Annotated in this window: 41 protein-coding genes and 1 pseudogene (1 of these 42 only partly in view); 26 read left to right on the forward strand and 16 right to left on the reverse strand. The window is 45.5% G+C overall.

The window, feature by feature from the left end; translation table 11 throughout:
- Nucleotides 1–489: 489 nt before the first annotated feature.
- The 3 genes from ACED28_RS00525 to ACED28_RS00535 are packed head-to-tail and all read left to right on the forward strand — an operon-like array spanning nucleotide 490 to nucleotide 3,212.
- Nucleotides 490–711: a FeoA family protein gene (locus tag ACED28_RS00525; protein ID WP_004734203.1), complete on the forward strand. Its 222-nt coding sequence runs from the start codon at nucleotides 490–492 to the stop codon at nucleotides 709–711.
- Complete coding sequence (gene feoB, locus ACED28_RS00530; protein ID WP_371709048.1) at nucleotides 712–2,985, forward strand: Fe(2+) transporter permease subunit FeoB; 2,274 nt, start codon at nucleotides 712–714, stop codon at nucleotides 2,983–2,985.
- Nucleotides 2,982–3,212: a FeoC-like transcriptional regulator gene (locus ACED28_RS00535; protein ID WP_017103228.1), complete on the forward strand. Its 231-nt coding sequence runs from the start codon at nucleotides 2,982–2,984 to the stop codon at nucleotides 3,210–3,212. Before feoB ends, ACED28_RS00535 begins: the two co-directional genes overlap by 4 nt.
- A 136-nt stretch (nucleotides 3,213–3,348) precedes the next feature.
- Here the strand turns inward: ACED28_RS00535 and ACED28_RS00540 are convergent, their stop codons facing one another.
- Both ACED28_RS00540 and argS read right to left on the reverse strand, forming a co-directional pair.
- Nucleotides 3,349–3,777, reverse strand: coding sequence for an HIT domain-containing protein (locus tag ACED28_RS00540; protein ID WP_065110960.1), 429 nt, complete (start codon nucleotides 3,775–3,777; stop codon nucleotides 3,349–3,351).
- Between the two features lie 269 nt (nucleotides 3,778–4,046).
- Nucleotides 4,047–5,780 carry an arginine--tRNA ligase gene (gene argS / locus ACED28_RS00545; RefSeq protein WP_371709049.1) on the reverse strand — a complete coding sequence of 578 codons (1,734 nt, stop codon included), beginning with the start codon at nucleotides 5,778–5,780 and terminating at the stop codon, nucleotides 4,047–4,049.
- Between the two features lie 349 nt (nucleotides 5,781–6,129).
- Between argS and ACED28_RS00550 the strand changes: the two genes are divergently transcribed.
- Nucleotides 6,130–6,726, forward strand: a complete 597-nt coding sequence (locus ACED28_RS00550; protein ID WP_371709050.1) for a VOC family protein — start codon at nucleotides 6,130–6,132, stop codon at nucleotides 6,724–6,726.
- A gap of 297 nt (nucleotides 6,727–7,023) precedes the next feature.
- Here the strand turns inward: ACED28_RS00550 and purU are convergent, their stop codons facing one another.
- Nucleotides 7,024–7,857, reverse strand: a complete 834-nt coding sequence (purU, locus tag ACED28_RS00555; RefSeq protein ID WP_012604522.1) for a formyltetrahydrofolate deformylase — start codon at nucleotides 7,855–7,857, stop codon at nucleotides 7,024–7,026.
- 305 nt (nucleotides 7,858–8,162) lie between these two features.
- Here purU and ACED28_RS00560 point away from each other — a divergent pair, with 305 nt between their 5' ends.
- From ACED28_RS00560 to rnd, 8 genes are all read left to right on the forward strand, one after another.
- Entirely contained in the window at nucleotides 8,163–8,363 is a 201-nt protein-coding gene (locus ACED28_RS00560; RefSeq protein ID WP_009847305.1) for a hypothetical protein, read from the forward strand.
- Between the two features lie 150 nt (nucleotides 8,364–8,513).
- Nucleotides 8,514–10,442, forward strand: coding sequence for an ATP-dependent DNA helicase (locus tag ACED28_RS00565; protein ID WP_012604520.1), 1,929 nt, complete (start codon nucleotides 8,514–8,516; stop codon nucleotides 10,440–10,442).
- Nucleotides 10,443–10,500: 58 nt separating this feature from the next.
- The gene (tsaB, locus tag ACED28_RS00570) at nucleotides 10,501–11,202 is read left to right on the forward strand and encodes a tRNA (adenosine(37)-N6)-threonylcarbamoyltransferase complex dimerization subunit type 1 TsaB (protein WP_371709051.1); all 702 of its coding nucleotides are present in this window, start codon (nucleotides 10,501–10,503) and stop codon (nucleotides 11,200–11,202) included.
- A gap of 72 nt (nucleotides 11,203–11,274) precedes the next feature.
- Nucleotides 11,275–11,580: a hypothetical protein gene (locus ACED28_RS00575; RefSeq protein ID WP_009847302.1), complete on the forward strand. Its 306-nt coding sequence runs from the start codon at nucleotides 11,275–11,277 to the stop codon at nucleotides 11,578–11,580.
- 39 nt (nucleotides 11,581–11,619) lie between these two features.
- Nucleotides 11,620–12,180, forward strand: a complete 561-nt coding sequence (locus ACED28_RS00580) for a Slp family lipoprotein (RefSeq protein WP_009847301.1) — start codon at nucleotides 11,620–11,622, stop codon at nucleotides 12,178–12,180.
- Between the two features lie 47 nt (nucleotides 12,181–12,227).
- Complete coding sequence (locus tag ACED28_RS00585; protein ID WP_009847300.1) at nucleotides 12,228–13,079, forward strand: alpha/beta fold hydrolase; 852 nt, start codon at nucleotides 12,228–12,230, stop codon at nucleotides 13,077–13,079.
- Between the two features lie 106 nt (nucleotides 13,080–13,185).
- On the forward strand, nucleotides 13,186–14,880 hold the full coding sequence (fadD, locus tag ACED28_RS00590) for a long-chain-fatty-acid--CoA ligase FadD (protein ID WP_371709052.1): 1,695 nt from the start codon (nucleotides 13,186–13,188) through the stop codon (nucleotides 14,878–14,880).
- 144 nt (nucleotides 14,881–15,024) lie between these two features.
- Nucleotides 15,025–16,143: a ribonuclease D gene (gene rnd / locus ACED28_RS00595; RefSeq protein ID WP_371709053.1), complete on the forward strand. Its 1,119-nt coding sequence runs from the start codon at nucleotides 15,025–15,027 to the stop codon at nucleotides 16,141–16,143.
- A gap of 94 nt (nucleotides 16,144–16,237) precedes the next feature.
- Here rnd and pfaD read toward each other — a convergent pair whose 3' ends face one another.
- The 5 genes from pfaD to ACED28_RS00620 are packed head-to-tail and all read right to left on the reverse strand — an operon-like array spanning nucleotide 16,238 to nucleotide 33,934.
- Complete coding sequence (pfaD, locus tag ACED28_RS00600) at nucleotides 16,238–17,875, reverse strand: eicosapentaenoate synthase subunit PfaD (RefSeq protein ID WP_371709054.1); 1,638 nt, start codon at nucleotides 17,873–17,875, stop codon at nucleotides 16,238–16,240.
- Nucleotides 17,876–17,905: 30 nt separating this feature from the next.
- On the reverse strand, nucleotides 17,906–23,863 hold the full coding sequence (locus ACED28_RS00605; RefSeq protein WP_371709055.1) for a beta-ketoacyl synthase N-terminal-like domain-containing protein: 5,958 nt from the start codon (nucleotides 23,861–23,863) through the stop codon (nucleotides 17,906–17,908).
- Nucleotides 23,860–25,908 (reverse strand): PfaB family protein, encoded by a 2,049-nt coding sequence (locus tag ACED28_RS00610; protein ID WP_371709056.1) that lies wholly within the window; start codon nucleotides 25,906–25,908, stop codon nucleotides 23,860–23,862. Before ACED28_RS00610 ends, ACED28_RS00605 begins: the two co-directional genes overlap by 4 nt.
- On the reverse strand, nucleotides 25,908–33,743 hold the full coding sequence (locus ACED28_RS00615; RefSeq protein ID WP_371709057.1) for a phosphopantetheine-binding protein: 7,836 nt from the start codon (nucleotides 33,741–33,743) through the stop codon (nucleotides 25,908–25,910). The genes ACED28_RS00610 and ACED28_RS00615 overlap by 1 nt, the downstream gene beginning before the upstream one ends.
- Complete coding sequence (locus ACED28_RS00620) at nucleotides 33,743–33,934, reverse strand: hypothetical protein (protein ID WP_017076779.1); 192 nt, start codon at nucleotides 33,932–33,934, stop codon at nucleotides 33,743–33,745. The genes ACED28_RS00615 and ACED28_RS00620 overlap by 1 nt, the downstream gene beginning before the upstream one ends.
- Before the next feature lie 527 nt (nucleotides 33,935–34,461).
- Between ACED28_RS00620 and ACED28_RS00625 the strand changes: the two genes are divergently transcribed.
- Nucleotides 34,462–35,289, forward strand: a complete 828-nt coding sequence (locus tag ACED28_RS00625; RefSeq protein ID WP_371709058.1) for a 4'-phosphopantetheinyl transferase superfamily protein — start codon at nucleotides 34,462–34,464, stop codon at nucleotides 35,287–35,289.
- A gap of 30 nt (nucleotides 35,290–35,319) precedes the next feature.
- Here ACED28_RS00625 and ACED28_RS00630 read toward each other — a convergent pair whose 3' ends face one another.
- Nucleotides 35,320–35,727 (reverse strand): thioesterase family protein, encoded by a 408-nt coding sequence (locus tag ACED28_RS00630; protein WP_004736070.1) that lies wholly within the window; start codon nucleotides 35,725–35,727, stop codon nucleotides 35,320–35,322.
- Between the two features lie 345 nt (nucleotides 35,728–36,072).
- On the opposite strand from ACED28_RS00630, the gene ACED28_RS00635 reads away from it, so the two are divergent.
- The 3 genes from ACED28_RS00635 (at nucleotide 36,073) to ACED28_RS00645 (ending at nucleotide 39,253) form a co-directional block, all read left to right on the forward strand.
- Entirely contained in the window at nucleotides 36,073–37,068 is a 996-nt protein-coding gene (locus tag ACED28_RS00635) for a TRAP transporter substrate-binding protein (RefSeq protein WP_012604509.1), read from the forward strand.
- 65 nt (nucleotides 37,069–37,133) lie between these two features.
- Nucleotides 37,134–37,889, forward strand: a complete 756-nt coding sequence (locus ACED28_RS00640) for a TRAP transporter small permease (protein ID WP_371709059.1) — start codon at nucleotides 37,134–37,136, stop codon at nucleotides 37,887–37,889.
- Nucleotides 37,890–37,891: 2 nt separating this feature from the next.
- Nucleotides 37,892–39,253 carry a TRAP transporter large permease gene (locus ACED28_RS00645; RefSeq protein WP_004736074.1) on the forward strand — a complete coding sequence of 454 codons (1,362 nt, stop codon included), beginning with the start codon at nucleotides 37,892–37,894 and terminating at the stop codon, nucleotides 39,251–39,253.
- Between the two features lie 32 nt (nucleotides 39,254–39,285).
- Here the strand turns inward: ACED28_RS00645 and ACED28_RS00650 are convergent, their stop codons facing one another.
- The 3 genes from ACED28_RS00650 to ACED28_RS00660 all read right to left on the reverse strand — a co-directional run bounded on the left by ACED28_RS00650 (nucleotide 39,286) and on the right by ACED28_RS00660 (nucleotide 42,755).
- On the reverse strand, nucleotides 39,286–39,459 hold the full coding sequence (locus tag ACED28_RS00650) for a hypothetical protein (RefSeq protein WP_017101579.1): 174 nt from the start codon (nucleotides 39,457–39,459) through the stop codon (nucleotides 39,286–39,288).
- 77 nt (nucleotides 39,460–39,536) lie between these two features.
- The gene (locus ACED28_RS00655; RefSeq protein WP_012604507.1) at nucleotides 39,537–40,886 is read right to left on the reverse strand and encodes a sigma-54 dependent transcriptional regulator; all 1,350 of its coding nucleotides are present in this window, start codon (nucleotides 40,884–40,886) and stop codon (nucleotides 39,537–39,539) included.
- 60 nt (nucleotides 40,887–40,946) lie between these two features.
- Entirely contained in the window at nucleotides 40,947–42,755 is a 1,809-nt protein-coding gene (locus ACED28_RS00660; protein WP_371709060.1) for an ATP-binding protein, read from the reverse strand.
- A 163-nt stretch (nucleotides 42,756–42,918) separates the two neighbouring features.
- Here ACED28_RS00660 and ACED28_RS00665 point away from each other — a divergent pair.
- The 8 genes and pseudogenes from ACED28_RS00665 to ACED28_RS00700 form a co-directional block, all read left to right on the forward strand.
- Nucleotides 42,919–43,101, forward strand: a pseudogene (locus ACED28_RS00665) (hypothetical protein); the annotation flags it as partial.
- Between the two features lie 294 nt (nucleotides 43,102–43,395).
- Complete coding sequence (tig, locus tag ACED28_RS00670; protein ID WP_004736079.1) at nucleotides 43,396–44,694, forward strand: trigger factor; 1,299 nt, start codon at nucleotides 43,396–43,398, stop codon at nucleotides 44,692–44,694.
- 105 nt (nucleotides 44,695–44,799) lie between these two features.
- Nucleotides 44,800–45,426: an ATP-dependent Clp endopeptidase proteolytic subunit ClpP gene (gene clpP / locus ACED28_RS00675; RefSeq protein WP_004736080.1), complete on the forward strand. Its 627-nt coding sequence runs from the start codon at nucleotides 44,800–44,802 to the stop codon at nucleotides 45,424–45,426.
- Nucleotides 45,427–45,507: 81 nt separating this feature from the next.
- Complete coding sequence (clpX, locus tag ACED28_RS00680) at nucleotides 45,508–46,788, forward strand: ATP-dependent protease ATP-binding subunit ClpX (RefSeq protein ID WP_009847283.1); 1,281 nt, start codon at nucleotides 45,508–45,510, stop codon at nucleotides 46,786–46,788.
- A gap of 132 nt (nucleotides 46,789–46,920) precedes the next feature.
- Nucleotides 46,921–49,272 (forward strand): endopeptidase La, encoded by a 2,352-nt coding sequence (lon, locus tag ACED28_RS00685; RefSeq protein WP_017076773.1) that lies wholly within the window; start codon nucleotides 46,921–46,923, stop codon nucleotides 49,270–49,272.
- A 170-nt stretch (nucleotides 49,273–49,442) separates the two neighbouring features.
- Complete coding sequence (locus tag ACED28_RS00690) at nucleotides 49,443–49,736, forward strand: HU family DNA-binding protein (RefSeq protein WP_012604504.1); 294 nt, start codon at nucleotides 49,443–49,445, stop codon at nucleotides 49,734–49,736.
- Nucleotides 49,737–49,956: 220 nt separating this feature from the next.
- Nucleotides 49,957–51,822 carry a peptidylprolyl isomerase gene (gene ppiD, locus ACED28_RS00695; RefSeq protein ID WP_371709061.1) on the forward strand — a complete coding sequence of 622 codons (1,866 nt, stop codon included), beginning with the start codon at nucleotides 49,957–49,959 and terminating at the stop codon, nucleotides 51,820–51,822.
- A gap of 221 nt (nucleotides 51,823–52,043) precedes the next feature.
- Nucleotides 52,044–52,343: a ComEA family DNA-binding protein gene (locus tag ACED28_RS00700; RefSeq protein ID WP_012604502.1), complete on the forward strand. Its 300-nt coding sequence runs from the start codon at nucleotides 52,044–52,046 to the stop codon at nucleotides 52,341–52,343.
- Here the strand turns inward: ACED28_RS00700 and rrtA are convergent.
- Nucleotides 52,340–52,882 (reverse strand): rhombosortase, encoded by a 543-nt coding sequence (rrtA, locus tag ACED28_RS00705; RefSeq protein WP_029225564.1) that lies wholly within the window; start codon nucleotides 52,880–52,882, stop codon nucleotides 52,340–52,342. The genes ACED28_RS00700 and rrtA overlap by 4 nt on opposite strands.
- A 9-nt stretch (nucleotides 52,883–52,891) precedes the next feature.
- On the opposite strand from rrtA, the gene ACED28_RS00710 reads away from it, so the two are divergent.
- A complete protein-coding gene (locus ACED28_RS00710) occupies nucleotides 52,892–53,491 on the forward strand; it encodes a tRNA-uridine aminocarboxypropyltransferase (protein WP_371709062.1) in 600 nt (199 codons plus the stop codon).
- Between the two features lie 26 nt (nucleotides 53,492–53,517).
- Here ACED28_RS00710 and ACED28_RS00715 read toward each other — a convergent pair whose 3' ends face one another.
- The 3 genes from ACED28_RS00715 to ACED28_RS00725 form a co-directional block, all read right to left on the reverse strand.
- On the reverse strand, nucleotides 53,518–54,861 hold the full coding sequence (locus ACED28_RS00715; protein ID WP_371709063.1) for an anti-phage deoxyguanosine triphosphatase: 1,344 nt from the start codon (nucleotides 54,859–54,861) through the stop codon (nucleotides 53,518–53,520).
- Between the two features lie 55 nt (nucleotides 54,862–54,916).
- The gene (yfbR, locus tag ACED28_RS00720; protein ID WP_017060613.1) at nucleotides 54,917–55,501 is read right to left on the reverse strand and encodes a 5'-deoxynucleotidase; all 585 of its coding nucleotides are present in this window, start codon (nucleotides 55,499–55,501) and stop codon (nucleotides 54,917–54,919) included.
- A 169-nt stretch (nucleotides 55,502–55,670) separates the two neighbouring features.
- Nucleotides 55,671–56,903, reverse strand: coding sequence for a pyridoxal phosphate-dependent aminotransferase (locus tag ACED28_RS00725; protein ID WP_371709064.1), 1,233 nt, complete (start codon nucleotides 56,901–56,903; stop codon nucleotides 55,671–55,673).
- Nucleotides 56,904–57,199: 296 nt separating this feature from the next.
- On the opposite strand from ACED28_RS00725, the gene ACED28_RS00730 reads away from it, so the two are divergent.
- Nucleotides 57,200–57,671, forward strand: the start of a protein-coding gene (locus tag ACED28_RS00730) for an isochorismate synthase MenF (protein WP_371709065.1). It continues 836 nt past the right edge of the window; 472 of the gene's 1,308 nt are visible here — the first part of the coding sequence; its start codon is at nucleotides 57,200–57,202; the stop codon falls past the right edge of the window.

Here is a 57,671-nt window from a genome sequence, read left to right on the forward strand (position 1 = left end):
ATATAACGATAGTTGGGGGAGTTTAAAAAGGTTTTTGGGTTAAAACAAAAGGAAGAAAAAAAATATCGTGGTATAGCCGGGGGGACTATACCACGGGTGCCAATGACACCTTCGCTTGCTGCCGGAGTGATATGGCAAGCCACATCACCTCTGGAATAAAATTAAAGAGAAAGAGTTTCTCTTCGATGGAGTAACTATACGGGTAGCGACTTGTTTTGCTTATAAAATTAACGACAGATGACTGTGAGAAAACCGACATTATTATAAGTTGTTGATTATTATTGCCTTATTGTTTTCTGGTTGACACGTACTAGTAAGGTAGTCCCCACTAATTGTTGAAAGTGACGTTTTTGACGTAAACGTTTTTAACGAAATTTACGAGAGTGTATTTTCGAAAACATTGATTTCACACAATAGAATTGTGGGTATGTGCGTGTATTATGTCGGTAATAACAATCTTTCTCATTATCAATCTCGAACTGGGTACTTATGAAACTCTCACAACTAGAGCAAGGAAAAGCGGCTTCTATTGTTGCACTTACAGGTTTAACACCAGACGTTAGAAAAAAACTAATGGTTATGGGCATGTTGCCAAAAACCGAGGTGACACTTATCCGTCGTGCACCTATGGGTGATCCGCTTCAAGTTGAAGTGAGAGGTGTTTCTATAGCCATTCGTGAAAGCATTGCAGAACAAATCGAGGTTATCTAAATGGATTATCAAGTTCTTACTGTTGGTAACCCTAATAGTGGTAAAACAACATTATTTAACGCATTAACTGGCGCAAAACAGCACGTTGGTAACTGGGTTGGTGTGACCGTAGAAAAGAAAACCGGTTTATATTCGCACGCTGGTGATCAATTTCAGTTAACGGATTTACCAGGCATTTATGCACTAGACAGTGGCAATGATGCAAACAGTATCGATGAGTCTATTGCATCACGCGCCGTGCTTACTCACCCAGCGGACGTCATCATCAATGTTGTTGATGCTAGCTGTTTGGAAAGAAGCTTATACATGACATTACAATTGCGAGAGTTGGGTCGCCCAATGATCGTTGTATTGAACAAAATGGATGTATTAAAGCGTGAGCGTCAGGTGATTAGTCTTAAGGCTCTAGAAAAAGAGCTAGGTTGCCCGGTTCTAAGCTTGTCAGCAAACGATAAAGGACAAGTGGTTCGTTTTAAAGAGCGTTTGCATAAGCTTCTGGTTCAAGGTGTGAGTCTTGATCCTATCTCTATTGATTACGATGTCGCGTTAGAAGCTCTTATTCCTTCTGTTGAGTCACAATTTGATGATGCTGACGTATCTCACCGAGCGCTAGCGATTCGTGCTTTAGAAAATGATTACTTGGTATTGAATGGTTTGGCCCCACAAACTCGCACTCAAATTGATAGTGTGCGTCTTGGTGCCGATTTCGATATTGATCTTGCTGTTGCTGACGCTAAATACACTTTCTTACATGAACTTTGTAAACGAGTTCGTCGCAGCGAAGGCAAACTGAGCCGTAATTTCACAGAGAAAGCCGATCAATTCATTTTGAATAAATGGGTCGGGATTCCTTTCTTCTTCGTCATCATGTACCTAATGTTTATGTTCTCTATCAATATCGGTAGCGCGTTTATCGACTTCTTCGATATTGGTGTTGGCGCAATATTAGTTGATGGCGGACATCACTTATTAGATGGTCACTTACCGGTTTGGCTAGTCACCGTTCTTGCTGATGGTATTGGTGGTGGTATCCAAACGGTTGCGACCTTTATTCCGGTTATTGCCGCGCTTTACTTGTTCTTAGCGGTACTAGAAAGTTCAGGCTACATGGCCCGCGCTGCATTTGTACTGGATAAAGTGATGCAGAAAATTGGCTTACCGGGCAAAGCATTTGTACCACTTGTTCTGGGTTTTGGCTGTAACGTACCTTCTATCATGGCAACGCGTACTCTTGACCAAGAGCGCGAACGTAAACTCGCCGCTTCAATGGCACCGTTTATGTCATGTGGTGCTCGTCTACCTGTATACGCACTGTTTGCTGCTGCATTCTTTCCTGGTGCTGGACAAAACGTTGTGTTCGCTCTGTACATCATGGGTATTCTGGCTTCTGTATTTACGGGCTTGTTCCTTAAAAATACTATCTATCCTGGTAGCAGCGATAGCTTGGTTATGGAAATGCCGGATTACGAATTGCCGACCGTGCAAAACGTGATGCTGAAAACTTGGCAGAAGCTGAAACGTTTCGTGCTTGGCGCAGGTAAAACCATTGTAATGGTTGTGGCAATTCTGAGTTTCTTGAATTCATTAGGTATGGACGGCAGTTTTGGTAACGAAGATAGTGAAAGTTCTGTGCTATCTAAAGCGGCTCAAGTTGTAACTCCAGTGTTCCAACCGATTGGTATTACTGAAGAGAACTGGCCTGCAACGGTTGGTATCATTACCGGTATTTTTGCGAAAGAAGCTGTGGTTGGTACGCTAAATAGCTTATACACTACACCTTCTGATGAAGAAGCGGCTGAGTTTGATCTAGCGGCAAGTTTAGAAGAAGCCGTAATGACCATTCCTGAAAACCTTGCTGGTTTGAGCTATTCCGATCCATTAGGTATTGAAGTTGGTGACTTGTCTGACTCTAGTTCTGTGGTTGCTGATCAAGAGGTTGATACTTCGATCTTTGGTAACTTGAAAGATAAGTTTGTATCAGGCCACGCTGCGTTTGCTTACTTAATCCTAATCTTGCTTTACACACCTTGTGTGGCAGCGATGGGTGCTTATGTTCGTGAATTTGGTCAGACGTTTGCCCGCTTCATCGCAGTTTGGACAATGGCACTTGGTTACTTCGGTGCGACCTTCTATTACCAAGCAGCAAACTTCTCTGTACACCCAGTAAGTAGTGCTGTGTGGATGGTGGCAATTGCTGGTGGTTTTGTGGTGACGTATCGCATCTTCAAGAAAATCGGCAGTAAGCAAAAAGCACTTGAGGTGCAAGTAGTATGATTTTAACTGAACTTCATCGATACATTGATAACGAAGGTGTCGCTGCACGTAGTGAGCTTGCATCTAAGTTTGGGGTAAGTGAAGACGGTATCGATGCGATGCTGGGAGTGTGGGTCAAGAAAGGCAAGATATCTCGCTTGGTCGACACCAATAAGCATGGTCACACAACACGTATTCGCTACACCATCAGCAAACAAGATGGTTTGTCACTGAATGTGATGATGTAGTTCAGGCCTTCATACTCTCGTTGAAAGCGACGAGATTAGACAATAAAAAAGCCGCTCACCTATTTTAGGTGAGCGGCTTTTTGTTATGTGTCTTTTCTGAACTGCCTTGTTTAAAGTTCAATGAGAACAACTCAAATTACGCTTTCTTGAAGATAGAACTCAGCGACAAAACGTTTTGGATACGAGTATGGATTGCAGCTTGTTCTTCTTCCGTACGTTGCTCACCTTTGGTATTGCCCCATACCGGGCCTGGCCATGCGATGTCGTCTTTGAAGCGCGCAATATGGTGAATGTGTAGCTGTGGCACCATGTTACCCAGCGCGCCAAGGTTTAATTTGTCTGGTTGGAATGTCGCTTCTAATGCTTGGCTTACCGCTTGAGACTCAAGCAAGAACTGCTGTTGTTCTTTCATTGGCAGATGGTGCAACTCTTTTAGGTTGGCGCGTTTTGGCACCAAGATAACCCAAGGCACTGCGCTGTCTTTGCTTAGCAGTGCCAAGCTTAGTGGAAATTCGCCGATAAGCGTGGTGTCTTTTGCTAACTGTGGGTGAAGTTCAAAGCTCATTATTATTATCCATTTCGATTTCTTGAAGTCATACCAATCACAGTAAGTAAATGATCAGAAATAGCGCAGGAAAAAGGTTTGAGAACAAGGCAGATTCTTTTGATAAGTAGTTACTCTACAATCAAAAACTCTAACGTAGTTATCGAGCGTTTTAACCAGCTAGGATGATTAGTTATTTACTACGATTGGTATCAGTATACGTTAGATAAAACAAAAGGTTGATGCTCTCACATCAACCTTTGTATTTATTCATTGTAACCCGAAGGGAATTACATACGCTCTAGAGTCTCGATGCCTAGAAGCGACAGGCCTTGCTTGATAGTCTTAGCTGTCAGTGCAGCAAGCTTCAGGCGGCTCTGTTTAACGGTTTCATCTTCAGCCACAAGGATAGGGCATGCTTCGTAGAAGCTAGAGAATTGACCAGCAAGTTCGAACAGGTAGCTACACATGATGTGTGGTTGACCTTCACGAGCAACAGACTGTACCGCTTCTTCAAATTGTAGAAGTTTCGCGATAAGGGCTTTCTCTTTCTCTTCAGTGATTTTGATTTCACCTTCTAGAGAGTCCATAGAAATGCCTGCTTTAGCAAAGATTGAAGCGACACGAGTGTATGCGTACTGCATGTACGGTGCTGTGTTGCCTTCAAATGCCAGCATGTTTTCCCAGTCGAACACGTAATCAGTGGTACGGTGCTTAGAAAGGTCTGCGTATTTAACTGCTGCCATTGCTACTGTGTTCGCAATGGTTTTCTTCTCGTCTTCTGCTAGCTCAGGGTTTTTAGATTCAATCAGCTGAGTTGCACGTACTTCTGCTTCGTCCAGAAGGTCAGCAAGACGCACTGTACCGCCAGCACGAGTTTTAAATGGTTTACCATCTTTACCTAGCATCATGCCGAACGCGTGGTGCTCAAGAGATACAGACTCAGGAACATAACCCGCTTTACGAACGATAGTCCAAGCTTGCATTAGGTGTTGGTGCTGACGAGAGTCGATGAAGTAAAGTACGCGATCTGCGCCCAGTTCTTCAAAACGATATTTAGCACATGCAATATCGGTGGTGGTGTATAGGAAGCCACCGTCACGTTTTTGCACGATAACGCCCATAGGGTCGCCATCTTTGTTTTTGTATTCGTCTAGGAATACAACTTGTGCGCCGTCAGACTCTTTTGCTAGACCTTGTGTTTGTAGGTCAGAAACGATGTTTGAAAGCATATGGTTGTACATACTTTCACCCATCACATCATCACGTGTCAGTGATACGTTCAGGCGATCGTAGTTACGTTGGTTTTGAACCATGGTTACGTCAACCAGCTTTTTCCACATTTCAGCACAGTATGCGTCGCCACCTTGCAGTTTCACTACGTAGCCACGAGCTTTCACAGCGAATTCTTCGTCTTCGTCGTAAAGCTTTTTAGATTCACGGTAGAACTGCTCAAGATCTGACAGTTCCATTGAAACTTCACCAGTTTCAGCTTGGATGCGCTCAAGGTTTGCGATAAGCATACCGAATTGAGTACCCCAGTCACCAATGTGGTTAGCACGGATAACTTTGTGACCTAAGAACTCAAGTGTACGAACAACAGCATCACCGATGATCGTTGAACGTAAGTGGCCTACGTGCATTTCTTTTGCAACGTTTGGAGCTGAGTAGTCAGCAACAATCGTTTGTGCTTCTGCGGCTGAAACACCAAGGCGAGAGTCAGCAAGCGCTGCGTCTGCTTGTTGTGCCAGGAACGCTTCATCTAGGAAGATGTTTAGGAAACCTGGACCTGCGATTTCAACTTTAGAAGCGATACCGTCTAGGTTTAGAACGTCCAATACTTTTTGAGCAAATTCTCGAGGGTTAGTGCCTAGTCGTTTAGCAACACCCATAATGCCGTTTGCTTGGTAGTCACCAAATTGTGGTTTTGCAGATTGACGGACAGCCGCAGGAGAGCCTGCAGGTGCGCCAGCGGCTTCTAGAGCCTGAGATACTTTGTCATTAATCAGTGCTTGGATATTCACACGCGTTTCCTTCAATTCAAGGATGAATAAGAGTAGCCGTTATTTCGTGGGCATTAAATTTGGCTAATTATGCTTCTAGTTAACGATTTAATGCTGAAATGAACAACAGACTCTGTTTAAGTTCACAAAAATGGCGTTAATCATACCAATTTTGTGGGCTTTCTTATAGGTCGAATTGATAGAAAATTAACATTTCCTGAGGGGTTTTTGACAATCAACTTTGACCAAGCCAAGTTTGTCTATTTAGGAAAGTAAGACACGGTACTTTTTGAGTGTTTTTTGTCAAAGCAGCGCTTGTTGCTGGAAGTAAAACTGATACCATGCTGCCATTATTTGGAGAACATAGACAATGACGATGAGCCTGAAGCAAGCTGAACTAGAACCACAACAAATGATTGCACGCCTTGATACGTTTATGACGAAAATTGAGAACCTCGGAAATCTACTGGGTTTGGATTTAAGCTTTGCTCAAGCGGATCACATTGCATTAAGAATCAATGAAACTGAGCTTGCGAAATCAGCACATCAAGCATGGTCTGAATACGGCTCTACGATTTCAGAAACGATGATCAATGGTCGTCCCATTGTGGTGTTGGCTTTCGATAAACCATTGCAAAGTCTTGGTTGGAAGATTGAATGTTTAGAGCTGCCTTACCCAGCTGAAGGTAAGATTTACCCGAGCCAAGATTGGGAGCATGTAGAGTTTGTGATTCCGTCTCACGCTCAAACGGCCGATGAGTACCTAGCAGACCTTAAAGAGACTTACCCGAAGTTCGCTGCTAAGTTTGAAAATTTGGCAGATCAAGGCATTAAGATAAAACTCTCTAGCCCGAAAGGTGAGGGTGAACGTTTGAATAATCCAACGGTTGCATTCAAGCACCAAGGGATTTGCATTAAGCTGCATCCACACTCTTTGAAGAAGATTGTTGAGTCAGAACAGGCCTAATTTGATTAGAGAATGGCTGGGAATAGATTCCTGAACTCACCAAGGCTCGTCGGAATGACGGGGTGTTTGATGGTGTTTGCCGGAGTCTACCTTTAGATGCTGACAGTCTGAGTGTTCGAGGGCGCATGTTAGAGCCTATAGTTATAAGATTCATCACCGAGTTCGTCATTCCCATAGTCGGAAATCTCATAAAGCTAGTCAGATCATCAGATACAAAAAACGCGCAATGGATTAACCCTATTGCGCGTTTTTTATTGGGTTTTAACTGGAAGTCTTACCGGAAATCGAACCTCCGACCTACAGAATCACGGTCTTGTTGCCGTAAACAAACACGTGATCATTGATCACTTTGTTTAAAGCCTTACTCAACACGTTCTTCTCTACGTCACGACCCGCTTGAGCCATGTCTTTTGCGCTGAAGTTGTGATCCACAGGGATAACATCTTGCTTGATGATTGGACCTTCATCGAGATCGTTTGTCACAAAGTGTGCCGTTGCACCAATGATCTTCACACCGCGCTCGTAAGCTTGCTGGTATGGCTTAGCACCAATGAATGCAGGCAAGAAACTGTGGTGAATGTTGATGATTTTGTGGTTGTACTTCTCAACAAACCCCGGCGTCAGCACTCGCATGTATTTAGCAAGCACTAGATAGTCCGCCTCATACTGGTCAATGACTTCCAACATCTTCTTCTCATGCTCTTCACGGTTTAATCCTTCGTGAGAAACATGGTGGTAAGGGATATCAAAACGCTCGGTTAGGCTTTGCAGTGTATCGTAGTTACCAACTACTGCCGCAATATCAACATCTAAACTGCCATCGAAGTTCTTCATCAGAATATCGCCAAGGCAGTGTGCTTCTTTAGTTACCAGAATCACAACACGCTTACGAGATGAATCAACCAGCTTACGTTTTGTGTTTTCTGGCAGGGCTTGGTCTAAATCGGCGAGTAAGGTTTCGTCATTGAAGTAGCCCTCTAGCTCTGTGCGCATAAAGAAGTGGCCACTTGTGTTATCAACGAACTCATTATTGTGAATAATATTGAGTTGGTGCTTATAACAAATGTTGGTGATCTTTGAGATGAGGCCTGGGGCGTCAGTACAATGTGTTAATAAAGTTTTTCTTTCCATTTGCATCTTACTTCCATGAATGTTGCACTTATTATATGAAATCGGGATTCTTTAAAATTTAATGCAGGCCGTCGAACGGTGAACTGAGCCGCAGTATCACCGTTATAATTAATCTATTATCAAGTTGGTTTCAACAAATTCTGCTGCTCATTTATCGCATCGATAAATTGTTTTATATAGAAATATCAGTTTTTCGATAGAAAAAAGGCAGAAGCTTCATTTTTCAAGTTTTGACCGTAGTACGCATTTGAACTTCAACTTCAACCGAGGCATTGACGCTTTGGCCAAAAATAGAGGTGATACTTATGGATAAAGAGTTACTAGCAAAAAAACTGTACTGCAAACGAGTGAATTCATTAGCGGGAAGTACAGAGTTAGATGGTAATGTTCTAGATGAAATGTGGGAAAGTAAAACCTCACCAACCGATGCAGTGAAAGCCATGCAGCCTTGCGATAATCATTTTGAAGGAGCCCCTTGGTTGTCGCGTTATCTCAGCCGAAAATAATAACGATTCTTTGATTTTTATTTCTTCAATTCTTACCTTCTAGGTAGCTTAACCCGAACCAAACACCTCCGGTGCGAAGTCATTCTTGATTCGCGCCGGCTCACTAAACCTGCCATAATTCGCCTTCTATTTTTCTAAACTTCGTACTCTATGATATCTAAAACGTTTTCTGCTGATGGTGCTTTGGGTAAAGCGATCCCTGGGTTCCAACCTCGACAAGCTCAGCTAGACATGGCTGAAGCGGTTTCACAGGCTATTGAACAACAGAGCCAATTGGTCGTTGAAGCGGGAACGGGAACAGGTAAGACGTTTGCTTATCTAGTGCCAGCACTGCTGAGTGGTAAGAAAACGATCATCAGTACGGGGTCTAAAAACCTTCAAGAACAGCTGTTTCACCGAGATTTACCATTGATGGTCGATGCGCTTGGTTTTTATGGTCAGGTTGCGTTACTCAAAGGCCGTTCAAACTATTTGTGCTTGGATAGGCTCAGTCGTCAAATGATCGAGAGCCATGGCACTCACACCGATCCAACGCTGTTAGCTCAGTTGGTGAAAGTGCGCAGCTGGTCGTCAGCGACTCAAACTGGCGATTTAGGTGACTGTGATGATATTGCTGAAGATAGCCCGGTCATTCCAACCATTACCTCGACTAACGACAACTGCTTAGGCAAAGAGTGCCCAAGCTACACCGATTGCTTTGTGCTGAAGGCGCGTAAAAAAGCGATGGATTCTGATGTTGTTGTAGTGAACCACCACTTGTTCCTCGCGGATTTAGCGATCAAAGAAACCGGGTTTGGTGAGCTGATACCTGAAGCCGATGTATTTATCTTCGATGAAGCGCACCAACTTCCCGATATCGCTAGCCAATACTTCGGACAATCGGTTTCCAGCCGACAGATCCAAGAGCTAGCCAAGGACATTGAAATCGCTTACCGAACTGAAGCCAAAGACATGCGCCAACTGCAGAAAGTAGGGGATAGGCTCGTTCAATCGTCAGCCGATCTACGCATTGTGCTTGGCGATACGGGCTTTCGCGGTAACTGGCGTGAAGCATTGAAGTCAGAGTCGATTGCGAGAGAGCTAGTTCGCTTACAAGATGCGTTGCAACTGGCCGTTGATGTATTGAAATTAGCATTGGGTCGAAGCCAGTTGTTAGACACGGCTTTTGAACGCGCCACTATGATCAAGTCGCGCATTGAACGTGTATGTGACGTGTCGATTACTGGTTATTCGTATTGGTATGACACCACGCCACGACACTTTGCTTTGCACATCACGCCACTCTCAGTCGCCGACAAATTCCATGAGCAGATTGAGCTAAAACCGGGTGCTTGGGTGTTTACCTCTGCAACTTTGGCGGTGTCGGACGATTTCGATCATTTTACTTCTCGATTAGGACTAAAGCCGTCGGCACAGTTTTCACTACCGAGCCCGTTTGATTACCCAAATCAGGCGCGTTTGTGTGTGCCTCGCTATCTACCAGAGCCGAATAGCCCGGGCTTAGCGGACAAGCTAGTAAGAATGCTGACCCCTGTGATTGAGCAAAACCAAGGTCGCTGTTTCTTTTTATGTACCTCACACAGCATGATGAAAGAATTGGGTGAACGGTTCCGCGAAACGCTCTCGGTTCCCGTTCTGCTGCAAGGTGAGACAAGTAAGCAAAAAACCTTAGCAGAATTCATGGAATTAGGTAATGCATTGCTGGTGGCCACGGGGGCTTTCTGGGAAGGTATAGATGTTAGGGGCGATGCATTAAGCTGTGTTATCATCGATAAATTGCCCTTTACAGCCCCTGATGACCCTTTGCTTAAGGCTCGAATTGAAGACTGTAAGTTGAAAGGGGGTGATCCTTTTGCACAAGTACAATTGCCAGACGCAGTGATTACCTTGAAACAAGGTGTCGGTCGATTGATACGTGATAAGCGCGATAATGGCGCTTTGATTATCTGCGACAACCGATTGGTGACTCGCGATTACGGTGGCATATTTTTGGCGAGTTTACCGCCTATCCCACGTACTCGTGACTTAGGGGTCATTAAAGAATTCTTAGCTAAAGACCATTCAACCGCTGCTGAGTAATTGGCATTGTTGAGCTTAGCCATTATTTTAGATTAGATAACGAATATTTGAGACACAAATGAGCGCGAAAATTCTTGCAGTAGATACCGCAACTGAAAACTGTTCAGTTGCACTAGTAATTGGTGACCAGGTGTTCGCACGTAGCGAAGAGGCACCTCGAGACCATACGAAAAAAATTCTACCTATGGTTGATGAAGTACTGAAAGAAGCGAATGTTGCTTTAACCGATATCGACGCGATCGCGTTTGGCCAAGGCCCGGGCAGTTTCACGGGTGTACGTATTGGCATTGGTATTGCTCAAGGCTTAGCTTTTGGTGCTGATTTGCCGATGATCGGTGTGTCTACACTGGCAGCGATGGCGCAAGGCAGTTACCGTAAATTTGGCGAAACTCATGTTGCAACAGCAATTGATGCTCGCATGAGTGAAGTTTACTGGGCTCGTTACAGCCGTGAAGATGATGGTCGTTGGACTGCGGTCGATGCGGAATGTGTGACGCCTCCAAGCGAATTGGCTGAACAGCTTGAAGCGGATTCTGAGACATGGGCAAAAGTCGGCACCGGTTGGGAAGCGTATGCAGAGCACATGGACACACTAGCGATCAACACCAAAGTGTGTGAAGTGCTATTCCCAGAAGCTCAAGACATGGCGTTCCTTGCTCAATTTGCTTATGCTGAAGGCAAAGCGGTTGCAGCTGAAGAGTCTGAGCCGGTTTACTTACGTGATAAAGTGACTTGGAAAAAACTGCCTGGTCGCGAGTAAATACGTATTACTTTGGCTCTGCAGTTTATTTTGTAGAGCCGTTATTAAAATTAGGTAATAAATTCTTTAAGCATGGTTTCAATCAACGGCTTACCTCCTTCTTCGATAGGCAATACATCTAAAACCAATCGAACCAACAAAAAGAATGAGGTAAAAAAAGGTGATGCAAAGACCTCTGTTGGTCAGCCAACAAAGGTCGCGAATGCTGTCTCGCATTCTATTCGCCAGGTCAAAGAATCTGAAATTCACAAGGCTCAGATTCAATATGATCTTCCAGAAGGGCGCGGACGACGTGCGATGGAGGAGTATATGGATGTGATGAATCAAGCTAAAAAAGAGGAACTTGCAAAGCTAATTGGGGTCGATATTTATATCTAGCTTTGTGTTTTCATTTATCCTGCTCTAAGGAGCTGCATTATGTATTCTCTCATATCTAAATCTCGCTTATTTTTCCTTGTCGCTTTCTCTACGATGGTGATGGGGTGCTCCTCTTTACCTAAAGAACTTAATGCAAACTCAGAACAGGTGGTAACTGACTACCAAGAGTGGGTAAACACACTACCGGATGCCGGTGATGTTCGTTTGGGTGGCGTGATTGCTAAAGTCACTAATCTGAAAGATAAAACGCGTGTTGAAGTGGTGAACTTACCTATCTCTAGTAGTGGTAAGCCTGATATTGATGCCGAACCAAAAGGACGTTTTGTTGGTTACATTGACGGCTATGTTGAACCATTGAGCTTTGCTGAGGGTCGTTTAGTTACTTTAGTTGGCACATCAAATAGCACTGAAGACGGTATGGTTGGTGAATACCCTTACACTTTCCCAGTCATGAATGTCTACAATCAACGTTTATGGCAGATCACTGAAAGAGTGGTTATTAATGACTTTGCGCCAACTTACTACTCTTGCCGCAGTTTACATTGTCGCAGCTTTCAAACCATGCCTAAGTCAGGGCGTGTGATTCAAGATGTGCAATAGTCGAACCTTAACTCGACATACCCAATGACAGGGACACCATACTATCAATGATTGAACAGTCATATTCCCTTGCGAGCGGGACACTTGCAACACAACAGATTGGCAACCCACAAACGACCGTAACGACGGTCGTTTTTATTCATGGCTGGCTAGACAATTCCGCAAGTTTTACTCAGGTCATGCAGCAAGTCTCTAAGCTTTCTCCAGATACTCACTTGGTTGCGATCGATCTTTTTGGGCACGGTTTCTCGTCGCATAAGTCGGGGAGTTACTACCCATTTCACGACTATATTGATGATTTGCACCAGCTAGTGACCAAATTATCGCCAAACAGACTGGTGCTGGTAGGACATTCACTTGGTGCATTGATAGCAAGTTGCTATAGTGCCGCCTTTCCTGAAAATGTGTCAGGATTAATTCAAATTGAAGGTCACGGACCTCTTTCTGAAGCTCCCCACGAAACAGTCTCTCGCTTGAGGGATGGGGTACTTAGTCGTCTTCGACAGCGAAGAAAGCCTTCACGTCCTCTGGCAAGTCTTGAGGATGCTATTAAGCTGAGAGCTCACGCCAACCAAATTAATGCTGAATTAATCGCTCCTATTGTTGAGCGAGGTATTGTCGAGTTTGAGAACTCTTGGCAATGGCGATGCGACCCTAATCTAAAATGTGACTCGTTATATCGAATGTCACAGGCGCACGCTGAAGCGATTATGGCGGCTATTGAATGTCCTCAATTAATAATCCTAGGGAATGATGGATACCGACATTTGCAGCATAATCGCTACAAATCAGCGCATAGTCCTCTGAATATAGAGACGATTCCTGGCGGACATCATTGTCATTTAGAGAGCCCAGAGCTAGTTTCAGAGCTAATTCTTGGTGTAGTTAACAAAATTTAAACAAGTGTTTGAGCCTTTTAGTGCTCATGCACTAAAGCTGTGCTGTAATACCGCAATGATAAAAAGCGGCGAAGCAGTCGTCAGCTGATAAACGAGGAGTAACATCGTGGATAAACCTTGGCTTTCACGTTATCCAAGTGACGTACCAGAAACGATCAACCCAGATCAGTACCAATCTCTCATTGAAATGTTTGAACAGTCGGTACAGAAGTTCGCCGACCAACCTGCATTCGAGAACATGGGATCGATTATGACATTCCGTAAGCTTGAAGAGCGCAGTCGTGCTTTTGCTGCTTACTTGCAGAATGATCTAAAACTGAAGAAAGGCGATCGTGTCGCGCTGATGATGCCAAACTTGCTGCAATACCCAATTGCACTGTTTGGTGTACTGCGTGCAGGTATGATTGCTGTGAACGTCAACCCACTGTACACGCCTCGCGAACTTGAACACCAACTGAATGACTCTGGCGCAAAGGCGATTGTTATCGTTTCTAACTTTGCGAGCACACTAGAGAAAGTCGTTGATAAAACTCCGGTTAAACACGTTGTACTCACTAGCCTTGGGCAAATGTTGCCACGAGCGAAAGGTACGATTGTCGACTTCGTAGTGAAATACGTAAAAGGTATGGTGCCTAAGTACGATCTACCGGGTGCCATTTCATTCAGAAAGGCACTTTACAAAGGCCGTCGTCTTCAATATGTGAAGCCGTTTATGGCGGGTGATGACATCGCATTCCTACAGTACACAGGTGGTACAACGGGTGTAGCGAAGGGCGCAATTCTAACGCACCGCAATATGATTGCGAACGTACTTCAAGCTAAAGGGGCATACAGCCCTGTGCTACAAGAAGGCCGTGAATTGGTGGTAACGGCATTGCCGCTTTACCACGTATTTGCATTGACAGTGAACTGCTTACTGTTTGTTGAGATGGGTGGTCGTAACCTTTTGATTACTAACCCTCGTGACATTCCTGGCTTTATTAAAGAACTACAAAAAGTTCCGTTTACCGCGATTACTGGCGTAAACACCTTGTTCAATGCGCTAGTGAATAACGAAGATTTCCACGAGTTGGATTTCAGTAACATGCGTTTATCTGTTGGCGGCGGTATGGCGGTTCAACGCGCTGTTGCTGAGCAATGGAAGAAAGCGACAGGTGTCCACCTACTTGAAGGCTATGGTTTAACTGAATGTGCTCCTTTGGTCACAGGTAACCCATACGATTTGAAAGACTATACGGGTGCAATCGGCCTGCCAGTACCATCAACAGAAGTTCGTATTGTTGATGATGAAGGTAAAGTGGTTGGCAATGACCAAGTGGGTGAATTGCAGGTCCGTGGTCCTCAAGTGATGCAAGGTTACTGGCAGCGTCCAGAAGCGACCAAAGAAGTGATCGATCAAGACGGTTGGCTATCGACAGGTGACATCGTTAAGTTTGATGATGAAGGCTTGTTGTACATCGTTGACCGTAAGAAAGACATGATTCTAGTGTCGGGCTTCAACGTTTACCCGAACGAGATTGAAGATGTTGTGGCTCTGCATGGCAAAGTGTTAGAAGTTGCGGCTATCGGTCAACCTCATGAAGTGTCAGGTGAGTTGGTTAAGATTTACGTTGTGAAACGTGCCCCGAGCCTAACCAAAGAAGACATTATCGCGCACTGTCGTGAACACCTAACGGGCTACAAGATCCCTAAATTGATTGAGTTCCGTGAAGAACTACCAAAAACCAATGTAGGCAAAATCTTGCGCCGAGTGCTTCGTGAAGAGAACGATGCTGAGCTTGCTAAACGCGCAAGCGAGTAACGAGCTCATTTACGAGAAGATGATGCACCATAAGCCATAGCAGCGCTTAATCTAAGCGAGCGCTGAAAAATGGTGTTAGAATGCCGACAGTTAATGTCGGCATTTTTGTATCCGGCGATCAAAGTAAAATCAGTGAGAGTTTTTGTGGATTATCAAATCATTACCCAAGTGAAAGACCTTGAGCGAGTTTGCCAACAAGCACGTGAAGCCGATGTTGTTATGCTTGATACAGAGTTCGTTCGTACAAGAACCTATTACCCTCAATTAGGCTTAATTCAGTTATTTGATGGTGAAACGCTGTCACTGATTGATCCTATTGCTCTTGATGAAATGACCCCGTTTGTTGGGTTATTGAAAGACACTTCAGTACTGAAAGTTTTGCACGCGTGTGGCGAAGATCTAGAAGTGTTCCAGAACGCATTTGGCTGTACGCCAACGCCAATGGTTGATACGCAGATCATGGCAGCCTTCTTAGGTCATGGTCTTTCAACTGGCTTTGCAGCTCTCGTTTCAGAGTTTGTAGGCGTTGACCTAGATAAGAGTGAATCTCGCACCGACTGGCTAGCGCGTCCGCTTTCTCAAAAGCAACTCGACTACGCAGCAGCAGACGTTCACTACTTGATGCCAATGTACAACAAGCTTCTAGAAAAAGTGATGGAAGCGGGCTGGTGGGAAGCGGCGCAGCAAGAGTCTGATTTACAAGTGGCTAAGCGCATCCGTAAAGCAAACCCAGATAACGCTTACCTTGATATTAAAGGCGCGTGGCAGCTAAAGCCTCAACAGTTAGCGATCTTACGACCTTTAGCAACTTGGCGTCTAAAAGAAGCAATCAAGCGCGATTTAGCGCTGAACTTTGTCTTTAAAGAGCAAGACTTATGGGCAGTAGCGCGTTTCGCGATGAAAGATCCTAAACATATGGAGCAAGAAGGTTTTGATTACCGCTCTGTACGTCGCCATGGCGCTAAAATCAGTTCAATCGTTAAGTTAGCTGAGCATACGCCAGAAGAAGAATACCCAGCGCCAGTAGAACGTCTAATGGACTACCCAGCTTACAAACAACTCTTCAAAGTGTTGAAAGATGAAGTGAAAACAGCTTCGCAACACAGTGGTTTAGCGACTGAATTTTTGGCGTCGAAGAAGCAACTTAACCAAGTGTTAAGCTGGATATGGAAGCACGATCGTAATCCTGAAAAGCTGCCAGATGTTATGCAAGGTTGGCGTTTAGATGTGGTTGGCGAGAAGCTAAATAAAGCGATCAAATAACCAACGACTGCAATGACATTTCGATGATTCAAAGAAAAGCGACCTAATTAAGGTCGCTTTTTTATTTGGTAAAATTTAGCTAGCTACTCGGCACTTAAGCCATTCTTTGCGTCGGCTTCCAGCGTGCTAGTTCCGGATCAAGCTTGATACCTTGTGAGGTCAGCAGGTTAACACGAGCTAAGTAAGCTGCACCGTGCATCAGATGCTTAGCAAGATCAACGGCATTACGCTGCTGGTAATCATCTAGATAGCTGTCTTTTGCCCATGCGTTGAATGCGCCAAGTGCAGGACCTGCCCATACTTGGTAATCCATCTCACGGCCTTGTTCACCTGTGTTTGACCAACGACTTGAAAGACCCAAGTACCAACGGAAAATCAACGCCATTTTACGTTTCGGGTTACCTTCAGCACGCTCGATCTGTTTAGGATCGCGCTCGTTAAAGTGCGCCACAGTCCCCGCCCAAATGTCATCCAGTGTTGAACGGAATACTTGCTTCTCAAGCTTCAGACGCTCTTCTACTGGAATCGCTTCAATTGAGTCGTAGCGAGTGTAAAGTTCATACAACTTGTTCGCACGCATTGGGAATAAAGTGCCGCGCTTAACCACTTGCAGTTTCACGCCCATTTCGAACATGTCTGCTGCCGGAGCCATAGTCACGTCAGCCATTTCAGTTGTCGAAAGCAGCTTACGTGTGTGTTCGCTCGCGCCAGCCTCAACACACGCTTGGTTGATTGAACCGGTAACAATGTAAGCAGCACCCATGTTAAACGTCGCTAGAGCCGCGTCAGGCGTGCCTACGCCACCACCACAACCGACACGTAGCGGAGTTTTGAATTGGTACTGTGCTTGGGTTTGTTCTTTCAGTGCAAGAATCGTTGGCAGCAGGGTAACCAGTGGACGGTTATCGGTATGACCACCAGAATCGGCTTCTGCGGTAATGTCATCAGCCATAGGAACCAGCTGTGCCAGTTCCATCTGTTCTGCTGTGATTCGACCTTCATCAACCAAAGCTTGCAGCATTTTAGCTGGAGCTGGTTGCATGAACTTACTCGCGACTTCAGTACGGCTTACCTTAGCAATAACCTTGTTGCCAATCTGAATCTCACCTTGTGCATCGCGGCTAAGGCCAGCGGCACGGTAGTGAACGATTTGCGGTGTTAAACCTAAGAATGCTGAAGCCTCAACGGTTTTCACTTTGTGCTTCAAAAATAGTTCAACACTGCCGCGCTCTAGTGCGGGTTCGCTTGGACTGTGAATCAGGTTAAACGCATAAGGGCCGTTTGGCAGTGCTGCTTGAATACGGTTGATCGCTTGTTCAACGCGAGACGGGATTAAGCCCGCTGCGCCAAATGAACAAAGAATGCCTGCTTGACCAAGCGCAATCACCAACTCTTCAGATGAAATGCCGTTTGCCATTGCGCCTGCATAGTAAGCGTATTTCACGCCGTGGCAGCGACGAAAATCTTCGTCGCCTAGGCTTTGTGTACCAAGAGCAGGAGCAAATGCGCTAACAGGTTGGTTGTTCGCTGAACTTGCTGAATCGCCCGATGTAATCTCTGCTTGTTGGCTAACGCCTAAGCCTTTTTCTGGGTGGTTCACTACGTAACAAGCAAGGCTTAAATCTTTCAAAATTGTCGACATTGCTGCGTTATCAAAGTGAGTTGTGCTCTCTTTAATCTGCCAAGGCCACGGAGATAGCTTTTCGTTATTGATAGTGGTTTGAGTTGTCATAATTATTTCTTTCCTAGTCCCGTGTCAGGCTTATGCTTCTTCGATACAAATTGCGATGTCTTTCACTTCGTAAATACGCAGACCATCTTTGCTCAGGTTTGCGTCGCCAACGATGATACGTTTACCGTCTTCGTCTTTAATCGCAGTGATATGTACATCCAGAGACATCTGTTTGTTTAGAGGGTTAATCTGACCACGGTATTTCCACTTCACTTCAGATTGGATTTGACCAAACTTCGGATTGCGGAAGCCAGCACCAAGATCTTTGTTTAGCGCGTAGGTTTGCATCAGCTCGATGATCGCTTCGACACCCAGAGAACCTGGCATTACCGGATCTTGATGGAAGTGGAACTGGAAGAACCAATCGCTTGGGTCAATCGTACGCTCAGCGTATAGGTAACCCAGACCGTCTTTACCACCATCGCTGGTGATCTGCACCGTATCGATAAAGTTCAAGCGACCGCCAGCCAGTTGGTAATGCTCTTGCACTTCACCAGTAGCTGAAACGGGTGCATTGAAGTAACGCGCCGTTTTGTCTAGTAGGTTGATGTTTACATCCGGCGTGCGGTTGTTATCAACGTGCCAAGGGTGAGTTACTTTACCGTTGTCCAAACCAAGCTGATCTTTCAGTGCTGCGCCCTTGAAGTAACCAAATACCGCTGTACCTTGGTAGAACGGCACGCCGTCGGTGCTCAGTTCAAAGCTGAAGCTCTGTACGATGTTGGTGCCCATCATTACTGTTGAAAGCAGACGAGAATCGTTGGTAATTGTTTTGCCACGCAAGTCGACGTTGCGCAGCATTTTGCCGCTGCCATCTAGGTTGCGGAAAAACAGTTCTTCACCTGGGAAGCCAAGTGTTGTGCCCATGTAGCCAGAGATAAAGCCGTTTGGCTGCAGTGAAATCTCCATCAACACCGAGTAAGGCATTAAGGTGTGGTGGCTGTTTTCATCAAAGTACCATGCATTTTCTGGCACTTCGTATTCAGCGATACACGATGAAGGCTTCTTGAAGTCGCCACGCTTACCGTCGATCTCAACAACACGAGTAGTTAGCTGTAGGTCGCCACACGGAGTACGTGGTGGAATCATTCCACGGTAGATAGAGAAATCAGGACCGAAACACTTCTCGATATCGCCAGTCGCGAATTCGAACATGTGGTAAGGCGTGAATGGAACCGTATCGGGTGTGCGGTTCGGGTAATCAGGCGTTGCCGGAGCTTCAACGTGTTGAAGAGGAACCACACCTTTGTTTGGTGCAGTTTCTAGGTCTTCAATTTGAGCCATCAATGGCGCATTCGCTGAAGCCTGTTGGTTCACTGCTGGTGTATGGCCCAAGCTTTTATGGTCCAAGCTTTCGATAACAGGGGTCGCGACAGCTGATTCTAAAGAAGGCAGATAACGAGTACATTCGTCGTCTTCTTTGATCATCACACCCAAGTTTTGGAAATCAACAATCACTTTGCCATTCAGCAAAATATCGATGTTAGCTTTCGCGTATGGGCGAGGGCTTAGACCAATCTCAGTCACTTCCATGCGGTAAGTCAGTTCTGCCGATTGTGGTAGAACTTGACCACGGCAACGTACTTGTTGAGGCGCATTTTCAAGCGGTTGGAAACGACCATTTTGAACAAGCGTGTGCATGCCAAGGTGCATCATGAAGAACTGAAGCAGTTGACCACAACCTTCTGCCATCAAAGAACCAGCCATTACCGAGTCATCTTTGAAGTGACAAGGGAAGTACCAATGCTCAGGCTCTAGCTGCTTATGACCTTCAATCAGACCAAGTCCCCATGTGCCACCTTGTGGTTCAACACGACTAACCTTTTCGATCATCATGAACTTCTCTGAGCTGAAGCATAAAGAAGGCTGGTGGCTATTGGATTGGTGAGTTGGACCAAAACATTCTGCAATGTTGGCAGTCAGTAGATGACGCAATTCTTGGTGGTTAAACTGAGTTTTAGGGCAGTGCAACATAGGATCGAAGCGTTGCTTAGTTGCAAGCTTACGAGCCTTGATTTCATCTTCAGTGTGAATCACACCCTTGCCATCTGCCAACTCTTCATCGGTGAAGAAGCCCGCACAGCCGTTATCCATTTTCAGGATCATCTTGTCGCCAACGAAACATTCGTACGAGAAGAAGAACAGCAGCGTGTCGCCATTGCGAGCAAAGTTGTTGATTGAGATGTCGTAACGCAGTGTATCGCCACCACGAGGCAAGTCGCCAAGGAAGGTCAGCGTGCAATCAAGCAGGCGATAAACACGCTCACCTTTGTTTTCGAAATCAATACCTAAGTAGCTGATTAGCATTAGGTCACACTGACCAGATTCAACTGCAACAGCCCAAGGGATCTGACCATCAACAAGATACGGCGCATCAACTGGGATGTCGTATTCTGTGGTCATTGTGCTTGGCTTGTACTCGTTAACGGTCGCGTTTAGCTTGGTTACACGAGATACCAGTAGGTAGTCCGTGGTTGGCAAGCGAACGCGACGCGAGTAGCTATCGATGATCGCGTAATCAGGGCCAAATACGTTCGCAATATCGCCTTCAGCGTATTCAACCAGATCATCGTAATCCCAGATACATGGCTTACGGATAGGTTTTACTGGTGCTGGCGTCGCAAGTACGTTGACTGGCGTTGACGAAACCTGAGCCGGTTGAGCTTGAACAGGCTGAGCTGGCGTTTGTTGACCAGTCGTTTGTTGACTATTTGTTTGTTGGCTGGTCGTTTGTTGAATCAGGGCATTGCTATCTAAACCAGATGTCACTGCGTTTAGCTGTGCTTTTAATAACGCATCAGCCATCTGCATGCCTTGGGCACGTGTGTGCAGGAATGCTTTGTGTACCTGTTGAGCCGCTTGCTGGTTTTGAGCAAAAGCTTGGTTTTGGCTTAGATTTTGCGGCTGCTGTGAAGCTGCGTCGATTTGAGACGCGCCATTTTTAGCGGATAGGACATGAGTCATATTGCTGTGGTTACCTGTTAGCTGACTGTGGCGAGTTGGCGCCAGAGTAGGGGATACTGATGTAGGAGTTTCGATGACTGGCTCTATCGCGTTTTGCGCTAATGCATTCTTCTCTAACTCTTTTTGTGCAAGGGCTGCTTGAATGCTTGCTGTCGTTGGAACCGACGCCACTCTTGCTGCTTGTTTACCAGAAGCTTTCTGTTGAATCGTTGCCAAGTTGGTCACTGGGGTTTGGGTAATATGTTGATAGATATCACGACCACCAAGAGTCACTTGCTTAACTAATTGACGTTTAGCATCGCTCGCCAGTTCATTGCTTAAACGAACGGAAAGTGATTGAGATTCAACACTCGATTGGCTTAGTAGCAGCTGTGAACATTGTCCTTCGCTGATGTTGGCAACAATCGCGCTCTTAGAACTGACATTCGGATTCAGAGGTGCAAGGTTCAGGTTGAGCAGACCGTGTAGCAGGCTTGCCATACCAGAAGCAGCAGAGCAATGACCCACACGTTGACTTGCTTGAGTAGTCTTTGTGTTCCCTAAACTTAGAGACGAAAACTGATGAGATGAAGATTCTGGTGCATGGTTAAGCTCAAGCAGAGATACATCGTTCGAGCTCATACCGACTTGAGTCAATAACTCATCAACAACGGCGTTGTTACGCTCGCTTGAGCCAAAGGCTAATGCGTTGATGCTGCCGTAAGCTGTCTCTTGGTTGCGCGCTACTCGACCTTCTTCCACAAGAACAATTGCACCTGCGCCTTCACCCACATTCCAACTGCCGTCTTGCGGTTGTCCGAATTTTGGAGCAAGTGACACTGGGCTCATGCTGTTCTTCAGAATCACATGTTCCGCACTGCCGCTTAGGTCGACGGCTGCAATTACAACGGCATCCATAGATTCTTGTGACATCAAGTTTTGTGCAACATCAATACAACGAGCAACCGACTGTTCAGCAGCTGAAATCGTAAAGGCAGGGCCATTAAAGTCCCACAATGAAGAGATACGCGAAGCCATGATATTGCCGATGAAACTGGTGTATTGGTTCAGCTTGGCTGCGTCCATCACACTGTCCATCGCGATGGTTTCTAGCGCTTGGTATTCGTCTTGAGTTAGTTCGATACCCATGTTGGCAAAGCTGTCAGCCAATTGGCTATGCAGGTTTACGCGTCCACGGAATTGGTGCATCTCAAGCTCTGTTTCCATCGCAACTAAAACCGCAACCTTTTGGCCTGCAACAAGCTTGGCATCTTTGATGGCTTCGTCTGCAACTTTCATCAGTAGCAACTGCTGAGAGATCAAACGGTCATCTTCATTTGGCGGCACTTTGAAGCGCAGGAAATCGAGATCGAATTGATCGATGTACGCGCCATTTGGAATACCGTGTAAACCAAACTGATTCAGTAGTTCTGGATGTTGGTCTAAGCCTTTCCAGCGCTTCTTAGGCAAGGCAATGAAAGCATCGTTGTTGGTCTCAATCGCAGTGCTTAGCGCGTTGATGCTCTGCAGAGAACCAAAGTGAGACGCTAGACCAGTAATGCTTAAATTAGATGGTTGTAGGCTTGGAGACGCTGACTCTTGAGTCGGGTTTACATGACTGGTGTCTGAATACGCTTCAAGCAGTAAGTGAGCGTTACAGCCACCGAAACCAAAGACAGAAACACCCGCACAGCGCTCTGAGTTGCCCGCTTTACTTGGCCAAGATTGAACCTGCGTTGGCAGAGTCTGTGAGCCAAATAAACCTTCTGGCGACGATAGTGGCTTATCCAAGTTAATACTTGGCGGAAGCACACCTTCTTTCATCGCAAAGATCATTTTCATGATCCCTGGCATACCCGCCGCAGTCAGCAAGTGACCGAGGTTGGACTTAGCAGAGCCAATCAATGGCGGGTTCGAACCATTCAATTTGTCAGCAAAGAAACGCTCCATTGAGGTTAACTCAACCTTGTCACCTAATGGTGTACCGGTTGCGTGACACTCAATCACTTCAATGCTGTCTGGTGATAAGTTCGAAGCCTCGTAAGCGCGTTCAAAGGCTTGGACTTGTCCTTTGCTGTTTGGGCTTAATACGAACTGGCCTCGGCCATCGTTCGACAAGCCAATACCGCTGACGACTGCGTAAATATTGTCGCCATCACGCTCTGCATCAGCTAAGCGTTTTAGGACTAAAACCCCCGCACCTTCGCCAGCAAACAGACCTTTACTGTTGCTATCAAACGGAACCGACACACCGTGATCAGGGTAAGCGTGGAAGATCGAAAAACCCATATTGATAAAGAATGGGTCAGCACCGGATACCGCGCCTGCCAACATCATGTCGGCTTTGCCTGTATTCAAGTAATCACACGCTAACTTCAATGAATACACAGAGCTTGCACATGCGGCATCTAGACTCAGTTGTACGTTACCTAAACCCAATGCATCAGCCACTAACTTAGAGGCGTTGTGTGCCGCTGCACCATTGATAGGGTTGAGGTCTTGCGCGGTTTCATTGGTTGGTAGCAATGAAAATTGGTCATTAGCTAATTTATCTTTAAATGCTTTCTCGACCACCGAGTGATAAATCGGTAGAAACAGGTCGTTTGAACGTGTGGTTGGGAACGAAAGGGCACCCATGATCACGCCTGTGCGCTCTAAAACATCGGCATTCAGATCAATGCCAGCGTCGACTAACGCCTTACGACTGGTATCCAAAGCCCATAGGAAACTTTGGTCAACACCGTTGAACGATTCTGCTGTTAAGCGGTAGCCATTGCTATCGAAATTGAAGTTTTCGATGTAACCGCCTTTGTCACAGTAAAAGCGGTCTGACTCACCTTGCACGCCCTGATAGTTTTCAGGTTTAGCTCCTAACTTTTCAGCGCTTAATGTGGTTCGAGAATCTTTTTTATCCAGCAAGTTTTGCCAAAAGTCTTTTGGCGTATCAGCTTCTGGGTATTGGTTTGCAATACCAACAATCGCGATCTTATTGCACTTTACTTGTTGTTTGTTCTGAGCCTGATACTGGTTCGATTGAGAACTCATACTAGCTCTCCTTGATGATTCACTGCGCTGCCTTGAGACACACCACTTAATTGCTTAGCGGTGGTGATCTGTTGTTTTAGCCCTTGAATAAGTGGCTCGACAGACAGTGGAATTTGATGAGTAATGAGCTGACCAATGCATTTGATGAGCGTGACAACATCGTCACCGCCTTTGGCATTGGAAGCGATTGTGCAGTACTGGTCTGCTACGTTGTCGCTACGATTGATCTTGTCGATCAATGTGCTGGTTTGACGATCGGCACCTACTTCTACAAACAGACGAGCACCTTGTTGACGCGCACTCTGGATCAACGCGGTGAAATCCAGCGTTGAACAGAAAGTGTCGGCAATCGAAAGGGCGATGCTGTCACTGTCGATATTGATTGGTGCGCCAGTCGGTAGACCTGCTGCGCTGATAAAGCGGATATGCTTTGGCAACTCGTCGAACAGTGGTTGCGTGTAAAACTCCTGCACTTGGCTATGCTGGCTCAACGCTGGCGTGGTGTGCATTGCAGTAACACGGTTAGCGGCAATACCTCGTTTCCCCAGCTTCTTGAGCAGAGCACGACAGGTACTTTCACAACCTGCCAGTACACAAGTGTCACCTTGGATGATAGCGAGATAAGCGCGCGGAAACTCTGGTAACAGAGCCTTAATCGCTTGCGCATCACTGCGAACCACAAAGCTATTCCATTGGATGCTTTCGTCGCTGTTCAGCTGCCAATCTTGACGCACTGCTGTGAGTTCGCCAGAAATAGCCGTCGTGAAGATAGGACTGGTTTGAGTCATCTCAATCAGCGCATGTGGGTTCTTCCAAACATTTAAGCTGGCCCACATGGAGGCTTCACCCTTGGAGTAACCCAAAGCGAAGTCTGGCTGCACTTTGAATTCATCACACAGCAGTTGTGTTAACAGATAACTACTGCCCACACCTGCAATTGCCAGCTCACTGAGCGACATTTCTTGCGAATCGTCAGCGTAGGTTTTTTCATCCTGCAGCATCTCTTTCAAGTTACCTTCGCGCTCTAAGCGAGCAAATAACTGTGGGAAATGGTGGTGAAATTCGCGCAACATGCCGGGATAAACCGTGCCAACACCAGGGTAAACAAATGCAACGCCACCTTTGCTTTGAGGCATCGGTGAGAAACAACTGCCTGCTGGCGTTTTGTATTGGCTATTATCAGCCATTACTTTTGGCAACGCATTTTCTACCGCTGTGATCTCTTGTAGTGCCGCATCGATTGAAGCCGCTTGAATCACGATGTTCGCACCACGGTCAGCATTGTGCTGAACGCTTTGGAAGTGGCTTAGGTTTGAATGCATCAAGCTGGCGATAGCAAGTTCGCTGTCCGCCGAATCGCTAACGCATTTAAGCTCTTCTCTCAACGAGATTAACTGAGAAACCAACTCGGCTTGTTCGTTGCCTGAAACCACAAACATCAAACGCTCGCTTGATAGCAAGGGTTTTGGTTCTTGCAAACCGGTCGCTTGAGTCAATATCAGGCTGGTGGATTTTTGGCTATCGTCACTGAAAGTTAACGCAGCAACACGTGCTTTGTTCGGCTCAGTGAACCAGTAATTGTTAGGTAATGAATGGCTCGGCAATGAACGGCTCGATATCGCATTAACTATATTCAACAATTCATCAAACTGCTGCGAAGCCGATAAGTCAGAGTGTTGCTGTTGATGACTTAAATCTGTCGCGGGGCGGCGCGCAATATCCAGAGCTAGCTGAATGCTATCTCCGGTAGCTATATCTGCAAAACCCGCTAGATAAGCGTGTGGATGAATCTTGTTTTGAGCAGCCGTCAACGCGCTCAACATCACCAATGATGGAGAATGAGAATCCAAACAAAGCTTAACAACATTACCTTGATTGACTGTCTCGATGGCGTGAGCAAGTGCTTGATTAAAATTGCCATCAACCACAACAGTAACCATCTCTGGGAACGAGGGAAATAAGTCGGCAGAAAGCTCAGCCGCGTTTGCTGGCTGAGCTAAAAGAGCGATGCGCAATGGCATCGCTTTATTAGTAGGAACAGTCACTATGACAATTGCTCCTTTTCTGGGTTCTTAGTAGTCTCTTTCTTCGACACTGCTGAGCTAGACTTCGGCAAAAATGCGTCGTTTAAGCTTTTGCTGATGGTGACTTTTGCACCTTTCATTACCGCGCTTAAACGACCATCTTGGTGGTAAAGCGAGATATCAGCTTGAAGCGAACGAGCCGTACTTTTTATCACGCTCAGATCTAGCCAACCTTGGTCACCATCGTGCATCGGTGCGTAACAAATAAACTCACCGATTGCAGACGGTAGGCTTGCCGCGCCGTATTTCAATCGAGCCCATACCAACATGGCTTGCAATAGATAATCTTCAGCAAATGGCTGGCTATCACCAAAACCTTGCTTCGGAATAAATGATCCGCAGTCGCTGTTTTCAATCTGAGGTAGTTGGCACTGAGCCAATAAACCTAAGTCGTCAAAGCATTCGACTGAGGTAATACCTTGCAATCTTGGTCCATGAAACAGAGTGCCGTCACTGTATAGAGCTTGTGCCGTTGTTACAGGAGCTGAAGTGTTGGCTTCAAAGCGCTTTGTCGACGCTTGTTGAACATCTTCAGAAACTTGCACAGAGGCAACTTGCAACTGAGCTTGATACTGTGGTCGTCCTTGGCAACTGATCACTGCTTTTAGCTGACCTTTTGATTTAGCATCAGAGGAAAGAACCAGTCTTAGCTCTTGCACTTCATCAGTATCAAAAATCACACCTTTCAGCAGTTTGTAGTTGTGAACGCTAACGTTCACCCCTAACAGTTGCTCAGCGATTTCACGCATCCATTGGATGGCACACACTGTCGGTAACACTGGGTTACCGGCAATGCAGTGATCTTGAATGAAAGGCAATGCCTTAGGATCAAGATGACGTGTCACAGTAATGCTTGTATTCAGCGGACTCTCTGCAAGATGCACAGACTCCGCATTAAGCTTTTTTACAGCAGCTTCCTTGTTGTCAGAACCTTGCATGCTCGTGCCAACCAGCAGTTGAATGCCAGTTTCGTTCAGTAGTTGAGAGCTAAATAGCTCTGCACCCGCTTGAAGAGGAATTACGTACACACCGCGCTCTGTAAACATACGCTTCAGCGCTGCGTTTACCATGCCGCCGTCCCACGGTCCCCAGTTGAAGCTCATCACTTTCGCTTGAGGGTTACGCGCAGACAGTTGCAGAGCCGCTTTGTTTAGGATCTCGTTAGACATCGAGTAGTCGCTTTGGCCTGTGTTTCCGTAGAAACCCGCTGCCGAAGAGAACATCGCAATCAGTTTTAGCTTGCTGCTATCAAGACCACCAAGAACGGCTTCTAATCCGCCTACTTTCGTGCCGTAAACCATGTTTAGTTCATCAAGCGTTTTGTCTTGAATGTGTTTGTCAGCCAGTACACCTGCGCCGTGGATAAGACCTGTAATGTCGTCGAAATTTGCCAGTGTTTTCGCTACTGACTCATGGTTCGAAACATCTAAGCTTAGGTATTCAGCGCTCGCGCCAATCTCGTTGAAAGCGGTAAGTGCTGCGTTGATTTCAAGGCTGCTCAATACCGGTTTTAGCAAGGCATCAACTTTTTTCGGCGTTGGCTTATCGCCCGTAGCTTGTAGGTGCGCAATTGCAGCAGGTTTTAGCTCTTTCTCTTGCTTGCCTTGTGCCCACTGAGGTAGCTCGGCTGAAGTAATATGCTTACTACGACCTGCAAGAATGAAGTGAGATTTGCATTGCTTAGCAAGCGTCAGTGCACATTCAAACGTTACGCCTTTAGCACCACCCGTCACAAGTACTTTGTCGCTCTTGGTGAGTTGAGCGCCTGTGTTTTTAGTTTGTGCAGCACCTGGTGTTGCCGCAATCAGTGTTGCACGACCAGATTCACCGTTTTCCGCATGGCTAAGGCCGATTTCAACCGTGTTGGTATCGACATCGAACAGTTCGCCTGTGATAGCTTCAGCTAGGTGACGAGCATCAATAGAAGCGTCAGCATCCAATGCACGGCAGAATACGTTTGACCATTCATGGCTCAGTGTCTTCGTTAGACCAGACAACGCGGCTTGGTTAAGTTCTGCATTCGCTAATTGCTTAGTATCTAGGTAACCAAAGCCACCATCGATACGGCTTAGTGTGAAGAACACGCTGCGACCAGAAACGGTATTCAGCTGACCATTTAGGTGCTTGGCGAACAAGAACGCAGTGGTTAGCGAAGCTCTTGAATCTGCATTCAAGTTAACCGCTTGCTCGTTGCTTTGCTTTGCATCAACGATAGCTTGTAGGTGAATGAAGCCTGCAATCACTTTGTTCGATGTTTTAAGGTCTGCTTCGATGTCGTTAATAACCGCAGTGACACCAGCATCATCGACGCTGTTGAGTGTGTAGCTTGCGATTTCACTGTTTAAAGGTGACGCGGCAGAAAGAGCACTACGCACTACAGCCACTTGAATGCCGTTAGCGGTCAACTTTTCTGCTAGAACACCGGCGTTGTGACCATCATCTGTGATCACGACACAAGCGTCTTTTGAGAAACAATCGACGAGTTTATCTGCCGCTGGTAGCTTTTTTAGCGCTACCTCATTGTGTGGAGGAAGTTCCGCTGTCGCTGTTTCTGCGATAGGCGTTACTGATTCAGCTTTTGGAGTTGCTGCGGGTGCAGCAGCGGATAGCTTGCTTTGCATGTAGGTAACGATTTCACCAAGCGTACGACACTCAGCTAGGTCTTCAGGGTTTAGCTCTGGCAGCGTTGGTAGCTGGTCTTGAACCGTACCTAGAATTTCGACGCGTTTAATCGAATCGATACCAAGGTCTGCTTCCATGTCCATCGCTAGGTCGAGCATTTCTGCTGGGTAGCCAGTTTTATCGGCAACCACTTCCATCATTGTTGATTGAACATGAGCAGGATTTAGGTCATTGCTCGTGCTTTCTGTAGCAGGAGCTACTGTCGCTGCTTCCGAACTAGGAGCTAACTTGCTGTTCATGTAGTCAACGATTTCGCCAAGAGTACGACACTCAGCTAGATCTTCAGGGTTCAGCTCTGGCAATGTTGGTAGCTGGTCTTGAACCGTACCTAGAATTTCGACGCGTTTAATCGAATCGATACCAAGGTCTGCTTCCATGTCCATCGCTAGGTCGAGCATTTCTGCTGGGTAGCCAGTTTTATCCGCTACTACGCTCAACATTGTGCTTTGAACTTGTTCTGCGTTTAAACCGTTTGATACTGCTTGCGCTGGTGCGGATACTTGAGCCGCTACTGGAGCAGAAGCTGGAAGTTTGCTGTTCATGCTTTTAGTATTCATGTAAGCAACTATCTCGCCTAGAGTGCGACACTCTGCGAGGTCTTCAGGGTTTAGCTCTGGAAGAGTCGGTAGTTCGTCTTGTACCGTACCTAGGATTTCAACTCGCTTGATTGAGTCGATACCAAGGTCAGCTTCCATATCCATTGCTAGGTCTAGCATTTCAGTCGGGTAGCCCGTTTTCTCAGCGACTACTTCTAACATGGTTTTCTGAACGACAGCCGCATCTAGTCCATTGCTAGCTGTTGCTGGAGCAACTACTTCAGTTTGTGCTGCAACTGGTGCAGACGCTGGAAGCTTGCTGTTCATGTAGTTAACGATTTCGCCAAGAGTACGACACTCAGCTAAGTCTTCAGGGTTTAGCTCCGGAAGAGTAGGCAGTTCATCTTGAACCGTACCAAGGATCTCAACACGCTTGATTGAATCGATACCAAGGTCTGCTTCCATATCCATTTCTAGATCAAGCATTTCCGTTGGGTAACCCGTTTTCTCAGCCACCACTTCTAGCATGGTTTGTTGAACGACTTTCGCATCAAGACCGTTAGCGGCTTGAACAGGAGCAGTTGCGCTTGGCTGTGCTGCCACAGGCGCTGATGCTGGCATCTTGCTGTTCATGTAGGTAACGATTTCACCAAGAGTACGACACTCAGCCAAATCTTCAGGGTTCAGCTCTGGTAGGTTCGGCATTTCGTCTTGAACGGTACCAAGAATTTCTACGCGCTTGATTGAGTCGATACCAAGGTCTGCTTCCATGTCCATTTCTAGATCAAGCATTTCCGTTGGGTAGCCCGTTTTCTCGGCAACTACTTCTAGCATCACTTTTTCAGCGTCGGCTGTTTGTACTGCTACTGGTGCCACCACAGGAGCTGGTTGCGCTTTAACTGGCACAGGTTGAGCTGCAACCGGTGCTGCTGCTTGAGCGGCTACTTGTGGTGCAGGAACGGCTTTCTGTACTGGAGCTTGTTGAGCTACTACTGTTGGAGCTTGCGCAGCTTGTACAGGAGCCGACTGTACTTGAGCTACAGGTTGTTGAACGACAGCTGCTGGAGTAGCTGGAGCTTGAATCGCTGGCTGAGCATTTACAGAAGCAACGAAGGTTGGTTGTGCCGTTTGTACTGAACCTTGCGTCAGCATATTAAGTGCTGAGTTGTTGCTGTGCGCTTGCATTTCTAGGTAATGAGCGTGAGCTTTTAGCGTTTCAGCTTGGTGCTGGTGGAACATCTCCATAGAACGCTGTAGGTTCTCAGGAATTGCTACGCCTGCTGTTGCCATTTTCGCTTGCTCAGACATTAGGGTGTTGAACGTGTCACCGTATTGCTGAGGAATCGCCAAGAATTGCTGATGTACTTCTGCTGCTTGTTGTTGAGCATTGAAGAACGACTGCAATGAAGACTCATCTACCGTTACTTGAGCTGTTGGCTGACTAGTCGCTGGGGCAGTTTGAACCACTTGTGATTGCGGAGTTGCTGTTGCCACTTGTGCACTTGGTGCTGGAGCAGCTGACTGTTGTACATTTGAAGCTTGAGGAGCAGCCACAGGTACTTCAACGATTTCTGTTTTAATCACTTCTTTTTCCACGATTTTCTCGACTTCAACTTTCACTTCAACAATCTCAGTCTTTTCGGTGACGTTGCCTGAAGCCAATGATTGATCCATTTTCTTACGAGTAGCAGGGCTGATGTAGTTGGTTGCATTCAGCTTGATGTTCATTGGTGATGCCTTCGCAGGTTCAGCAATGTCAGCTTGGTAAGGGTCAATGTTGTCTAATGAAACACCTGCCACGCACAATTGAACCGCAGCTAAGCGAAGCTGTTGGTCACTGTCGCCTTTAGGGCTTGGGTTGATGCTGATTGCGTAAAGCTCTTCGTTCTTATCAGCCAATGTTTTCTCAACCAGTTTTTGAAGAATGTTCTTAGGACCGAACTCAACGAATACGCGCGCACCTGCTTCATACATCGCTTCAATTTGCTCGCTGAAACGAACCGATTGCAGCATGTGCTGTTTGAATGCTTTCTTAATCGCTTTAGCGTCTTTACTGTGCAGTTTGCCCGTTGCGTTCGAGTAAAGCGGCAGCGTTGGAGCGCTGAATGAAGCTTTATCAATTGCAGCAGCAAATGGTTTTTGAGCGTGAGCAACAAGCGGTGTGTGGAAAGCACCAGACACTGGCAGAGCAATCGCTTTGAAACCTTGTTCTGTTAGCGCTTGTGCTGCTTGTTGAACCGTCGCAGTTGGACCTGCAATAACCAGTTGAGTCGGAGCGTTGTAGTTGGCAATGCTCACGCCTTCGAATTGGCTGATGCAGCTTTCAACGGTTGGAAGTTTGTCTGCGTCTAGGATGACCGCAAACATCGTACCGCTGTCACCTTGTTCTGGTGTTGCAGCCATCGCATCGCCACGAGCGAAAGCTAGCTGGTAGTAATCGTCTTGCGAGATAACACCCGATGCACATAGTGCGCTTAGCTCACCAAAGCTGTGGCCTGCGACCATGTCAGCTTTGAAGCCAGCTTGAGTCATGATGTCGAACTGACCCATAGACACAGTACCAATCGCACTTTGAGCATTGGCCGTGTTGGTTAACACCGCTTCTTGAGCTTTGGTTGCTTCTGGTGTGAAAGTTGGAATTGGGAACAGAATTTGCGACAGAGCCGTTTTCTTGTGCTGACCAAATACTTGATCCGCTTGAGCAAGCTGTTGACGCATCTCAGGGTAGTGACATGCAAGCTCGCGACCCATGTTTAGGTATTGCGAACCTTGACCTGCAAACAGAGCTGCTACTTTACCCGCACCATTTTCTGCAATCAGTGCCGACTCACGGTAGCTAGTACCGTTTGGCATTTGCCAATGTGTTTTTGTTTGGCTCTCAAGCATAGAAAGCGCTTGAGTCAGTTGCGCTAAAAGATCTGCTTGGTCAGTCACGACTAAACCAAGACGAGCATGCTTAGCGTCAACTTCGCGTAGACCATGTTGCTCAGCAAGCGTTTCCAGTTTGAACGCAGCGTCTGCAGCTTGAGTTGAAACCTGTTTTAGTTCATTGATCAGTGCTTGGCGAGATTCTGCGCTGAATAACAGAGTTTGCGGTACTTGGCGCTGACGGTATTTGTCACCGCGAGTGTGCTCTGGTGTGTACTCTTCCAATACCACGTGGAAGTTAGTGCCACCAAAACCGAATGAGCTGATACCAGCACGGCGCGGTGTGCCGTCGACACGTTTCATCCAAGGACGCGTTTGTGTGTTTAGGTAGAACGGCGAGTTCTCGATATCCAGTTTAGGATTCGGAGCCGATACGTTGATCGTTGGCGGCAGTACTTTGTGGTGCAGTGCTAATGCAGCTTTGATTAAACCGGCAGTACCCGCAGTTGATTTGGTGTGACCAATTTGAGATTTCACAGAGCCTAACGCAATGTGTTGCTTCTCTTCATTGTTCTCACTGAATACCGAGTTTAAGCCACCAAATTCAGCCACATCACCCGCTGCAGTACCTGTACCGTGCGCTTCTAAAAGGCCAAGCGTGTGCGGTGCGAAACCAGCATCATCGTAAGCGCGTTTTAGTGCTTTTGCTTGTCCTTCAGGGCGAGGTGCGTAAATACTCTTGAACTTACCATCCGAAGAAGAACCGACACCTTTAATCACTGAGTAGATTCTGTCGCCATCGCGCTCAGCATCTTCAAGACGTTTTAGAGCAACCATGCCGATGCCTTCACCAATCATCATCCCTTTTGAATCGATATCGAAAGGTTGAATGGTTTCATTAGTAGTGAATGCTGGAGTTTTAGAGAAGCTCATGTACATGGTTGGTGAGTTATCAGTACACACACCACCTGTGATCATCATTTCACTGCGGCCTTCAACCAGCTCACTTAGAGCCATACGCATTGCGGCTAGAGAGCCTGCACACGCAGCGTCTACTACACAGTTGATGCCACCAAGGTCAAAGCGGTTAGCAATACGACCTGAAATTACGTTACCTAATGAACCAGGGAATGAGTTCTCTTCCCAGTGGATGTATTGGTCTTGGAACTTTTTGATCAGCATTTCGCTGTCTTCGTCGTTGATGCCACTGCTCTTGAAGACTTTTTTCAAAACAGGGTATTGCAGGCGAGCATTCAGGCTTTGAGCGATCTTCTGACCACCACCCACACCGAGCGTGATACCGATCTTATCGCGATCGTAGCCTTCAGGCAGCTTGGCATCTTCAAGTACTTCTTTTGCCACGATCAGAGAAAGCAGCTGCGACGTATCAGTCAGTTCTAGGATATTTGGCGGAAGACCGAACTCCATAGGGTTGAAGTCCACTTCTGGGATGAAACCACCGCGCTTACAGTAAGACTTGTCTGGCGTAGTACGATCTGAGTCGTAGTAATCTTCTGGACGCCAGTGCGTATCGGGCACTTCAGTAATCGCATCGATCTTTTCGCTGATAAGGTCCCAAAATTTATTCAGGTAGCGAGAGTTTGCAAACATGCTCGCCATACCAACGATAGCGACAGGCATATCTTTAAGGCGTTTATTCAGTCGAGTATCGTCGACTGATTCCGGTGTATTTGTCTCGGGTTGGCTCATTATGAGTCTCCACTAGAAATCACAGAAAGTGATGTCGTGTTTTGAGGCTGCGCTTTTAAAATTAAAGAAAGAAAATCTGAAACAGATTTAGGGAAGCGCAGCTGAAAATTCAGGTTGCTGAGTGGCGGCAACCAGATAGAAATTAGGCTTTCGAAGTGCGTTGACTTACGAGAGTAGGGGAGGTGTTTCATGCGCGACGGTGGCATTCAAATTTTGAGGCGATGTCCATTAAAATCCTGTTCAAAGTCTGACTAAATGAAAAGTCGGTATCCGCAAAGAAAACGTGTGAATTTGTTTAATGGTTGAGCAGGCTACCCGAGGTGACTTATTGATACAATGCTCCCAGAGGCCACTATGATCTGTTCAGACCAGATGAATTTGGTATGGTTTTGATTTTTGCATTTTCAATTTCATTAACTTGTTGATAATTAATGGTTATGAGTTGTTATTTAGTGTTTTTACTCTATATTTTGATTTGGTGAGATCTATGTCATGTTTTTGTAAGTAACATTTAATGGATGCCTCTTGTGCAAGGCTAAGTGTGATCTGTGTTTTAATTTGTTATTATTTAAAAAATTGGTTTTAAGCCCGTATATGAAGGGTGTTTCCCTCCCGTATTCTCTAGGTTTTACTTAAATCATAGATGAGTTAAATTTGTTCGATTTGGTTGTTCCAATCGTGTTTTGAAGAGTGATTTCTAGAAGTGAGTTCGAGTTAAATGAAAACTTCCGTTGTTGATTTGTGGCTATGTTCTCTGAGTAATTTAGATGACCAGCCAGACAATGTATCGCAGCTCAAAAAGAGACTGACAGCCGATGAGATAGCCAAAGTTGAGCGCTATCGAATGCCCTCATCTCAAATTCAGGCTCTGTATGTTCGAAATTACCTAAGAAAGGTGCTGTCTCGCTATTCTGATTTGATGCCTGAAGCGTGGCGCTTTGAATATGGCGAGAAAGGAAAGCCAAGTTTAGTCGCCAAACAGCAACTCAAGACGGGGTTAAATTTCAATATTAGTCATAGCAAAGAACATTTGTTGATTGCAGTTTGCCAGAGAGAAGGGAAGCAAGTTCAATTGGGTGTTGATATTGAACACGCAAGGAATTCGACCAATATCGACTCGATCATGAAGCACTACTTTTCAGATAAAGAATTGGCGGATTTACTTGAGCTCAGCAAAGAAGAACAAAGACAGCGCTTTTTCGATCTGTGGGCGCTGAAGGAGTCGTATATCAAAGCCACGGGCAAGGGGCTAGCGACATCATTGCGAAGCTTTTCGTTCGATTTCTCCAATCTGACGGAGCAAACATTGCCAGTTCACTCTTCGGATTTTCAACCAAACTTGCAGGATGAAATTAGATTGCATGGTGAAATCAGCATATACAGTGGAGTTGGGTTGGATGTTACTGAGAAAGCCAATAGTTCTGCAGATTGGCAATGTTGTTTGGGGCGGTTGGATGAGCAGTATCGCTTTGCGGTTTCGCTTGGTGGAAATTTGCTACCCATGCAGATAGAGATGAGAACCTTTTCGTCGTCTCATCTCCTTTAAGCGAGTTTGGTGAGGTGAGGTAAGATGAGGTTAACTCGTTTCGCCAAGCATCGCTTTTAAGACTTCAGCAGGCACAGGCTGAAGTTGTTTGTCTTTATCTAAACAGACCATTTCGATATCCCCAATCACAGCAGGCTTGGTTGCATCTTTACGCCACACTTCTTGTCGCCATAGCGTTTTGTATTTGCCATCAAGTTCAAAAGAGGTTCGGATGTCGCAGATCTCAGCGAATTCAACACCATCTTGAAAAGTCATGTTGGCTTTATAGACCGCAAAACCTAGTCCGTGCTCGTTCCACAATTCCGCCAATTTATCGCTACCCAAGACATGTTCGCGCGCACGCTCAAAATACTTTAGAAAGTTAGGGTGATAAACCACACCTGAGTGATCGGTATCTTCATAGTAAATTTGTACTGGGTGATGGTAGATCTGACTCATTGGTATCAACTCTGGTAAATAGTGGATCAGTTAATCTGACTAAGTTGTGCAGCACTCTACAGGATAGGTAGAAATTACTTCAAGGCATCATCGTGAATGGGGCTTTTGGTCAGACCTCATTCATCACTAGTACATTGGTCAGCTTCCACCCATTTACAAATATTCTATGTGTCATTTTCCACCCATTAATTTTTGCGGCGAGTTGGTGACTGCTGCAGGCCGATATCATGAAGCCTTACAGTTAAAGGCTTGTTAATGTTTTGTTTCAATGTGGCGCGTTAATTGCCTTAGTGAAAGCACGCAGTTCCCATTGAAGGGCTGCTTTGTTTACTAAGGAGAATAATAATGTTTAAGCCTCTTACCCTGCTGTCTGTATCTGCTCTGGCGCTCACAAGTTTTAATGCTGCTGCAAACTGTGACCCAGGTGAAATCGTGATTAAATTCAGTCATGTAACCAATACCGATAAGCACCCGAAAGGCATTGCCGCTTCTTTACTGGAAGAGCGAGTAAACACGGAAATGAATGGCAAAGCTTGTATGCAAGTTTTCCCTAATTCAACACTCTACGATGATAATAAAGTACTGGAAGCTCTGTTAAATGGTGATGTTCAAATGGCGGCTCCTTCGCTGTCTAAATTTGAGAAGTTCACTAAGAAATACCGCATTTTTGACCTTCCTTTCCTATTTGAAGACGTAGAAGCGGTTGACCGTTTCCAAAACTCAGAGTCTGGCGAAAAGCTGAAGAACGCGATGAAGCGTCGTGGTCTTCAAGGCCTAGCGTTTTGGCACAATGGCATGAAACAGATGTCAGCAAACAAACCTCTTATCAATCCTGAAGACGCGGAAGGTTTGAAATTCCGTGTTCAAGCATCAGACGTATTGGTTGCTCAGTTTGAACAACTGGGTGCTAACCCACAGAAGATGTCTTTCAAAGAAGTATACGGTGGCCTACAAACTAAGGTTATCGATGGCCAAGAGAACACATGGTCAAACATTTACGGTAAGAAGTTCTTTGAAGTACAAGACGGCGTGACAGAAACTAACCACGGTATCCTTGATTACCTGGTAGTAACGTCGAACGACTTCTGGAAAGACCTACCTGAAGATGTACGTACGCAACTTGGCACAATCGTTCAAGAAGTGTCTGAGACTCGTAACGCAGAATCTTCAAAAGTTAACCTAGCGAACAAAAACAACATCATCGAAGCGGGTGGTGAGGTTCGTACGCTTACGCCTGAACAGCGTGAAGCATGGGTAACTGCGCTTCAACCAGTATGGAAGAAGTTTGAAAAAGACATCGGTTCAGATCTTATCGATGCAGCGTTAGCTTCAAACCAATAACACCGCTAAAGGAGTGGCGTGAATTTCGCCACTCCTCATTAAAATAACTATAAGCGGAGTCAATTATGGATAATCCTCAAATGGAACAGCCAAATTCTAGCGAATCAGCACTGGAAACCTCTTTTTTTTCCAAAGTCGGAAGAGTTACGGATGTGATTGAAGAGTCATTAATCGCATTTTTCCTTGGCGCAATGACGCTACTTACTTTTGCCAATGTGGTATTTCGATACGCATTCAATGGCAATATCTTATGGGCACTAGAACTGACGGTGTTCATGTTCGCTTGGATGGTGTTAGTGGGTGCATCTTATGGCGTTAAAAAACACTTCCACATTGGTGTTGATGTGATCATCAACCTTGCCCCAGAAAAGCTACGCAAAGTGTATGCGTTAATCGCCGTCACAAGCTGCCTAGCATTCTCAATCTTACTTCTTATCGGTTCTTGGAATTACTGGTACCCGTTCGCGACTGAGCGCGCTTGGTACGAGACCGATGATATTCCAATGCCAGAGATGCTTCAGTTCCTTGCCGACTGGATGAATGAAGGCGAGCGATACGAGAAACTGCCACGTTTTATTCCTTACATGGCACTGCCGATTGGTATGGCAATGCTGACGTTCCGTTTTGCCGAAGTTGCTTATCAAGTGGCGACGGGCAAACTTGACCGCATGATTGCGGGCCATGAAGCCGAAGAAGAGCTGGATGCATTGAAAGCTGATGTGTTAGCGGGTTCTGATGAAGACGCGACAGCGGTATTGGATTCGACTAAGCAAAACAAGGCGAACGAGTCGGGTACAAAATCTAACGGTAAGGAAGACTAATCATGGCAATGTTATTTCTATTTTTAATGGTAATTGCTTTCATGTTGGTCGGTGTACCAATTGCGATTTCCCTCGGTTTATCAAGCGTCATATTCTTATTGATGCATTCAGATGCTTCTTTGGCATCCGTTGCACAAACGCTGTTTAATGCATTTGCAGGCCACTACACTCTCTTAGCGATTCCTTTCTTTATCTTGGCCTCTAGCTTCATGTCCACAGGTGGTGTGGCGAAACGTATTATCCGTTTTGCTATTGCAATGGTGGGTTGGTTCCGCGGCGGTTTAGCAATGGCATCGGTTGTGGCGTGTATGATGTTCGCAGCGTTATCTGGGTCGTCTCCAGCAACGGTAGTGGCAATCGGTAGTATTGTTATCGCGGGTATGATCAAAAACGGCTACACAAAAGAGTTCGCGGCAGGGGTTATCTGTAACGCGGGTACTTTGGGTATCTTGATTCCACCATCCATCGTTATGGTGGTTTACGCGGCGGCGACGGATGTATCTGTCGGTCGTATGTTCTTAGGCGGCGTAATTCCTGGCCTGTTGGCGGGTGTGATGTTGATGATAGCTATCTACATTGCAGCACGTATTAAGAAAATTCCTGCACAGCCATTTGTAGGCTGGGGTGAGATGTTCGCAGCTGCAAAAGACGCAAGTTGGGGTCTGCTACTGATTGTCATCATTTTGGGTGGTATCTACGGCGGTATCTTTACACCGACGGAAGCGGCTGCTGTTGCAGCGGTTTATGCGTTCTTCATTGCCAACTTTATCTATAAAGATATGGGGCCGTTTGCGGACAAGAAAAATACAAAGCCTGCTTTGGTGAAAGTGTTCCAAACGTTTTTCCATAAAGACACCAAAGACACGCTCTATGATGCGGGTAAGCTGACCATCATGTTGTTGTTTATCATTGCCAATGCTCTGATTCTTAAGCATGTACTGACAGAAGAACGTATTCCTCAGATGATCACGGAATCTATGTTGTCTGCAGGTTTAGGTCCAATCACCTTCTTGATTGTGGTGAACGTTCTACTCTTGATTGGTGGGCAGTTCATGGAGCCATCAGGTTTGCTGATCATCGTTGCGCCGTTGGTATTCCCAATTGCAATTGCACTGGGCATCGACCCAATTCACCTAGGTATCATGATGGTGGTGAACATGGAGATAGGGATGATAACACCGCCTGTGGGGCTCAACTTGTTTGTGACCGCAGGGGTCGCGAAGATGTCGATGATGAACGTAGTAAAAGCCGCACTGCCATGGGTTGGCGTGATGTTCTTATTCCTGATTATCGTAACCTACGTACCTTGGGTATCAACATGGTTACCGACTACCTTGATGGGGCCGGAGATCATCACGAAATAGAGAGTGAAATCATAGCGAAGTGATGGGGAGGGCTAAACCTCCTCATCAATGATTTTTCCATATCGAGAGCCAGAATCAATCGGCTCATACAGCGCTCTTTTTGCCTCTAATTCTGGCGTGTCTAAGTTGACATGATTGTCAGTGTAAAAAATACCGTCAATTTCAAACGTATCGGTGATCGAGGGAACTTTTGTTTTCTCACCCATAATGACCTCCTTACCACCTTGGTTGCATAACATCCTGTTGTGAAATAAGTATAGGTGATCTTGCTCCCAAATTTAATTTAGTTTTCGCTCTGTCGGTATGACTCTTTAACTAGTTGGTGTTTTTGCATTTTATCGTAGAGGGTTTTACGTGGAAGTTGCAGTCTATCCATAGTCTGTTTAATACTGCCATTACATTCAATAAGCGCTTGTTTTAACGTGTTTTTCTCAAAGTCAGACACCAGTTCTGCCAAAGACAGTTCTTGAGTGACTTGATTGGTGTTGTCTGATAAGTGAGAAAGCTTACCTAAAAGTACAAACCGCTCAGCTGTATTACGCAATTCTCGTACATTTCCCGGCCAATCATGGGCTAAAAGCGCGTGCAGCTCCTTTTGGGGAAGTGCTGGTGCTGTCTTGCCATAACGTGCAGCAGCGACCAGTAAGAAGTGGTGGAAGAGTGCAGGGATGTCTTCTTGACGGCTTCTTAACGGCGGTAAATCTAGGGTCACAACGTTGAGTCGATAATAGAGGTCTTGGCGGAAAACGCCTTCTTCAGCCGCCTTCTTTAGGTCGACTTTGGTTGCGGCGATTACTCGAATATCGAGAGGCACTAAACCGTTTGAGCCAACCCTTTCAATAACGCGCTCTTGTAAGACGCGCAACAGGCGAATTTGTGCCTGCATCGGCATGGACTCAATTTCATCTAAGAATAGAGTTCCGCCTTGAGCAAATTCAAATTTACCCACTCGCTTGCTTTCTGCGCCAGTGAACGCACCTTTCTCATGACCATACAGTTCACTCTCTATCAGGTTTTCAGGTACCGCACCGCAATTGACGGCGACGAAGTTTTGTTCTCGCCGGCTGCTTTGTTCATGTAGAGAGCGTGCGACCAACTCTTTGCCTGTGCCAGTTTCACCAAAGAGTAAAATATCAGCGTTAGTATCTGCCACATGAGTGATGATAGAACGCAGGTCGGTCATTGATTGCGTGTCACCAATGATTCTCGGCCCAAGCGCTTTACTGGCCTTTAAAGAGCGCTTCAATTCAAGATTCTCGAGTGTGAGTTGACGTTTTTCTATTGCTCGTTTGGTGGTTTCGATTAGACGTTCATTGGCGAACGGCTTTTCGATGAAGTCATAGGCGCCATCTTGGATCGCTTGTACAGCCATCGAAATATCGCCGTGACCAGTAATCATAATCACGGGGATCTCTTTGTCTTTGTGCATCACGGTGTTGAGTAGGTCATGCCCGGAAAGGCCCGGTAGACAGATATCAGTGATGATGACGTGAGGTAAGCCGTTCTCTTGAATTGCGAGCAGAGCAGACTCCGCATCGGGAAAGAATTCGGCATCAATATCGGCGAGCTCAAAGCTCTGTTCAATAGCCATTCTTAGATCGGATTCATCATCAATGAAATAGACGTGACACATAGTTATTCCTTTAATCATTTATTTTTATTGTTGGTGAAGGTGTACTGGTTTGCTTAGCGACTAATCTGATTCTTTTGTTGGAACTATGGGTAACTCGATACTAAATCGAGCACCACCTTGTGGGCTGTGATCGGTAACGAGCTTGCCATTTATTCCGCTGATTATTTGTTGAGAAATCGATAGCCCAAGTCCAAGTCCATTTTTCTTGGTGGTATGGAAGGGTTCAAAAAAATTTCCGTTAGAAGGGGAGGTGAAGCCTGGGCCATTGTCATCGACATGAATCAGCAAGGTCTTGGCTTGTTGATGGTCGGGCTTCCTAATCTCTAACAGAATAGCTAATTGTTTGTCGTCTTGTTGTTCCATCGCCTGAATCGAGTTAGTCAGCAGGTTAATGATCACTTGCTCCAGTTGAATGGCGTTGGCGAGCACACAAGCATCAAAGGTTTCAGGAAGTTCGTTGACCTTAACTCGTTCACTCTTGAGTTGTGGTTTCATCAGTTCTTTTGACGAGTGCAATACTGGCAGTATCTGTAACGTGTGCAGCTCTTCCGCTGTGGATTTCTTTGCAAAGGAACGAAGCTGGTGGCTTATCTTAGCCATACGGTCAGTGAGCGCCGAGATTCGCGATAGGTTGTCATCGACACGCTCGGTTTTTTCTTTGGCAAGAAACAGTCGGCCGTTGTCGGCATAACTGCGAATCGCAGCAAGCGGGTTATTCAGTTCATGGCTGATGCTTGCTGACATTTGCCCCAACACTGCCAGTTTGGCAGCTTGGATCAGTTCGTCTTGTGTCTGCCTCAGTACATGTTCAGTTTCGATTCGGTGCTTAATCTCGACATGCAACTCTGAAGTACGTTCAAGCACTTGAAATTCTAGCTTTTGCTTGGCTTCGGATTGCAGCCTATCTATCTGAGCGCGTCTTTGTTGTCGATGGTGATTGAGTTGCATCGTCAGATAAATAATCGCAAAAATAAGGCTCAGAACCACAAGGTAAGCAATCAAATCCCACCAAACTAAGTGAGTTGGAGAAAATACTCGTATGGTGAGTTTTGGCTCGGCTAGGAAGCGTGAGGAGCTAAAGAACTGCTCTTGGACAAGTTTGTGGGGAGACTCAATATTACTAGTAGCGCTCTCTAAGTCACCGGAGAAGTGCAGGCTTTCTATTTTTGTATCGAGATACTGCCTGCTTTCTTGAATTCGAGTGTGTTGTTCGTCGCTTAGTGGTTGAAGGCTTTTGAACAGCCACTCAGGATTACTCGACATAAATACGATCTGGTCATTATCGTCAGCAACAAAAAAACTCTGTTTGCCTTTCCAACTTGCTTCAATCAGCGATAAATCCATCTTTACGACAATGACGCCAATAATCTCGGCGGCATAGGAGACCGGGTAAGAATAATAATAGCCTCGTTTCCCAGAGGTTGAACCTAGCGCAAAGTATTGATTTTCATTGCCAAGAATCGCTTCTTGAAAGTAGGGACGGAAAGCAAAATTTCGACGAATAAAAGAACGGGGTAGATTCCAGTTACTGGCTGCTATGGTGGTGCCAATGCTATCTAACAGATAGGTGTCCGATGCTTGAATCACCGAATTTACGTGTTCTAGGTAGCGATTGGTGAGTTCGATTTGCGCAGAGTTACTTGGAGAGTGAAGAGCATCGACCAACTCTTTGTCTTTTGAAAGCAGCTCGGGAATATGCGCGAACTTGTCGAGTTGGCTTGAAATATGAACCGAAAATCGGTCTAGCTTAGATTGATGATCATTTAACAAACTTTCATGGCTTGTGTTCCATACCCAATGACCGCCGAACATCATTAGTAAACTGTATGTGGCCATTAATAGGATTGGGATTCTCAAAGCTTGAAACATGAAGGCTCTCCGCTCATTTCTTTGGTAAATAATCAAGCCTGTCTTCTCTCGTTCATGGTAGCAAATAGCGGTAGTGTTTGCTGAAAGTAGACAGTCGCCAGATGGATGTAGGTTAAGGGTTTGTAACGGGGATTGTTGAAAAAGTTATCGACTCTGAGGGGTAAAACAAGAGCAAGATCTCTTTTTAAGGTTTTTAGCAAAAAAAGCCCTCGATTCCCTTGAAAAAGTCGCTATTGTCCCCATTTCTGTTGTGCTAAGTGATGATTTGATCGTTTTTGTATCATTTAGTTGGACGAATTTAGGGCATTCATCATCATGCAGAGGTGAACGGCTCGACAGAGATTAAACAGATCGCTAGAATGTCGCGTCTAAAATTTCTGTCCTGAGGCTAATCGGAGATACCTTTCTTGTTTTCGAAAACAAGCTTTATTGCGTTTTAATCGACGCGTGAAGAACGAAGATATCGCTGATTAGTCTGGTGTTTGGTTGAATAATCAATTCAGACATCAATGCTCGATTTTAAATTAGGTGTTCGGATAGAGCACTACACAAGGATGCAGCCAACAACGTCGGCTTTTGAATTAAAGCTAAGTTACGGCTCATATGCTCAGATTACTGAGCCAGTTTTGAGGTTTATATAATGCAAGTTACTGTTGAAACGCTAGAAGGCCTAGAGCGCCGTCTTAATATTACTGTTCCTGCTGCTAACATCGAAGATGCAGTTACAGCTGAACTACGCAACATCGCGAAAAACCGTCGTTTCGATGGCTTCCGTAAAGGCAAAGTGCCAATGAAGATGGTTGCTAAAATGTACGGCAAAGCAGTACGTCAAGACGTGATGGGCGAAGTAATGCAACGTCACTTCATCGAAGCGATCGTTAAAGAGAAAATCAACCCAGCTGGCGCACCTACTTTCGCACCAGTTGAAAACAACGAAGGCGCTGACCTAGTATTCAACGCAACTTTTGAAGTTTACCCAGAAGTTGAGCTGAAAGGTCTAGAAAACATCACTGTTGAGAAACCAGCAGTAGAAGTTAAAGAAGCTGACGTTGAAGAGATGATCGAAACTCTACGTAAGCAACAAGCGACTTGGACTGAAGTTGAAGCTGCTGCTGACGCTGGTTCTCGTGCAACTATCGACTTCGTTGGTTCTATCGACGGTGAAGAGTTTGAAGGCGGCAAAGCTGAGAACTTCCCACTAGAGATGGGCGCTGGTCGCATGATCCCTGGTTTTGAAGACGGTATCGTTGGTAAAACAGCAGGTATGGAATTCGAAATCGAAGTAAACTTCCCAGAAGATTACCACGCTGAAAACCTAAAAGGTAAAGCTGCTAAGTTCTCTATCAAGCTGAACAAAGTTGAAGCTCGTGAGCTTCCAGAACTAAACGAAGAATTCGTTTCTAAGTTCGGCGCAGCTGAAGGCGTTGAAGGCCTTAAAGCTGAAGTTCGTAAGAACATGGAGCGTGAGCTTAAGCAAGCAGTTAAGAACCGCATCAAAGAGCAAGCAATCGACGGTCTAGTTAACGAAAACAACATCGACGTACCTTCTGCTCTAATCGATCAAGAGATCGGTGTTCTACGTCAACAAGCTGCTCAACGTTTCGGTGGTAACACTGAAGCTGCTGACCAACTTCCACGTGAGCTGTTCGAAGAGCAAGCTAAACGTCGCGTAGTTGTAGGTCTTCTTCTTGGTGAAGTAATCAAGACTGAAGAGCTAAAAGCTGATGACGAGAAAGTTAAAGCTATCATCGAAGAGATGGCTACAGCATACGAAGATCCAACAGAAGTTATTGCTTACTACGAGCAAAACGAGCAAATGATGAACAACATGCGCAATGTTGCTCTAGAAGAGCAAGCTATTGATGCAATCATCGCTAAAGCTCAAGTTTCTGATAAAGAAGTTAGCTTCAACGAGCTAATGAATCAGCAACCTGCTTAATATAGTAATATCTGACGTAGAAGGTTGACGTACGGTCAACAATTCTGCTAACAATGGTCCGTATGATTTAATCATTCGGGCCATTTATTTTAGGGACATAAGAATATGAGCTACCAAGAAAAAAATACAATGCCATCGATTATGGACGCACTAGTTCCTATGGTGGTTGAACAGACTTCCCGTGGTGAACGTTCTTACGATATTTATTCTCGTCTATTAAAAGAACGTATCATTTTCTTAACAGGTCAAGTGGAAGACCACATGGCAAATCTTGTCGTGGCTCAACTGCTTTTCTTGGAATCAGAAAACCCAGACAAAGATATCTATCTTTACATCAACTCACCTGGCGGTAGCGTAACAGCGGGCATGTCTATCTATGACACAATGCAGTTCATCAAGCCAAACGTGAGCACAGTATGTATGGGTCAAGCTTGCTCTATGGGTGCATTCTTACTAGCGGGTGGTACTCCGGGTAAGCGTCACGTGCTTCCAAACTCACGTGTAATGATTCACCAGCCACTTGGCGGCTTCCAAGGCCAAGCGTCTGATATTCAAATTCACGCGCAAGAGATCCTAACGATCAAGCAAAAGCTAAACAAACTATTGGCAGAGCACACAGGTCAGCCTCTAGAGGTTGTTGAGCGTGATACAGATCGTGACAATTTCATGTCTGCTGATCAGGCTGTAGAATACGGTTTGGTGGATTCAGTTCTTAATCACCGCGGTCAATAATTGCAGGGCAATTGTTTAACGCAAAGTGATTCAAATTGATATACACTCAAACATAGAGAGTAAAGGCTAAGAGGTTAGCGAATGACAGATAAAAGCAAAGAGGGTGGTAGCGGTAAATTGCTTTACTGCTCTTTCTGTGGCAAAAGCCAGCACGAAGTTCGCAAGTTAATCGCAGGTCCTTCTGTTTACATTTGTGATGAATGTGTCGATCTTTGTAACGACATTATTCGTGAAGAAATTAAAGATGTTCTTCCAAAGAAAGAATCGGAATCGCTGCCAACGCCGCGTGAGATTCGTGAGCATCTTGACGACTATGTAATCGGTCAAGAATACGCGAAAAAAGTGCTAGCAGTTGCAGTATATAACCACTACAAGCGTTTACGTAATGGTGATACGACGGCTGAAGGCGTAGAGCTAGGTAAGAGTAACATTCTTCTTATCGGTCCTACTGGTAGTGGTAAAACACTACTGGCTGAAACACTGGCTCGTTTCCTAGACGTTCCTTTCACAATGGCAGATGCAACAACACTAACCGAAGCGGGTTATGTGGGCGAAGATGTTGAAAACATCATCCAGAAGTTGCTTCAGAAATGTGATTACGACGTAGCGAAAGCGGAACGCGGCATTGTTTACATCGATGAAATCGATAAGATTTCTCGTAAAGCTGAAAACCCATCGATCACGCGTGACGTGTCTGGTGAAGGTGTACAGCAAGCTCTATTAAAACTTGTTGAAGGTACAGTGGCTTCAGTTCCACCTCAAGGTGGTCGTAAGCATCCACAGCAAGAGTTCTTGCAAGTGGACACGTCTAAGATCCTATTTATCTGTGGTGGTGCGTTTGCCGGCCTAGATAAAGTGATTGAGCAACGTGTAGAAACAGGTTCAGGTATCGGCTTTGGCGCAGAAGTGCGTTCAAAAGACGAAACCAAAACTATCGGTGAACTGTTCACTCAAGTAGAACCTGAAGATCTAGTGAAGTATGGTTTGATTCCAGAATTCATTGGTCGTCTACCTGTTACAACAACACTGACAGAGCTTGATGAAGAAGCGCTAATCCAAATTCTTTGTGAGCCAAAGAATGCACTGACAAAACAGTACGCTGCATTATTTGAGCTTGAGGATACAGAGTTAGAATTCCGTGAAGACGCCCTACGCGCAATTGCGAAGAAAGCAATGAACCGTAAAACGGGTGCTCGTGGTCTACGCTCTATCTTGGAAGGTGTTCTACTAGAAACTATGTACGAACTGCCATCTTCAACTGATGTAAGCAAGGTTGTGATTGATGAGTCGGTAATTAATGGTGAGTCAGAACCACTATTGATTTACAGTAACTCAGATAACCAAGCAGCTGTTGCAGAGTAGGTCTTTTTAAGACTACACACTCAAATTGAAAAAGGAGGTAAGCAATTACCTCCTTTTTTTTATTCTTCCATTGAATCCAGTCGTTTAAGCCCCATATACTGCTTTATAAGTTAAAGCGGAAGAGAGAAATATATGAACTTGGAACGTTCCGAGCGTATCGAAATCCCCGTGCTACCTCTACGTGATGTAGTGGTTTACCCACACATGGTTATTCCATTGTTTGTCGGTCGTGAAAAATCGATTACTTGCCTTGAATCGGCAATGGAAGCTAACAAACAAGTACTACTTGTAGCGCAGAAAGAAGCGGACACTGATGAGCCTTCAATCGATGACCTATTTAACGTAGGTACAGTCGCTACTATTCTTCAGTTGCTAAAGCTGCCTGATGGTACTGTGAAAGTACTTGTCGAAGGTCAGCAGCGTGCAAAAATTCACCAGTTCAAAGAGAGTGAGTTTTTCTTAGCGGATGCCGAATACGTTGTAACCTCAGAACTTGACGAAAAAGAACAAGAAGTGGTTGTTCGCAGCGCGATCAATCAATTCGAAGGTTTTATTAAGCTAAACAAAAAAATCCCACCAGAAGTTCTAACGTCTCTGAACGGTATTGATGAGGCTGCACGCCTAGCTGATACGATTGCAGCGCACATGCCACTTAAATTGGTTGATAAGCAGCACGTTCTAGAAATTGCAGATGTGACTGAACGTTTGGAATTCTTAATGGGCCAAATGGAGTCAGAAATTGACATCCTGCAAGTTGAAAAACGCATTCGTGGCCGCGTTAAGAAGCAGATGGAGAAATCTCAGCGCGAGTACTACCTGAATGAGCAAATGAAAGCGATTCAGAAAGAACTGGGCGAGATGGATGACGCACCTGATGAATTCGAGACTCTGAAGAAGAAGATCGAAGATTCAAAAATGCCTCAAGAAGCTCGTGAAAAAACCGAGCAAGAACTGCAAAAACTGAAAATGATGTCGCCAATGTCTGCTGAAGCAACAGTAGTACGTAGCTACATTGATTGGATGGTTGGTGTTCCTTGGGCTAAGCGTTCAAAAGTTAAAAAGAATTTAGCGAAAGCGGAAGAGGTCTTGAACGAAGACCACTACGGCTTAGAGCGTGTTAAAGAACGTATCCTTGAATACTTGGCAGTACAAAATCGAATTAACAAGCTAAAAGGTCCAATCCTTTGTCTTGTTGGTCCTCCTGGTGTCGGTAAAACCTCGCTAGGCCGTTCGATTGCAGCGGCAACGGGCCGTAAGTACACTCGTATGGCTCTTGGTGGCGTACGTGATGAAGCGGAAATCCGCGGTCACCGTCGTACTTACATCGGTTCACTTCCGGGTAAACTGATCCAGAAGATGTCTAAAGTTGGTGTTAAGAACCCACTGTTCCTATTAGATGAAATCGATAAGATGTCTTCTGATATGCGTGGTGACCCATCTTCAGCGCTTCTAGAAGTGTTAGATCCAGAGCAAAACGTTGCATTCAACGATCACTACCTAGAAGTAGATTACGATCTGTCAGACGTCATGTTTGTTGCAACGTCTAACTCAATGGACATTCCTGGCCCGTTACTGGACCGTATGGAAGTGATTCGTCTGTCGGGTTACACAGAAGATGAAAAGCTGAACATCGCTAAAAGTCACTTACTGGACAAACAAGTCCAACGTAACGGCCTTAAGCCTCACGAGATTAATATCGAAGATTCAGCTATCGTTGGCATTATTCGTTATTACACGCGTGAAGCGGGTGTGCGTAATCTAGAGCGTGAAATCTCGAAGATTTGTCGTAAAGCAGTTAAGAATATCTTGCTAGACAGCAGCCTTAAGTCTGTAACGGTTAACATTGATAACCTGAAAGAGTACTTAGGCGTTCAACGTCATGACTTTGGTAAAGCGGATGAGAGTAACCGTATCGGTCAAGTGACTGGTTTAGCGTGGACTCAAGTGGGTGGTGACCTACTGACTATCGAAACTGAATCAATGCCAGGCAAAGGTAAGCTAACGCAAACCGGTTCTCTTGGCGATGTGATGAAAGAGTCGATTCAAGCAGCCATGACTGTGGTTCGTTCTCGTGCGGAAAATCTGGGTATTAACACAGATTTCTACGAGAAACGTGATATTCACGTTCACGTACCGGAAGGTGCAACACCGAAAGATGGCCCGAGTGCGGGTATCGCAATGTGTACTGCATTGGTATCCAGCCTAACGGGTAATCCTGTGAAAGCTGAGGTCGGTATGACAGGTGAAATTACCCTTCGTGGTGAAGTTTTACCTATCGGTGGCTTGAAAGAAAAACTGCTTGCAGCACACCGTGGTGGCATCAAAACTGTCTTGATTCCTAAAGACAATGAGCGTGATTTGGAAGAGATTCCCGACAATGTAATCGCTGACTTAAAGGTGATTCCGGTCCAATGGATTGATGAAGTACTGAAAGTCGCGCTAGAACGAGATCCGTCAGGGGTCGAGTTTGACGTGAAAAAATAGTGATGCATAGCAAAAATAAGTAAAGAATTACGCTGATAGACCCGAAAAGGCTTGTCAGCGTTTTTTTTGGACGCTAAGTTATTTGACTAAAGCGGCAGCCCTTTTGCAATAAGGCTTGCGGCTAAATTAAAACCAAAATGGAACGTACAGTCATCGAGAAGTAGTCACAGATGACACATAGGGGAAAAACAGTGAATAAAACACAACTAGTAGAATCAATCGCAGAAAACGCAGACATCTCTAAAGCTTCAGCTGGTCGCGCTCTAGACGCTTTCATCGAAGCAGTTGGCACAACGCTACAATCAGGTGACCAAGTTGCACTTGTTGGCTTTGGTACTTTCAGTGTTCGTACTCGTGCTGCTCGTACAGGTCGTAACCCAAAAACTGGTGAAGAGATCCAAATCGCAGAAGCTAAAGTACCTGGCTTCAAAGCAGGTAAAGCACTTAAAGACGCATGTAACTAATTTTCACTGCTGAAACCTCGAGTTTTGTGAGGGGAAGGCAGTAATATGCGTTTACTGTTTGAACAATGATGTTTCATTTTTAAACAGTATATGTGCAAAGCACATTGAACTTATTTAAATTATGCGCATCCTACTGATGCGCATTTCTTTTTCTGATAATATCGCGTGAATAGATTTTTATTTTGAAGCCAATGCTTCATATCCGGAGAGCACTTAAATTATGATGGATCGATTACGCGAAGGCGTGAATAGCATCGCGGTAAAAATTATCCTTGGGTTGATTATCCTGTCATTCGTATTCGCAGGTGTAGGCAGCTACATCACCGGTGGCGGTAACAACGCAGCAGCTAAAGTTGGCAACACAGAAATTGCTCGTGGTGAGTTCGAACAAGCTTACCAAAACGAACGTAATCGCATGCAATCTCAACTTGGCGATTACTTCGCTCAAATGCTTGCAGACCCTGCATACGTAGAGTCTTTCCGTAAATCAGTACTTGATCGCATGATCAACGATGTTCTACTTGAGCAGCAAGCTGAGTCACTAGGCCTACGAATCAGTGATTCTCAAATCCGTACAATGATTCTAGAAATGCCTCAGTTCCAAACTGCGGGTCAATTTGATCAAGAAGTTTACCAATCAGCACTGCGTCGTGCAGGTTTCAGCGCAGAAAGCTTCGCTGAATACATGCGTCGTGACCTAATGCGTAACCAGCTTGTGACTGCGCTTCAAGGCAGTGAATTTGTTCTTCAAGGCGAAATCGATACGCAAAGTAAACTTATTGCTCAAACTCGTGACATTCGTACAGTGACCTTGTCTGTTGCTGATCTAGCGAAAGGCATCGAACTAACTGACGAGCAAATCGAACAGTACTATTCTGAGAACCCTCAAGCTTACACTCGTCCAGAGCAAGCTAAGGTGTCTTACATCGAGCTTTCAGCTGAAGCACTTAAGTCTCAGCTTGAAGTAAGCGATGAAGAAGCACAGAAATACTACCAAGAGCACCTAGACAAGTACTCAACTGAAGAGCAACGTAAAGTTAGCCACATTCTAGTTCAAGGCGATGACGAAGCGAAAGCTCAGTCAATCTTAGACGAGCTAAATGCAGGCGCTGATTTTGCTACGCTAGCGGAAGAGAAATCTGACGACTTCGGTAGTGCAGATGTTGGCGGTGACTTAGGTTGGATTGAACGCGATGTTATGGACCCAGCATTCGAAGACGCGGCTTTCGCTCTTGAGAATATTGGCGATACTACTGGCCTAGTTAAATCTGATTTTGGCTACCACATCATCAAGCTAGACGAAGTAAAAGCGTCTCAAGCTCAGCCTTATACAGAAGTAGCTGCTGAGATTAAGCAAGAACTACTAGATCAGCATGCTGTAGACCAGTTCTACGAACAGCAAACTGAACTAGAAAAAGTAGCGTTTGAATTCCCAGATTCTCTAGACGACTCTGCTGAAGCTATCAACGCGAAGATCACGACGACTGATTTCATCTCTCAAGCTGACGCTCCAGAAGTTCTGATGACGCCTGCAGTAATGCAAGCTATCTTGAGCCCTGAAGTGAAAGAAGACGGTTTGAACTCTGAAGTTATCGAAGTGGCTCCTGAGCACGTTATTGTTGTACGTGTAGAAGAGACTCGCGACGAAACAGTTCTTCCTTTAGCAGAAGTGAAAGATCAAGTTGTAGCTGCATTGTCTGCTGTAAAAGCAGAGCAACAAGCGGTAGAGCTAGGTGTTTCTCTAGTAAACGAACTTAAGCAAGGTAATGAAGCGGTACTGGCGGATAACAGCCTTGAGTTTACTGAACTTGAAACCATTGACCGTAATTCTCCATTAGCTGCATCTGTATTCGCTCTAGTGAAACCAGAAGCCGGCCAAGCTGTGTTCGGTCAATCTAAAGATCAAGACGGTAACATCGTTGTTGTTGAGCTTTCTAAAGTAACGGCTGAAATCAACCCAGCTTACAGCACACAACTTGGTGCACAGTTAGAGCGCGTTGGTAATCAACAAGACCTTACTAATGTACTAAACGTACTGCGTAAAAATGCAGACGTTGAATACTACATCGTTGGTCAAGCTCAATAAGCTTTGAATTTACTCGATAGTCTTCTGCCGAGTAATGCAACTTGAGAATACAACTTGAAAGTAGTGCAGCAACTCGGTTTGCGAACTAGCTAACAAATTGATGAAAATTAGATGTATAACGAAGCGGGTCACTTAGGTGACCCGCTTTATTTTTGTCTGGTGAGTGTTTTATCTAGCGCAGCAAATGCATAAGTTACGTTTTTTGAACAAAGGAACGGTTTATGCGCACGATATATTCAACATTATTTCTTACATTTCTGATTCTGTTAAGCCCCGCAGCGTATGCAGACAGCCCAACTAAGGCAGAGCTTTACGATGGCATTGAGATTACGGTCAATATCAATACCGCGACAGCTGAAGAGCTGTCTGCGCTATTGGTTGGTGTTGGGGATAAGAAAGCTCAAGAGATCGTCGATTACAGGGATCAAAACGGGGCATTTACGACTGCTGATGATTTGGTGAGTGTGAAAGGGATAGGTGAAGCGACAGTTAAAAAGAACCGCGAAAGAATTCAACTTTAATCCGTTTGTCTACTTGTTAGAAATGAAGCGATAGATATGAAGCCTCCGGCCAATGCACCTGCTAGGTGGGCTTCAATCGCGACACGAGCATTAATCAGTTCACCAGTCGTGCTAGAAGGGCCAATAAGCTGCTCCCAAGCGATTTTAGCGATTAATCCCAATACTAACAGCCAACTTGATCTCCTACCGTTTAAAGCCTCACTGAGCGCGAATAAGCCAAACAACCCATGCAAAGTGCCAGATAGGCCAACATAGATCTGAATACTCGAAAACAACAGAGCGATTCCAGTCACTAAACTAATCACAAGCAGAGCAAGAACAAGCTGTTTTTTAATTGGTTGAAACAGATAGCTGATGATCCATAAGCCTGCTAGATTCATCAGAAGGTGCGAGTAGTTGGTATGTGAAAAGTTTCCTGTTAGGATCCGCCACCATTGCCCCTCGGCAATCGCATTGCTATCCCATACGACCCAAGCTTGTATTGGCTCAAATTGGAATAAGACGCATAAAAGTGAAGTGAAAATTAAAACAGGGTACACATTAAATCCATGTCTCGTTATTGCCCCCAATGCAGCAAGGCTTTGAAAGCTTGTATTTGTCAGTGGGTTACACCACTCGAATCGAATGTTGAGCTTATCATTCTTCAGCACCCATCAGAAGAACATCGTCCGATGGGAACTGCGCGTATTCTCTCGTTATCTCTAAATAATAGCGTGACGTTTGTTGGCGAAGACTTTTCAGACAATGAACAACTCAACGCATTGCTGGCAGATGAACAGTACCAACATGTGATTTTATACCCAAGCGAAAATTCTGCTTCAGTTGAGTCTGCGACATGTCCTAATAAGAAGCTGCGTGTAATTTTATTGGATGGTACGTGGAAAAAGGCATTCAAGATGTGGCAAGTATCGAGTAACTTGCATGCGTTGAACACGGTTCACTTGCCGAAAGATCTCAAGGGTAATTACCGAATTCGCAAAGCACCCAGTGAAAACAGCCTTTCAACCGTTGAAGCTGGCTACCATTTGCTTAGCTTGTTAGAGAGTGATGGCGACTTTAGTCCTTTGCTAACGGCATTTGACCAAATGATTCAGTTTCAAATCAATCAAATGCCGCCGGGTGTGTTTGAGAAAAACTACTTAGATTAAGCCGTTTTAGTAAAGTGAGTCAGGAATTAAAACTCGGTATGAGCCGAGAACAGTTGCTGATGCATTTTCTGCGCAAGATCATCAGTCATCGATGAAATGTAATCGGCTATCACGCGCATTTTTCGAGACTCATCTTGATGTTGTAGCCATTGCTTCTTGATGGGCAGTGGCAGCAAGCGTTCAGGTTCAGCGCTGAATGCTTCAAACATATCCATGATGATCTGTTGGCCTTTGTATTCGATCACCTGAACCTGAGGTACTTGAATCACAAACTCGCTGACAAAGTGTTTCAGTTTATCGAGTGTGCCATCCATGCTCGGTTCAAGCACCGCATTGTAAGCTAAAAGCACATTCTCAAAGTTAGCATCCACTCGCTTAATCGAGATACTGGTCAACAGTGCGTTGACTATCCCACCAATCGCATCCTTTCGACGATACTGTTCACCAGAGAAAAGCATCTCTGTAATAGAATCTAGGTGTTCACAAATCCATGGGTCGGCCATCTCTTTCAGTTGAGGATAAGCTGATTCGACCCACTGAGCTTTGGTCACAGAGCCAAGCACAATCGCATCTTCTAAATCGTGCACGCCATACGCGATGTCGTCAGCAAGCTCCATGATCGAACAATCCAGCGACTTATATTTGGTCCTATTGTGCTCAAGTGGCTCGGTATGTGGCTTTCTTTTCTGTTTTAGAAGCTGTTGGTCGCTGCTTGAAAGCGGTTCAAGCACCCAGTTAAACAGTTCTTCATCATGATCGTAGATGCCTTTTGCTGGCATCCAATCTTTAGCTCGGAGCTGTCGTTGATGCTTAACGGGTTCAGACTGCAATTTAGCTTGAACCTCACTCAGCAGAGAAGGGTACTTAATTAGGCCTAACAAAGTGCGTCGAGATAGGTTCATCCCGTGATGTTCAGTGTAAGGTTCTAGCTGTGTGACAATACGAAACGTTTGAGCGTTGCCTTCAAAGCCGCCGTGGTCGCGCATCATATAGTTGAGTGCGACTTCGCCGCCATGTCCATAGGGTGGATGACCGATGTCGTGAGCCAAACACAGTGAATCGATCAAACTGTCTGAGGGTAATAGAGCTCGAAATTCGGGCTGCTTTTTCTTCAGTTGAGCGACGATACCGGTGCCAAGCTGAGCGGCCTCAAGAGAGTGGGTAAGGCGCGTTCGGTGAAAGTCGTTGACCGTGGTGCCATGGATCTGGGTTTTCGCTTGTAAGCGACGGAAAGCAGCAGAGTGAAGCACGCGCGCACGGTCACGCTGATACGGGCTGCGGTGATCATCACGTCTTATTTTGTGTTCATCGTCATTTCGATGCTGCCATTCTTGTTCGAGTACAAAGGGTGGTTCGAGTTGAGAATTCAAAATAGCACCTATCAAATTGATTTTATTTAGCTAATTAAAAACAACTTATACCCAGCTAGCTTATCTCGTCTAGTGATAATTCAAAGCTCGGCGCAAATGTGGTGAGAAAGTAGTCCATTTCTGGGCTTTTGCGTTGTTCGAGTGTCTCTTCCAGTCGGCGCTTGGCTTGCTCGTATTCATGATTGCCCGCACTGAGCTCTTCCAAGCATTTCAAATAAGCACAGATGGTGTCGGCCTGCTTGACGATGCTTTGCTCTTCTTTACTCGCCGTTCCAGATATTAAGAAGGGGGCGAAGTCATCTCGGAACTCTTCTGGCAACATCGAAAGCAGTCTTTGTTCTGCTGCGGCTTCTATCTTCTTATACTCTTGTGCAATATCCGGGTTGTAGTATTTAACTGGCGTTGGCAAATCACCTGTCAGTACCTCACTGGTGTCGTGGTACATGCCAAGCAGAGCAATGTGCTCGGGGTTAAGCTGACCATCAAACTTCTTGTTTTTGATCAGTGCTAAAGCGTGTGCCACGAAAGCAACCTGTAGGCTATGTTCTGAAATGTTCTCACTTGAGACTGAGCGCATGAGGGGCCAGCGTTGGATCAGCTTCATACGTGCGAGATGGGCAAAGAAATGGCTCTGTTTCATAAATGTCCTTTTTAAACAATTCTCCACTCGTATTTTGTGTTTGCGCAGGCATACGAGACAGCGGATACAAAAAAGGCTCCTAAACAGGAGCCTTTTAAGCATAGAAGTGAATGAATACAAGTTAAAGTCTTTTAAAACAGCAAATTGTAGCCATCTTTCTTTGTGCTTATTAACCTTCGACGAGGTCGTCTTGGCTGTAAGTCTGTAAGAAGCGCTCTAGACGACCAATCGCGATTTCCAGATCTTCGATGTGCGGCAGAGTCACGATGCGGAAGTGGTCCGGTTTCGGCCAGTTGAAGCCCGTACCTTGAACCAATAACACTTTCTCTTGCTTAAGGAAGTCGAGTACAAACTTCTGATCGTCTTTGATGTTGTACATGTTGGTGTCGATCTTAGGGAACAAGTACATTGCGCCTTTCGGTTTCACACAAGAAACGCCAGGGATCTTGTTGATCAGTTCCCATGCACGGTCACGCTGTTCAAGCAGTCGACCGCCAGGAAGAATCAGCTCATTGATGCTCTGATAGCCGCCGAGCGCGGTTTGGATCGCGTGTTGCATTGGCACGTTGGCACACAAACGCATCGAGGCCAGCATTTCTAGCCCTTCAACGTAGCCTTTCGCTATGTGTTTTGGACCCGTTAAGAACATCCAGCCACCACGGAAACCACATACACGGTAAGCCTTAGACAGACCGTTGAATGTGACCATTAATACATCTTCGGCAAGCGTTGCAACTGAAGTGTGTACCGCACCGTCGTAAAGCACTTTGTCGTAGATTTCATCAGCGAAGATAATTAACCCGTGCTCACGAGCAATTTCAACAACTTGTAATAGGAAATCACGGCTGTATACAGCGCCTGTTGGGTTGTTCGGGTTGATAAGAACGATGCCGCGAGTCTTTGGTGAGATCTTCGCACGCATGTCATCAAGGTCTGGATACCAATCTGCATCCTCATCACACATGTAGTGAACCGGTGTACCACCAGAAAGTGCAACAGACGCTGTCCATAGTGGGTAATCCGGAGCAGGAACTAAGATTTCATCACCATTATCCAGTAGCGCCTGCATAGACATCACGATAAGCTCTGATGCGCCGTTGCCAATGTAAACGTCTTCTACATCAAGGTTACGTAGACCTTTTTTCTGGTAATGCTGAACAACCGCTTTACGGGCTGAATAGATGCCTTTTGAGTCGCAATAACCTTGAGATGTCGGTAGGTTACGGATTACATCAACAAGGATTTCATCAGGGGCGTCAAAACCAAATGGGGCGGGGTTACCAATATTAAGCTTCAGTATTTTATGCCCTTCTTCTTCCATGCGCTTAGCATGTTTGAGTACAGGCCCCCTGATTTCGTAGCATACATTGTTGAGTTTTGACGACATCCCGATATTTTGCATTGCCGATTTCCTGAAATTAATTTAAATACTTTATTAAAGTACCGCAAAATGGGGTTTGATAGAATAAAAATCTGATGAATGTCGCATTTCAGTGTCACGTTTGGTCTTTTTGTTGTCACTCTTTTCTAAATTTTAATTAATCGCTTTCTTTGTTATTGGCTAAGGTGAATAAAGGGGCTAGATCGCTTAAAATCACACGAATGTTCAAAAGATATAGTAGATTCTTGATCTAAGTGGGTGCTGCCCATAAAGTATCAAACTAATATAATAATAATTTAGATGTGAACGAGGTCGATTTGTCACATTTCCAGCAAACTATCTCCGCTTTGATTGAGCGAGTACAAAATGCCCAAGCAAGTGAAGTTCGTTGTGTTGAAGTTCTAACGCAAAAACCATCGTTTGCATTTATAGAATGGCTTCATGCTCAACCGCTCTTTCCAAAGTTCTACTGGCAGTCACGTGATACTCGTGAAGAGGTCGTTGCGCTCGGGCAAATACATACTTTTTCTGAGCCCGCTCCCGCGTACGCAATTCTTGGTGAAGACCAACGAATCTGGGGGGGGCGCTCGTTTGACGGGCACACCGCAAAAAACCGCCGTTGCATGGAATCGTTTTTCTTCCTTCCTCAGGTTGAACTGATCCGCTTTGACAATACTTGGTCGTTAGCCGTCAACTTATCCCCTGATCGTGTTGCTTCTATTAATGCTCTAAATAAGCTTTCTGTCGAAGCGGCGATATTGGCCCCTTTGTCGGCGCACATTGAGCAGA

This window comes from Vibrio sp. 1F253 (genome assembly GCF_041439295.1).
Lineage (GTDB): Bacteria > Pseudomonadota > Gammaproteobacteria > Enterobacterales > Vibrionaceae > Vibrio > Vibrio tasmaniensis_A.

What these genes read in the sequence shown, in the direction of transcription:
- ACED28_RS00525 (WP_004734203.1), top strand. Translation starts at nt 490, where the DNA reads ATGAAACTCTCACAACTAGAGCAAGGAAAAGCGGCTTCTATTGTTGCA.
- feoB (WP_371709048.1), top strand. Translation starts at nt 712, where the DNA reads ATGGATTATCAAGTTCTTACTGTTGGTAACCCTAATAGTGGTAAAACA.
- ACED28_RS00535 (WP_017103228.1), top strand. Translation starts at nt 2,982, where the DNA reads ATGATTTTAACTGAACTTCATCGATACATTGATAACGAAGGTGTCGCT.
- ACED28_RS00540 (WP_065110960.1), bottom strand. Translation starts at nt 3,777, where the DNA reads ATGAGCTTTGAACTTCACCCACAGTTAGCAAAAGACACCACGCTTATC.
- ACED28_RS00550 (WP_371709050.1), top strand. Translation starts at nt 6,130, where the DNA reads ATGACGATGAGCCTGAAGCAAGCTGAACTAGAACCACAACAAATGATT.
- purU (WP_012604522.1), bottom strand. Translation starts at nt 7,857, where the DNA reads ATGGAAAGAAAAACTTTATTAACACATTGTACTGACGCCCCAGGCCTC.
- ACED28_RS00560 (WP_009847305.1), top strand. Translation starts at nt 8,163, where the DNA reads ATGGATAAAGAGTTACTAGCAAAAAAACTGTACTGCAAACGAGTGAAT.
- ACED28_RS00565 (WP_012604520.1), top strand. Translation starts at nt 8,514, where the DNA reads ATGATATCTAAAACGTTTTCTGCTGATGGTGCTTTGGGTAAAGCGATC.
- tsaB (WP_371709051.1), top strand. Translation starts at nt 10,501, where the DNA reads ATGAGCGCGAAAATTCTTGCAGTAGATACCGCAACTGAAAACTGTTCA.
- ACED28_RS00575 (WP_009847302.1), top strand. Translation starts at nt 11,275, where the DNA reads ATGGTTTCAATCAACGGCTTACCTCCTTCTTCGATAGGCAATACATCT.
- ACED28_RS00580 (WP_009847301.1), top strand. Translation starts at nt 11,620, where the DNA reads ATGTATTCTCTCATATCTAAATCTCGCTTATTTTTCCTTGTCGCTTTC.
- ACED28_RS00585 (WP_009847300.1), top strand. Translation starts at nt 12,228, where the DNA reads ATGATTGAACAGTCATATTCCCTTGCGAGCGGGACACTTGCAACACAA.
- pfaD (WP_371709054.1), bottom strand. Translation starts at nt 17,875, where the DNA reads ATGACAACTCAAACCACTATCAATAACGAAAAGCTATCTCCGTGGCCT.
- ACED28_RS00605 (WP_371709055.1), bottom strand. Translation starts at nt 23,863, where the DNA reads ATGAGTTCTCAATCGAACCAGTATCAGGCTCAGAACAAACAACAAGTA.
- ACED28_RS00615 (WP_371709057.1), bottom strand. Translation starts at nt 33,743, where the DNA reads ATGAGCCAACCCGAGACAAATACACCGGAATCAGTCGACGATACTCGA.
- ACED28_RS00620 (WP_017076779.1), bottom strand. Translation starts at nt 33,934, where the DNA reads ATGAAACACCTCCCCTACTCTCGTAAGTCAACGCACTTCGAAAGCCTA.
- ACED28_RS00625 (WP_371709058.1), top strand. Translation starts at nt 34,462, where the DNA reads ATGAAAACTTCCGTTGTTGATTTGTGGCTATGTTCTCTGAGTAATTTA.
- ACED28_RS00630 (WP_004736070.1), bottom strand. Translation starts at nt 35,727, where the DNA reads ATGAGTCAGATCTACCATCACCCAGTACAAATTTACTATGAAGATACC.
- ACED28_RS00635 (WP_012604509.1), top strand. Translation starts at nt 36,073, where the DNA reads ATGTTTAAGCCTCTTACCCTGCTGTCTGTATCTGCTCTGGCGCTCACA.
- ACED28_RS00640 (WP_371709059.1), top strand. Translation starts at nt 37,134, where the DNA reads ATGGATAATCCTCAAATGGAACAGCCAAATTCTAGCGAATCAGCACTG.
- ACED28_RS00645 (WP_004736074.1), top strand. Translation starts at nt 37,892, where the DNA reads ATGGCAATGTTATTTCTATTTTTAATGGTAATTGCTTTCATGTTGGTC.
- ACED28_RS00650 (WP_017101579.1), bottom strand. Translation starts at nt 39,459, where the DNA reads ATGGGTGAGAAAACAAAAGTTCCCTCGATCACCGATACGTTTGAAATT.
- ACED28_RS00655 (WP_012604507.1), bottom strand. Translation starts at nt 40,886, where the DNA reads ATGTGTCACGTCTATTTCATTGATGATGAATCCGATCTAAGAATGGCT.
- ACED28_RS00660 (WP_371709060.1), bottom strand. Translation starts at nt 42,755, where the DNA reads ATGTTTCAAGCTTTGAGAATCCCAATCCTATTAATGGCCACATACAGT.
- tig (WP_004736079.1), top strand. Translation starts at nt 43,396, where the DNA reads ATGCAAGTTACTGTTGAAACGCTAGAAGGCCTAGAGCGCCGTCTTAAT.
- clpP (WP_004736080.1), top strand. Translation starts at nt 44,800, where the DNA reads ATGAGCTACCAAGAAAAAAATACAATGCCATCGATTATGGACGCACTA.
- clpX (WP_009847283.1), top strand. Translation starts at nt 45,508, where the DNA reads ATGACAGATAAAAGCAAAGAGGGTGGTAGCGGTAAATTGCTTTACTGC.
- lon (WP_017076773.1), top strand. Translation starts at nt 46,921, where the DNA reads ATGAACTTGGAACGTTCCGAGCGTATCGAAATCCCCGTGCTACCTCTA.
- ACED28_RS00690 (WP_012604504.1), top strand. Translation starts at nt 49,443, where the DNA reads ATGACACATAGGGGAAAAACAGTGAATAAAACACAACTAGTAGAATCA.
- ppiD (WP_371709061.1), top strand. Translation starts at nt 49,957, where the DNA reads ATGATGGATCGATTACGCGAAGGCGTGAATAGCATCGCGGTAAAAATT.
- ACED28_RS00700 (WP_012604502.1), top strand. Translation starts at nt 52,044, where the DNA reads ATGCGCACGATATATTCAACATTATTTCTTACATTTCTGATTCTGTTA.
- ACED28_RS00710 (WP_371709062.1), top strand. Translation starts at nt 52,892, where the DNA reads ATGTCTCGTTATTGCCCCCAATGCAGCAAGGCTTTGAAAGCTTGTATT.
- yfbR (WP_017060613.1), bottom strand. Translation starts at nt 55,501, where the DNA reads ATGAAACAGAGCCATTTCTTTGCCCATCTCGCACGTATGAAGCTGATC.
- ACED28_RS00725 (WP_371709064.1), bottom strand. Translation starts at nt 56,903, where the DNA reads ATGCAAAATATCGGGATGTCGTCAAAACTCAACAATGTATGCTACGAA.